Origin of the sequence: Streptomyces sp. NPDC093546 (genome assembly GCF_044765045.1) — a bacterium.
Classification (GTDB): domain Bacteria; phylum Actinomycetota; class Actinomycetes; order Streptomycetales; family Streptomycetaceae; genus Streptomyces.
In genome coordinates, this window is record NZ_JBIWJG010000008.1 from 228,572 (window position 1) to 285,552 (window position 56,981).

45 protein-coding genes and 1 pseudogene (2 of these 46 running past the window's edge) are annotated in these 56,981 nt (G+C 74.2%); 20 read left to right on the plus strand and 26 right to left on the minus strand.

Translation table 11 applies throughout. The features are described from left to right. The 9 genes from cysC to ACIRNI_RS20080 form a co-directional block, all read right to left on the minus strand. Positions 1-502: the 5' portion of an adenylyl-sulfate kinase gene (cysC, locus tag ACIRNI_RS20040; RefSeq protein WP_403552731.1), read on the minus strand. The gene continues 56 nt to the left of window position 1, outside the view; 502 of the gene's 558 nt are visible here — the first part of the coding sequence; its start codon is at positions 500-502; its stop codon lies off the left edge, out of view. Beyond that, the gene (locus tag ACIRNI_RS20045; RefSeq protein WP_403552733.1) at positions 502-1,203 is read right to left on the minus strand and encodes a phosphoadenylyl-sulfate reductase; all 702 of its coding nucleotides are present in this window, start codon (positions 1,201-1,203) and stop codon (positions 502-504) included. Before ACIRNI_RS20045 ends, cysC begins: the two co-directional genes overlap by 1 nt. Then, positions 1,200-1,379 carry a hypothetical protein gene (locus ACIRNI_RS20050; protein ID WP_355361148.1) on the minus strand — a complete coding sequence of 60 codons (180 nt, stop codon included), beginning with the start codon at positions 1,377-1,379 and terminating at the stop codon, positions 1,200-1,202. The genes ACIRNI_RS20045 and ACIRNI_RS20050 overlap by 4 nt, the downstream gene beginning before the upstream one ends. Then, the gene (locus tag ACIRNI_RS20055; RefSeq protein WP_356647185.1) at positions 1,376-3,073 is read right to left on the minus strand and encodes a nitrite/sulfite reductase; all 1,698 of its coding nucleotides are present in this window, start codon (positions 3,071-3,073) and stop codon (positions 1,376-1,378) included. Before ACIRNI_RS20055 ends, ACIRNI_RS20050 begins: the two co-directional genes overlap by 4 nt. A gap of 126 nt (positions 3,074-3,199) precedes the next feature. Next, positions 3,200-3,283 carry a putative leader peptide gene (locus ACIRNI_RS20060; protein ID WP_312846103.1) on the minus strand — a complete coding sequence of 28 codons (84 nt, stop codon included), beginning with the start codon at positions 3,281-3,283 and terminating at the stop codon, positions 3,200-3,202. 129 nt (positions 3,284-3,412) lie between these two features. Beyond that, on the minus strand, positions 3,413-3,985 hold the full coding sequence (locus ACIRNI_RS20065) for a GNAT family N-acetyltransferase (protein WP_403552735.1): 573 nt from the start codon (positions 3,983-3,985) through the stop codon (positions 3,413-3,415). Positions 3,986-4,028: 43 nt separating this feature from the next. Continuing rightward, positions 4,029-7,952 (minus strand): ATP-binding protein, encoded by a 3,924-nt coding sequence (locus ACIRNI_RS20070; RefSeq protein WP_403552737.1) that lies wholly within the window; start codon positions 7,950-7,952, stop codon positions 4,029-4,031. 34 nt (positions 7,953-7,986) lie between these two features. Further along, the gene (locus ACIRNI_RS20075; RefSeq protein ID WP_403552863.1) at positions 7,987-9,285 is read right to left on the minus strand and encodes a GAF domain-containing protein; all 1,299 of its coding nucleotides are present in this window, start codon (positions 9,283-9,285) and stop codon (positions 7,987-7,989) included. A 292-nt stretch (positions 9,286-9,577) separates the two neighbouring features. Continuing rightward, a complete protein-coding gene (locus ACIRNI_RS20080; protein ID WP_403552738.1) occupies positions 9,578-11,215 on the minus strand; it encodes an acyl-CoA dehydrogenase family protein in 1,638 nt (545 codons plus the stop codon). Positions 11,216-11,232: 17 nt separating this feature from the next. On the opposite strand from ACIRNI_RS20080, the gene ACIRNI_RS20085 reads away from it, so the two are divergent. Continuing rightward, complete coding sequence (locus tag ACIRNI_RS20085) at positions 11,233-12,393, plus strand: YihY/virulence factor BrkB family protein (protein ID WP_403552740.1); 1,161 nt, start codon at positions 11,233-11,235, stop codon at positions 12,391-12,393. Here ACIRNI_RS20085 and ACIRNI_RS20090 read toward each other — a convergent pair. Genes ACIRNI_RS20090 through ACIRNI_RS20105 form a run of 4 tightly spaced genes read right to left on the minus strand, consistent with a single transcriptional unit; the run spans position 12,390 to position 19,164 of the window. After that, positions 12,390-16,037: an SAV_2336 N-terminal domain-related protein gene (locus ACIRNI_RS20090; protein WP_403552742.1), complete on the minus strand. Its 3,648-nt coding sequence runs from the start codon at positions 16,035-16,037 to the stop codon at positions 12,390-12,392. The genes ACIRNI_RS20085 and ACIRNI_RS20090 overlap by 4 nt on opposite strands. Next, positions 16,027-17,034 (minus strand): AAA family ATPase, encoded by a 1,008-nt coding sequence (locus ACIRNI_RS20095; protein WP_403552744.1) that lies wholly within the window; start codon positions 17,032-17,034, stop codon positions 16,027-16,029. The genes ACIRNI_RS20090 and ACIRNI_RS20095 overlap by 11 nt, the downstream gene beginning before the upstream one ends. Positions 17,035-17,053: 19 nt before the next feature. Then, the gene (locus ACIRNI_RS20100; protein ID WP_403552745.1) at positions 17,054-18,820 is read right to left on the minus strand and encodes a trypsin-like peptidase domain-containing protein; all 1,767 of its coding nucleotides are present in this window, start codon (positions 18,818-18,820) and stop codon (positions 17,054-17,056) included. Further along, a complete protein-coding gene (locus ACIRNI_RS20105) occupies positions 18,817-19,164 on the minus strand; it encodes a CU044_2847 family protein (RefSeq protein WP_403552747.1) in 348 nt (115 codons plus the stop codon). The genes ACIRNI_RS20100 and ACIRNI_RS20105 overlap by 4 nt, the downstream gene beginning before the upstream one ends. A 101-nt stretch (positions 19,165-19,265) precedes the next feature. Here ACIRNI_RS20105 and ACIRNI_RS20110 point away from each other — a divergent pair, with 101 nt between their 5' ends. Continuing rightward, positions 19,266-20,027, plus strand: a complete 762-nt coding sequence (locus tag ACIRNI_RS20110) for a helix-turn-helix domain-containing protein (RefSeq protein WP_403552865.1) — start codon at positions 19,266-19,268, stop codon at positions 20,025-20,027. Here ACIRNI_RS20110 and ACIRNI_RS20115 read toward each other — a convergent pair. Further along, on the minus strand, positions 19,943-20,365 hold the full coding sequence (locus ACIRNI_RS20115) for a VOC family protein (protein ID WP_403552749.1): 423 nt from the start codon (positions 20,363-20,365) through the stop codon (positions 19,943-19,945). The two genes, ACIRNI_RS20110 and ACIRNI_RS20115, sit on opposite strands and share 85 nt — an antisense overlap. 112 nt (positions 20,366-20,477) lie before the next feature. On the opposite strand from ACIRNI_RS20115, the gene ACIRNI_RS20120 reads away from it, so the two are divergent. The 5 genes from ACIRNI_RS20120 (at position 20,478) to ACIRNI_RS20140 (ending at position 24,849) form a co-directional block, all read left to right on the plus strand. After that, positions 20,478-21,170, plus strand: a complete 693-nt coding sequence (locus ACIRNI_RS20120) for a response regulator transcription factor (RefSeq protein WP_403552751.1) — start codon at positions 20,478-20,480, stop codon at positions 21,168-21,170. After that, positions 21,163-22,278: a sensor histidine kinase gene (locus ACIRNI_RS20125; RefSeq protein ID WP_403552753.1), complete on the plus strand. Its 1,116-nt coding sequence runs from the start codon at positions 21,163-21,165 to the stop codon at positions 22,276-22,278. The genes ACIRNI_RS20120 and ACIRNI_RS20125 overlap by 8 nt, the downstream gene beginning before the upstream one ends. A gap of 158 nt (positions 22,279-22,436) precedes the next feature. After that, positions 22,437-23,015 (plus strand): DM13 domain-containing protein, encoded by a 579-nt coding sequence (locus ACIRNI_RS20130; protein ID WP_403552755.1) that lies wholly within the window; start codon positions 22,437-22,439, stop codon positions 23,013-23,015. Between the two features lie 99 nt (positions 23,016-23,114). Beyond that, positions 23,115-23,585: a cation:proton antiporter regulatory subunit gene (locus tag ACIRNI_RS20135; RefSeq protein ID WP_403552757.1), complete on the plus strand. Its 471-nt coding sequence runs from the start codon at positions 23,115-23,117 to the stop codon at positions 23,583-23,585. A 1-nt stretch (position 23,586) separates the two neighbouring features. Further along, positions 23,587-24,849 carry a cation:proton antiporter gene (locus ACIRNI_RS20140; protein ID WP_403552759.1) on the plus strand — a complete coding sequence of 421 codons (1,263 nt, stop codon included), beginning with the start codon at positions 23,587-23,589 and terminating at the stop codon, positions 24,847-24,849. Here ACIRNI_RS20140 and ACIRNI_RS20145 read toward each other — a convergent pair. The 4 genes from ACIRNI_RS20145 to ACIRNI_RS20160 form a co-directional block, all read right to left on the minus strand. After that, positions 24,824-29,257, minus strand: a complete 4,434-nt coding sequence (locus ACIRNI_RS20145; RefSeq protein WP_403552761.1) for an SAV_2336 N-terminal domain-related protein — start codon at positions 29,255-29,257, stop codon at positions 24,824-24,826. The genes ACIRNI_RS20140 and ACIRNI_RS20145 overlap by 26 nt on opposite strands. Positions 29,258-29,263: 6 nt before the next feature. Beyond that, on the minus strand, positions 29,264-30,319 hold the full coding sequence (locus tag ACIRNI_RS20150; protein WP_403552763.1) for an AAA family ATPase: 1,056 nt from the start codon (positions 30,317-30,319) through the stop codon (positions 29,264-29,266). 79 nt (positions 30,320-30,398) lie between these two features. Further along, a complete protein-coding gene (locus tag ACIRNI_RS20155; protein WP_403552765.1) occupies positions 30,399-32,381 on the minus strand; it encodes a trypsin-like peptidase domain-containing protein in 1,983 nt (660 codons plus the stop codon). A gap of 28 nt (positions 32,382-32,409) precedes the next feature. Further along, positions 32,410-32,850, minus strand: a complete 441-nt coding sequence (locus tag ACIRNI_RS20160; RefSeq protein WP_403552767.1) for a CU044_2847 family protein — start codon at positions 32,848-32,850, stop codon at positions 32,410-32,412. A 308-nt stretch (positions 32,851-33,158) separates the two neighbouring features. Here ACIRNI_RS20160 and rsgA point away from each other — a divergent pair, with 308 nt between their 5' ends. After that, on the plus strand, positions 33,159-34,301 hold the full coding sequence (gene rsgA / locus ACIRNI_RS20165) for a ribosome small subunit-dependent GTPase A (RefSeq protein WP_403552769.1): 1,143 nt from the start codon (positions 33,159-33,161) through the stop codon (positions 34,299-34,301). A 117-nt stretch (positions 34,302-34,418) separates the two neighbouring features. Here rsgA and ACIRNI_RS20170 read toward each other — a convergent pair whose 3' ends face one another. Then, positions 34,419-35,354, minus strand: coding sequence for a hypothetical protein (locus ACIRNI_RS20170; RefSeq protein WP_403552770.1), 936 nt, complete (start codon positions 35,352-35,354; stop codon positions 34,419-34,421). A gap of 150 nt (positions 35,355-35,504) precedes the next feature. On the opposite strand from ACIRNI_RS20170, the gene ACIRNI_RS20175 reads away from it, so the two are divergent. Next, positions 35,505-38,855: a tetratricopeptide repeat protein gene (locus ACIRNI_RS20175; protein WP_403552772.1), complete on the plus strand. Its 3,351-nt coding sequence runs from the start codon at positions 35,505-35,507 to the stop codon at positions 38,853-38,855. Positions 38,856-38,934: 79 nt separating this feature from the next. After that, on the plus strand, positions 38,935-40,422 hold the full coding sequence (locus ACIRNI_RS20180; protein WP_403552774.1) for a DNA-3-methyladenine glycosylase 2 family protein: 1,488 nt from the start codon (positions 38,935-38,937) through the stop codon (positions 40,420-40,422). Here the strand turns inward: ACIRNI_RS20180 and ACIRNI_RS20185 are convergent. Both ACIRNI_RS20185 and ACIRNI_RS20190 read right to left on the minus strand, forming a co-directional pair. Then, positions 40,344-40,715 (minus strand): annotated as a pseudogene (locus tag ACIRNI_RS20185) (DUF456 domain-containing protein); the annotation flags it as partial. The gene ACIRNI_RS20180 and the pseudogene ACIRNI_RS20185 overlap by 79 nt on opposite strands. A 78-nt stretch (positions 40,716-40,793) precedes the next feature. Then, on the minus strand, positions 40,794-41,777 hold the full coding sequence (locus ACIRNI_RS20190; protein ID WP_403552867.1) for a helix-turn-helix domain-containing protein: 984 nt from the start codon (positions 41,775-41,777) through the stop codon (positions 40,794-40,796). A gap of 195 nt (positions 41,778-41,972) precedes the next feature. Here ACIRNI_RS20190 and ACIRNI_RS20195 point away from each other — a divergent pair, with 195 nt between their 5' ends. From ACIRNI_RS20195 to ACIRNI_RS20205, 3 genes are all read left to right on the plus strand, one after another. Further along, the gene (locus ACIRNI_RS20195; RefSeq protein ID WP_403552776.1) at positions 41,973-43,169 is read left to right on the plus strand and encodes a protein phosphatase 2C domain-containing protein; all 1,197 of its coding nucleotides are present in this window, start codon (positions 41,973-41,975) and stop codon (positions 43,167-43,169) included. Between the two features lie 37 nt (positions 43,170-43,206). Then, positions 43,207-44,952 (plus strand): pyruvate dehydrogenase, encoded by a 1,746-nt coding sequence (locus ACIRNI_RS20200; RefSeq protein WP_403552778.1) that lies wholly within the window; start codon positions 43,207-43,209, stop codon positions 44,950-44,952. Positions 44,953-45,088: 136 nt separating this feature from the next. Then, the gene (locus tag ACIRNI_RS20205) at positions 45,089-45,508 is read left to right on the plus strand and encodes an ATP-binding protein (RefSeq protein ID WP_403552780.1); all 420 of its coding nucleotides are present in this window, start codon (positions 45,089-45,091) and stop codon (positions 45,506-45,508) included. A gap of 51 nt (positions 45,509-45,559) precedes the next feature. Here the strand turns inward: ACIRNI_RS20205 and ACIRNI_RS20210 are convergent, their stop codons facing one another. Both ACIRNI_RS20210 and ACIRNI_RS20215 read right to left on the minus strand, forming a co-directional pair. Then, positions 45,560-46,705, minus strand: a complete 1,146-nt coding sequence (locus ACIRNI_RS20210; protein ID WP_403552782.1) for a DUF2637 domain-containing protein — start codon at positions 46,703-46,705, stop codon at positions 45,560-45,562. A 200-nt stretch (positions 46,706-46,905) separates the two neighbouring features. Then, entirely contained in the window at positions 46,906-47,817 is a 912-nt protein-coding gene (locus tag ACIRNI_RS20215; RefSeq protein WP_403552784.1) for a (2Fe-2S)-binding protein, read from the minus strand. 211 nt (positions 47,818-48,028) lie between these two features. Between ACIRNI_RS20215 and ACIRNI_RS20220 the strand changes: the two genes are divergently transcribed. The 5 genes from ACIRNI_RS20220 (at position 48,029) to ACIRNI_RS20240 (ending at position 52,779) form a co-directional block, all read left to right on the plus strand. Next, positions 48,029-48,790 carry a GntR family transcriptional regulator gene (locus ACIRNI_RS20220; protein ID WP_403552869.1) on the plus strand — a complete coding sequence of 254 codons (762 nt, stop codon included), beginning with the start codon at positions 48,029-48,031 and terminating at the stop codon, positions 48,788-48,790. Further along, positions 48,787-49,923, plus strand: coding sequence for a hypothetical protein (locus ACIRNI_RS20225; protein WP_403552786.1), 1,137 nt, complete (start codon positions 48,787-48,789; stop codon positions 49,921-49,923). The genes ACIRNI_RS20220 and ACIRNI_RS20225 overlap by 4 nt, the downstream gene beginning before the upstream one ends. 88 nt (positions 49,924-50,011) lie before the next feature. Continuing rightward, positions 50,012-51,232, plus strand: coding sequence for a hypothetical protein (locus tag ACIRNI_RS20230; protein WP_403552788.1), 1,221 nt, complete (start codon positions 50,012-50,014; stop codon positions 51,230-51,232). 126 nt (positions 51,233-51,358) lie between these two features. Next, the gene (locus tag ACIRNI_RS20235; RefSeq protein WP_403552790.1) at positions 51,359-51,850 is read left to right on the plus strand and encodes a hypothetical protein; all 492 of its coding nucleotides are present in this window, start codon (positions 51,359-51,361) and stop codon (positions 51,848-51,850) included. A 77-nt stretch (positions 51,851-51,927) separates the two neighbouring features. Then, the gene (locus ACIRNI_RS20240; protein ID WP_403552792.1) at positions 51,928-52,779 is read left to right on the plus strand and encodes an arylamine N-acetyltransferase; all 852 of its coding nucleotides are present in this window, start codon (positions 51,928-51,930) and stop codon (positions 52,777-52,779) included. A gap of 5 nt (positions 52,780-52,784) precedes the next feature. Here ACIRNI_RS20240 and ACIRNI_RS20245 read toward each other — a convergent pair whose 3' ends face one another. Next, positions 52,785-52,970 carry a DUF397 domain-containing protein gene (locus ACIRNI_RS20245; protein ID WP_403552794.1) on the minus strand — a complete coding sequence of 62 codons (186 nt, stop codon included), beginning with the start codon at positions 52,968-52,970 and terminating at the stop codon, positions 52,785-52,787. Here ACIRNI_RS20245 and ACIRNI_RS20250 point away from each other — a divergent pair. Further along, positions 52,958-53,380 carry an ATP-binding protein gene (locus tag ACIRNI_RS20250; RefSeq protein ID WP_403552796.1) on the plus strand — a complete coding sequence of 141 codons (423 nt, stop codon included), beginning with the start codon at positions 52,958-52,960 and terminating at the stop codon, positions 53,378-53,380. The genes ACIRNI_RS20245 and ACIRNI_RS20250 overlap by 13 nt on opposite strands. Positions 53,381-53,483: 103 nt before the next feature. After that, on the plus strand, positions 53,484-54,809 hold the full coding sequence (locus tag ACIRNI_RS20255; protein ID WP_403552798.1) for a jacalin-like lectin: 1,326 nt from the start codon (positions 53,484-53,486) through the stop codon (positions 54,807-54,809). Between the two features lie 13 nt (positions 54,810-54,822). Here ACIRNI_RS20255 and ACIRNI_RS20260 read toward each other — a convergent pair whose 3' ends face one another. Together ACIRNI_RS20260 and ACIRNI_RS20265 are read right to left on the minus strand one after the other, a co-directional pair. Then, entirely contained in the window at positions 54,823-56,250 is a 1,428-nt protein-coding gene (locus ACIRNI_RS20260) for a hypothetical protein (RefSeq protein WP_403552800.1), read from the minus strand. A gap of 48 nt (positions 56,251-56,298) precedes the next feature. After that, a protein-coding gene (locus ACIRNI_RS20265) for a hypothetical protein (RefSeq protein ID WP_403552802.1) crosses the window boundary here: on the minus strand, positions 56,299-56,981 show its 3' portion. Its footprint extends 94 nt past the window's final position; 683 of the gene's 777 nt are visible here — the last part of the coding sequence; its start codon lies beyond the right edge, outside the window; its stop codon occupies positions 56,299-56,301.

Below are 56,981 nucleotides of genomic sequence, written 5' to 3' on the forward strand. Positions count from 1 at the left end.
CGGTCTGGTTCTGGGACTCGATCCGCAGGTCCGGGGACTCCGGCTCCTCGTACGGGTCGTCGACGCCGGTCAGGCCGCTGATCTCGCCCGCCGCCTGCTTGGCGTACAGGCCCTTCACATCGCGCTCCGAGCAGACCTCGACGGGCGTGGCCACGTGCACCTCGACATACGCGGTGCCCTCCTGCTGGTGGCGCTTGCGCACCGCCTCACGGCTGTCCGCGTACGGGGCGATGACCGGCACCAGGACCTTCACGCCGTTCGACGCGAGCAGCTCGGCGACGAAGCCGATCCGCTGCACGTTGGTGTGCCGGTCCTCACGGCTGAAGCCGAGGCCCGCCGAGAGGAACTCGCGGATCTCGTCGCCGTCCAGCACCTCGACGCGGTGGCCCTCGGCGCGCAGCCGGTCCGCCAGCGCGTACGCGATGGTGGTCTTGCCGGCGCTCGGCAGCCCGGTGAGCCAGATGGTGGCCCCAGTCACGTTCTCTTCTCCCACAGTCGTCATCAGCCGTGCAGCCCGCACTCGGTCTTGGTACGCCCCGCCCAGCGGCCGGCGCGCGCGTCCTCGCCCTCCAGCACCCGGCGCGTGCAGGGCGCGCAGCCGACGGAGGCGTACCCGTCCATGAGGAGCGGGTTCGTCAGGACGCCGTGCTCGGCGACGTACGCGTCCACGTCGTCCTGCTTCCAGCGGGCGATCGGCGAGATCTTGACCTTCCGGCGCTTCTCGTCCCAGCCGACGACCGGGGTGTTCGCCCGGGTCGGGGACTCGTCGCGGCGCAGCCCGGTCGCCCACGCGTCGTACGCGGTCAGGCCCTCTTCGAGGGGCTTGACCTTGCGCAGCGCGCAGCACAGGTCCGGGTCGCGGTCGTGCAGCTTCGGGCCGTACTCGGCGTCCTGCTCGGCCACCGTCTGACGCGGGGTCAGCGTGATGACGTTGACGTCCATCACGGCGTCCACGGCGTCACGGGTGCCGATGGTCTCGGGGAAGTGATAGCCGGTGTCGAGGAAGACGACGTCGACGCCGGGGAAGGCGCGGGAGGCGAGGTGGGCGACGACCGCGTCCTCCATGGAGGAGGTGACGCAGAAGCGCTTGCCGAACGTCTCGGCCGCCCAGGTCAGGATCTCCAGGGGCGAGGCCTCTTCGAGGTCCCGGCCCGCCTGCTCGGCGAGCGCCTTCAGCTCTTCCTTGCTCTGAACCGCCGTCATGACGTTTCCCCTCCGCCGTCGTTGCGCTGAACTCCGCGGGCCAGCAGCCCGAGGAACTTCAGCTGGAAGGCTCGATTGCACGCCGCGCATTCCCAGGCGCCGTGCCCGGTCTCGCTGGGCCGCAGGTCCTCGTCGCCGCAGTACGGGCAGTAGAACGGGGCCGCTCGCTCACTCACGAGAGGGCCTCCTCCGACGCGCGCGCCGCCCACGTGGCGAAGCGCTCGCCGTCCTCGCGCTCCGCCTGGAAGCGCTTGAGGACCCGCTCGACGTAGTCGGGCAGCTCGTCCGAGGTGACCTTCAGGCCGCGCACCTTGCGGCCGAAGCCGGGCTCGAGGCCGAGCGCGCCGCCGAGGTGGACCTGGTAGCCCTCGACCTGGTTGCCGTCGTCGTCCAGGACCAGCTGGCCCTTGAGACCGATGTCCGCCACCTGGATACGGGCGCAGGCGTTGGGGCAGCCGTTGATGTTGATGGTGATCGGCTCGTCGAAGTCCGGGATGCGGCGCTCCAGCTCGTCGATGAGCGAGGCGCCGCGCGCCTTGGTCTCGACGATGGCCAGCTTGCAGAACTCGATGCCGGTGCAGGCCATCGTGCCGCGCCGGAACGGTGACGGCGTGACGGTGAGGTCCAGCGCCTCCAGGGCGGAGACCAGCGGCTCGACCTGCGCCTCCTCGACGTCGAGCACGATCATCTTCTGCTCGACGGTGGTACGCAGCCGGCCGGAGCCGTGCGCCTCCGCCACCTCGGCGATCTTCGTGAGCGTGGCGCCGTCGACGCGGCCGACGCGCGGCGCGAAGCCGACGTAGAAGCGGCCGTCCTTCTGCCGGTGCACACCGACGTGGTCGCGCCACTGCTGTACGGGCTGCGCGGGCGCGGGCCCGTCGGTCAGCTTGCGCTGCAGGTACTCGTCCTCCAGGACCTGGCGGAACTTCTCCGCGCCCCAGTCGGCGACGAGGAACTTCAGGCGGGCGCGGTTGCGCAGCCGGCGGTAGCCGTAGTCGCGGAAGATCGAGATGACGCCCTCGTACACGTCCGGGACCTCGTCGAGGGAGACCCAGGTGCCGAGCCGCACACCGATCTTGGGGTTGGTGGAGAGGCCGCCGCCGACCCAGACGTCGAAGCCCGGGCCGTGGTCCGGGTGCTCGACGCCGACGAAGGCGATGTCGTTGATCTCGTGCGCCACGTCGAGCAGCGGGGAGCCGGAGACCGCCGACTTGAACTTGCGGGGCAGGTTGGAGAAGTCCTTGTTGCCCACGATGCGGCGGTGGATCTCGTCGATGGCGGGGGTGCCGTCGATGATCTCGTCCTCGGCGATGCCGGCGACGGGGGAGCCGAGGATGACACGCGGGGTGTCACCGCACGCCTCGGTCGTGGACAGGCCGACCTCCTCGAGGCGGCGCCAGATCTCGGGCACGTCCTCGATGCGGATCCAGTGGTACTGGATGTTCTGCCGGTCGGTGATGTCGGCGGTGCCGCGCGCGAACTCCTGCGAGATCTCCCCGATGACCCGCAGCTGCTGCGTCGTCAGCCGGCCGCCGTCGACGCGGACGCGCAGCATGAAGTACTCGTCGTCCAGCTCCTCCGGCTCCAGGATCGCGGTCTTGCCGCCGTCGATCCCGGGCTTGCGCTGGGTGTACAGCCCCCACCACCGCATGCGGCCGCGCAGGTCGTTGGGGTCGATCGAGTCGAAGCCGGCCTTGGAGTAGATCGTCTCAATGCGTGTCCGCACATTGAGACCGTCGTCGTCCTTCTTGAACTGCTCGTTGCCGTTGAGGGGCGTGAAGTGGCCCCTGGCCCACTGACCCTCACCACGGTGCCGGCCGGTCTTGCGGCGGGGCGTGGCGGAGGCGGGCGTTTCCGGGGTGGAGGCCATGACGATACGTCCTTCGGGACTGCAGGAGGGCGGCTCTGACCTGCACACTCGCGCGCGGCACAGGGCGCGGCGCGGCGGTGCGCAGTGGATTGCGGGGGTTCGGGGGTCGCGGTGGTGCTGGTGGGCTCAGCTCACCGGACAGATGGCGCTGGACATGCGGCCGAGGTCGACGTGCCGCCGACTCACCAAGGCAATTCCAGCTCGAGACATGACGGAAGCGTGGCATGGGACTTTGGACCCAGTCCACCTTTGTCCACGATGCGGACGCGGTTGTCTCGAAGTGCGGACCAGTGTGTCATGCGTCACTCATATCGGACGCTCGGCCGGTGTCTGGTGGGGCTAGGCGGCGTGGGCGCCCGGCCAGGGCCCCGGAAGCGGAACGTCGGGCTCCTCCGTGACCTTCGTGTCGCAGAGCCGGAAGCCCCGCCGCAGATAGTTGTCCATCGCGTGCTCCCCGTCCAGGGAGCACGTGTGCAGCCACACCCGCTTCGTCGGCGTCCGCTCCGGCCACCGCTCCGCCAGGTCCCACGCGCGGGCCGTGCCGTACGACAGCAGATGCCCGCCGATCCGCCGGCCCCGGAACGCCGGGATCAGCCCGAAGTAGACAATCTCCACCACCCCGTCGTCCTGCGGGTCCAGCTCCACGTACCCGGCGGGCGTCCCCTTCTCGTACGCCACCCAGATCTCGGCCCCGGGCCGCTCCACTATCTCCCGCCACTGGTCGTACGTGAGCCCCAGCCGGTCCGTCCACCGGATGTCGCCGCCCACCGCCGTATAGAGGAACCGGCTGAACTCCGGCGAGGGCACCTCGGCCCGCCGGATCTCGATGCCGCCGGGCGGCACGGCCGCGGGCCGCAGATCGGCGGGCGAGGTCTGCTCGAGGGACCAGGTGGTGACGGTGACGGTGCTCATGGGGGCCAGGGAAGCACGGGGGGTGGGGCTGTGGCCAGCGGTGTTAGGGGGCGGGGGCCCGGGGGACGAGGGGGAGGGCGCGGCGGACCGCCCCGGCGGGGTCGGTGACGGGGATGCCGAGCTGGACGAGCCAGTCGCGGACGTCCTCGATCGGCTCGTGAATACCTCGGGCCAAGCCGATCAGCTGCTGGAGTCCGACGTGGTCCCCGGCCGACAGGAAGACGTCGTCCTCCGTCTCCAGGAGCCACAGCGCGTCGTCATACGTCAGTCCCTCGGGCACATCGGGGCAGGACGACGCGATGCCGTGGGCCGCGAGGCGCCGCACGATGTCCCTTGGCTGGACCAGCAGGCGCCGCGCGGCGGCCAGGATGTGGGCGAACGGCATGGGCTCGTCCGTGTGGACGTCCCTCCAGTTCAGAGGGCCCTCCTCCCTGAACAGCTCGTCGTCGGGGTCGGCCGGCTCGGCGCAGTCGAGCGAGGGCACGCGGATGCCGTACGCACGCAGCCGTGAAGCCACCACGTGCATCGGCATCTCGCATTCCGAGACCGCGATCAGGACATGGAGATAGGGGACGGCACGGCCGGGCCGCAAGGGGCCTGACACCAGGCCGACGTCGTCGGAGTACTGGGTGAGGAGGTTGATGTCGTCCGGCTCCACCTCCGCCGGGAACGGGGAGGGCGGAGTGAAGCCGAGGTGCTCGTACCATTCCATGGCCCGCACGGGGGTAAGCCCGAGCACGGCGCAGGCGCGCAGGATGTGCCACGGCGGGACCGGAGCCGCCGGCGAAAGCCACACCGACACCTCCGGATCCTCCACCAGGAGGGCGAGCACCTCGGGCGTCGGCACGGTGGGAAGCCCGGTCGCGTCCGCCTTCAGCCCGCACGCCCTTAGGCGTGCGCACAGATCCGGCACCTCCAGCCCTAGCTGCAGGGCCGTCCGCACCAGCTGTCCGGGAGTGATGTCGGCCCCGGGATCGAGCCAGGGAACCTCCTCAAGGCCACGGACGTACGCCGTCAGCTCCTTGTCCTTCTCCACCGCACGGGCCGTTTCGACGATCGCCCGCGGCACGTCGACGTCGCTGTCCGCGAGCGCGGCGGCGGCCTCGTCCACCGTTTTCAACGCCACCGGGTCGGCCATCTTCACCAAAAGGGCGACGGAGGGGTCATCGTGGCGGCGCCGGTGCCGGCGGACGATGTCCGCGACGGTGCCCGCCGTGGGGGGTCGGTGCACGGCGGTGTCGGGGAACGACGCGACCTCCCATGCGTGCAGCCCGAGGGCGGCAGCCCGCTCCGCTACCTCGCGCGGTGTCCGGCCGAGCGCCTCCGCCGTGGCAAACACCTTCTCCACATGCCGGGCCGTGCCGTACCAGTGGCCGGTCGGCCGAAGGGAGAAGAGCAGCTGGTCCGACGGGAGGGCGGGCAGCACCGGGCCGACCTCGTCGAGCTCCGGGCACATGTCGGCGAGCTGTCGGAACTCTGGATGCGGCCGGTGGGCCAGCAGCCGCCACAGCATGATGTGGTCGGGGACGGACGCGGAGAACTTGCGCAGCATGGCGCTGTCGTCGCCGAAGAGGTGGAGCAGCTGCGGGTACAGGAGGGAGATGTCGGCGGGCAGACAGCCTGTGCTCTCACTGGAAAAGGTGCGGCCGCTGCGTTCCCCACGTGTCTCGCTCGCCCGTACCCAGTCGAGCCGACGCCCCAGGGCGACGCACCGCTTCGTGATCATGTCCGCCAGCGGCAGGCTCCCGTCCGCCACCGAGCACAGCCACTCGAAGGTCGGCAGCGGCTGCGCCACCAGGTGGTCCAGCGCTCCGGCGAGCAGATCCTGCACCGTACCGAGCAGGTCGTCCAGGACCTGGGTGCGGTCCGCCGACAACCGGTCCGGGGCCAGCGGCCCGGACAGGTTCACGACGGCGCCGACGAGGCCGGACGCATTGGACGACAGGACGCCGCCGCGCACGGTCGGCTGGACCACCAGGCCGTCGACGAGCAGCCCGCCGCCGTGGCCGCACCAGATCACCTGGGCTCCCGGCGGGGCGTCGGGCCAGGCGGCCAGGGCACCGTGGGCGTCGAGGCCAAACTGCTCGCCCTGCTCCTTCGCACGGCCGCGCAACACGCCCGGCTCCCACCGCGTGACCTCCTCCCCGTGCCGCGCCACCGTCGGGAACTCGGCGATGCCCAGCAGTCGGCTCAGCACCGCCGGGCACGACCAGCCGCCCTCGTCCGCCTCCCGCAGATACAGCCGGACCGTCGTCCCGGCGTCCCGCCCCTCCCGGGCGCGCTCCACGATGCGGAACAGGTGACCGGGCCCGAAGATCGACGCCTCCAGCACCGGCCCCGGGCGGCCGTCGCGGCCGAGGCGGCACGTGGTCACCCGGATCTCGTCGGCCAGCATGAAGTAGCTGAGCACCCCGATGCCGAACCGGCTGTTCGGATGGAACGGCACCGGCGGGTCCAGCCGCGCCCACGCCGCGCGCTCCTCGCGGAACTCCGGTTGCTCGGCGAAGCGCACGCCCGCGTGGGAGAACACGCCCCGCAGCTCCGCCTCGCCCATCCCGATGCCGTTGTCGCGGCACTCCACGTACGCGCGGCCGTCGTCGACGCTCTGCTCGAAGACGATCGAGCCCTCGTACGCGTACGTCGCACCCGCGTGCGTCCGGTCCAGGTACTCCGTCCTGGCCCGCCGGTAACGGCAGGCGTCCAGGGCGTTCTGGTAGAGCTCCCGGACCGCGAGGTCCGGGTCCTTGTAGAGCTGGACGCCCATCAGCAGCTCGCGTACCCGGCGTTCGTCGAGGCGGAAGCTCGCCCAGCCGGTGAAGGTGCCGTCCGCCGGTACGACTCCGTCGGCCGACAGACGTACCGGCAGGCGCGGCATCGGGTGCGTGACCCGCTCCCGTACCGTGCGGGTCACCGCGTGCAGCGTCTCGTCCATGCGGGCCACGGCTGCCCGCAGGCCCTCCACGACTGCCTCGTGGGCGCACTCCGCCCGCAGGACAGGCAGGTCCGCAGGGCCGCCCCACGACGACTCCTCCAGGGTGGAGCGCAGGGCGGCGAGGTCCACCGGGTGCGGGATGCCCAGGTGTTCGGCCACGATGTCGGGCAGCGTGGTCGTCTCGGCCGTCAGGGCGTACGCCAGCGAGCACAGCAGCGCCAGCCGCTGGTCGCGCACCCGTTGGACGCCCAGTGACTCCTCCGACGGCAGAGCGTCCAGGAACTCCGGGTTGCACACGTCGGGGCCGCGCCGCAGCGCGTGCAGCAGCCTGCCGACCCGGCGCGGGGTCACCACCCGGTTGAGCAGGGGGCCCGGTCCGCCCGCTGCGTCCAGCAGGTCCCGCACCGTCTCCTCGTGCGCGTGGCTCTCGTGCCGCACCAGCCACCGGTGGTACAGCCACCAGCCGATCGGTGCCTCGGCCTCCGGGCGCAGCAGTGCCCGCTGCACCAGCAGCCGGTGGCCGTCGGCGTACGCGTCGAACGACGCCCGCTCGGGCGCGGGCACCGCCGCGCCGAGCTGCCACGGCTCGACGTCCAGCCGGTCCGCCGCCATCCGCAGGTCGTGCACCCGCGACAGGAGAGGGACCAGCGTGAACAGCGCCGCCTCCGCCGGATGGAGGTCCAGCCCAGGCTCCTCGCCCAGCAGCCACTCCACCCGCTCGGCGAAACGCAGGGCGCTGTGCGGGTCCTGCCACGGGTCCTCGGCCAGCCGCGCCTCGGCCGCGTCACGCAGCCGGGCCAGGGCACCAGCCATCGCCGCGGCGGCCTCCCGGTGGGGCCCGGCGTCCCGGCTGTCCGGCACGTGCTTCCAGACGGTGGAGCCACGGACCGCCGACACCCACGGGTCCTCCGCACCCGACGGGACGGGCCCCGTAGGTGCCTGCTGGATCGTCAGCTGCCCGATGTGCTGCGCCTGTACGACGGGACCGACCACCGTGCTGTCGCCCACCACGTTCCGGCCGCCCGCATCCCGCATCCCCCGCGCCTCCCCGCCACCTACGCCGTGCGGCTCACAGCTTAGAAGCCGCGCCGACCCGCGCCGCCACCACCGCCGGGGCCGTCGAGTGCGGCAGCAGCTCGGACAGATCGTCCGGATGGCGGAGCACCACCTCCACCTCCTCGCGGAAGCGGTACGGGCGGTGCGCCAGCACCCCGCCCAGCGTGCGGCGGACCCGCGACATCTCCGCGCGGACCGTCACCGTCCGCGTACGGTCGCCGAACACGTCCTCCGCCAGCTGCGCCGCGCTGCGCCCCTCCCGGTGCCGGGCCAGGACGTACAGCAGCTCGGCATGGCGCGGGCTCAGCTCCTGCGTCCAGCCACCCGCCCCGCCGGACACCTCCAGGGACCAGCGGCGCGGCCGGCTCACGTCCAGGACCACCCGGCCCGGGCCCGCGGCCGTCGCCGTGTGCGCGGCGTCCTCGTCCTCCACCCGCAGCAGCCAGCCGCCCGGCAGCGGCTCCACCGCACACCGCCCCAGCGACGGCACCAGTACCCGGCCCGCCCCGAAACCGCGCGGCAGCGTCAGCCGGCCCACCGGCGGCATGCCGGTCACCGCCGCCGTCCACCCGTGGGCGTCCACCGCCAGCGCCCGGCCCCCCACCCGGCACAGCACCGGCGCCGCCACCGAACGCAGCCGCTCCAGCGCCGCGAAGTGCCGGTTCCGCAGCTCCGCTTCGGCGAGCTTCGCCACGGAGCTCACCAGCAGCAGCGTCGCCGGGTGCATCGTCGCCAGCGGCCCGCTCACATCGACCGCGCCGAGCAGCCGTCCGTCCCGCGGGTCGGTGATCGGCGCGCCCGCGCACGTCCAGGAGTGGTGCGTCGAGACGAAGTGCTCCGCCGAGTGCACCTGCACCGGGCGGCGCGTCACCAGCGGCGTACCCAGCCCGTTGGTACCGACGGTCGCCTCCGTCCAGTCCGCGCCCGGCTGGAACCCGTGCCCGTCCGCCTTCCGCAGGACCGCCGGGCTGCCCTCCCGCCACAGCACCCGGCCCTCCGCGTCCGCCACGACCATGATGTGGTGCACCGACCCGGAAGCCGAGCCCGGCGCCGCCATCAGCCCATCCCTCAGCAGCGGCAGCAGCTCCGCCAGCGGCGAGGCGCTGCGGCGGCGCTCCAGCTCGACCGAGGACAGCAGCCGCGAGCGGTGGTCCCTGTCCGGATCCACGCCCCTGCGCAGCATCCGCTGCCAGGACTCGCGGATGTCGGCGCGCGGCGCCAGCGGCGAGCGCCCGCCCCGCAGCGTGGCGTCCCGCACCCCTTTGAGCAGCAGCGCCGCGTCCCGCGCGTCCATGGCGGCGAGTCGCGCCATGTCGACAGTCGCCCTGCCCACCTGTCCCTCCCCGCTGCCCCGTACACGGTGGCCGGTATACGTCACCCCATCCTCCCCTGACCGCCACGGGCGTGCACCGGCTTTGCCCATGACGCTGCAACCCCTTGCAACTCTCGCGCGGGGGCGTGCGCCCCTACGACAGTGGTGTCGTACCGGTCGTCCGGCGACGGTCCTCCGGTACGAGCACTGGGTTGGTGCCGTGTCGGCGCAGCACCACCCCACTCTCCCTGGGCGCGGGCCGTACGGACACAGCGGCCCGCGCCCGCTTGCGTCAGACGACCGCCCGCGCCCGTTCCACCACGCTCCCCAGGTCCAGGGTGTGCGGCAGCGTCCCGAACGCCGCGCCCCAGTCGCCGCCCAGGCGCGATGCGCAGAACGCGTCGGCCACCGCCGCCGGGGCCCACCGCACCAGCAGGGAGCCCTGGAGGACGAGCGCCATCCGCTCCACCAGCCGGCGCGCCCGCGCCTCGACGCCCTCCAGGTCGGCGAGTTCGGTCAGCAGGCCCTTGATCGCCGCGTCCAGCCGGTGGTCGGCGCCCCGCGCCTTGCCGACCTCCTCCAGCAGGGCGTTGAGCGCCAGCGGCTCGCGCTGCAGCGCCCGCAGCACGTCCAGCGCCTGGACGTTGCCCGAGCCCTCCCAGATGGAGTTCAGCGGCGACTCGCGCAGCAGCCGCGGCATCCCCGACTCCTCGACGTAGCCGTTGCCGCCCAGGCACTCCAGCGCCTCCGCCGTCACCGGCGTACACCGCTTGGTCACCCAGTACTTGGCCGCCGGGACCGCGAGGCGCAGGAACGCCTTCTCCTGCTCGCTGTCGGAGTCGTACGCGGCCGCCAGGCGCATCGCCAGCGTGGTCGCCGCCTCCGACTCCAGCGCCAGATCGGCCAGGACGTTGCGCATGAGCGGCTTGTCGATCAGTACGCCGCCGAACGCGCTGCGGTACGCGGCGTGGTGCACGGCCTGCGCCACCGCCTGGCGCATCAGCGCCGCCGAGCCGACCACGCAGTCCAGCCGGGTCGCCGCCACCATCTCGATGATGGTGCGCACCCCGCGGCCCTCCTCGCCGACCCGGCGCGCCCACGTCCCGTCGAACTCCACCTCGCTCGACGCGTTCGACCGGTTGCCCAGCTTGTCCTTCAGCCGCTGGATCATGAAGACGTTGCGGGTGCCGTCGTCGAGGACGCGCGGCACCAGGAAGCAGGTGAGCCCCCCGGGCGCCTGCGCCAGCACGAGGAAGGCGTCCGACATGGGCGCGGAGCAGAACCACTTGTGCCCGGTCAGGGCGTACTCGCCCTCGCCACCCAGCGGCGTGGCCGCCGTCGTGTTGGCCCGTACGTCGCTGCCGCCCTGCTTCTCGGTCATGCCCATCCCGAAGAGCACGCCGTTCTTCTCGGCGGCGGGCCGCAGCTCCTCGCCCTCGTACACCTGCGAGGTCAGCTTCGGCTCCCACACGGCGGCGAGCTCGGGGTCCGTGCGCAGCGCCGGCACGGCGGCGTGCGTCATCGACAGCGGACAGCCGTGCCCGGCCTCGGTCTGCGTCCACACCAGGAACCCGGCGGCGCGCCGGACGTGGCCGCCGGGCTTTCCCCACGCGTTGGTGAGGCCGTTGGTCACCGCGTGGCCGAGCAGCCGGTGCCAGGCCGGGTGGAAGTCGACGTGGTCGACGCGGTTGCCGTACCGGTCGTGGGTGCGCAGCTTCGGAGGGTTCTCGTTGGCGAGGACGCCCCACTCCTGCGCCTGGACGGACCCGGCCGTGGTGCCGAGCTGCGACAGCTCGCTTCGGGCCCCGTCGAGGAGTTCGAGCGGAAGGTGGCGTTCCACGGCCTCGGTCAGGGCGTGATCGGCGGCGAAGACGTCGTACCCGACCAGGGGCGGAGGCTGGTTGGTCACTGTGTGGGTGGTGGCTGCCATGCGGATACGGTAAGGAGGTGCAGGCAGCAAAAGAAACACCCCAGTGGCACCCCAGGTCACCGGGCCGACTTCACCGGGCGCGGGCCCTCTACCGCAACGTCTCCAAGCGGAAAATGGCGTGGCTCCTCCTGAAGGACACCGTCAATTCGTGCATCGAGTACCGGATCCTCGGTCTCGCCGCCGAAGCGGCGTTCTTCACCCTGCTGTCGCTGCCGCCCCTGATGCTGGGCCTGCTCGGACTGCTCGGCTACATCGACGAGTGGACCGACACCACCACGGTCGCCTCCATCGAGAAGAACATCCTCGCGGCCGTGGGCACGGTCCTGTCCGAGCGGGGCGTCAACGACATCGCCAAACCGCTCCTGGAGGACGTCACCAAGGGCGGCCGCCCGGACGTGATCTCGATCGGTTTCGCCATCGCCCTGTGGTCGGGCTCGCGCGCCGTGAACGTCTTCATCGACACCATCACGGTGATGTACGGCCTCGACGGCCACCGGGGCATCGTCGCCACCCGGCTGCTCGCCTTCCTCCTCTACATCGTGGCCCTGCTGATCGGCGCGGTCGTCCTGCCGCTGGCCGTCGTGGGCCCCGACCGGGTGGTGGAACTGATCCCGTGGGGCACGGAAGTCGTCTCGATCCTCTACTGGCCCGTCGTCATCCTCCTGTCCATCGCCTTCCTCACCACGCTGTACCACGTGTCCGTCCCGGTCCGCTCGCCCTGGATCGAGGACGTCCCGGGCGCCCTGGTGGCCCTCGGGATGTGGGTGCTCGGCAGCTTCCTGCTGCGCATCTACCTGACCAGCACGGTCGAGGGGCCCACGATCTACGGCTCGCTCTCCGCGCCGATCGCGGTCCTGCTGTGGATCGGCATCTCCGCCTTCGCGGTCCTGGTCGGCGCCGCGGTGAACGCCGCGATCGACCGCGTCTGGCCGTCCGTCGCCACCGCCGCCGCCCGCGCCGAGAACGAACGCGCCCGCGCGGCCGAGGCCGCCGCCCTGGTGGCCCGTGCGAAGGCGGCGGTCGAGGAACTGGACGACGAGGACCCCGACATGCCCTCGGAGTTCCCGGAGCGCTGGTCGCGCTTCCTGCCGCCGGACGACGTGGTGGCGCGGCTGCACACGTCGAAGGAGAAGGAGCGGGAGCGGGACCGCGACAAGCCCCAACGCGACAAGCCCTAAGGGGTGTCTCGGGGCTCGGGGCCCGGCCCGGCCCCGGGCCCCGGCGGTGCCGGGGGTTCGCGCGTTTCGTCGGTGCGGCCGCCCAGACCCAGTCGGCGGGCCAACCCCCGCAGCAGGCCACCGCGGTTCTCGTCGACGGCCGGCAGGGCGTCGCCGTCGCCGTCCGGCACGTGGCGCGGCAGGTGGTCCGTGTGGCCGGCCTGGCGTACCGGCACGACGTGCCGCCACCCGCCGGCCGTCGCGGTGATCCGGGCGAAGTTTCGCTGCAGCGCCCGGGGCAGCCCTGCCCGTACCCGGTGCGAGATCAGTACGGTGACCTCCAGGGCCGCGGTCCGGTCCGGCACCTCGGGCTGGATCCCCCCGGCACTGGCCAGCATCTCGGCCGCCGGGAGCCGTGCCTCGTCGTGTACGACCACGGTGAAGCGCTGCGGCGGGAAGGACGGCATGGGCGGGGCGACGCCCGCGAGAGTGGCGGGGAACGAGCCGACGGCCCACTCCACCACGGCCTGCGGTGAGACGTTCGGCGGGATGGGCGAACTGATCCGGTACACCGGCTCTCCGGACCGGACCGACTGCCACGGCCGGTGACCGCCGAGCACTCCCGCCACGGCCTCCGCGGCCCGCCTCAGCAGCTCGCTTTGGGGGTTTGTCCGGGTGCGCGGGTCGGCCGCGCCCGTGTCGATCAGCAACCATCCCGTCGCGATGGTCCCCGGCCGCTCCAGCGCCGCCAGTCGCCCCGTCAGCTCCGCGTGCCACTCCCGCAGCCGCTGCCGCTCCCGCTCGGCCCAGGCACCCGGCACGCCCTCCAGCGGGTCGCCGTACCAGAGCGCGAGGGCCGATCTGTAGTACTCCACGCCCTCGGCCACGTCCCCCCGTGCGTGGGCCCGTTCGGCCAGCGTCACCAGTTCCTCCGCCCGCGCGAGGTCCAGGCCGGATGCGGGCACGGGCAGCCGGTACGCGCCGTCCTCCGCTTCGATCCTGTGCCCCAGGGCCCTCAGGTGCAGGGCGTACTGGGACGGCCGAATGTGCGGCGACTCGCGCAGGACCTCCCGCATCTCCTCCTCCGTGACGGGCGCACCGCGAGCGAGCAGCAGGCCGCAGAGGAAGGCGTTCTCCTGGAACGAGTGCTGGGAGGCGTCCACGCCCCTGATCTGCGCCCGTGGCTTGCCGAGCAGCTGGTAGTAGACGGAGTCGCGCCGCCTGCCGGACTCCTGCCGCACCATGGTCAGCGCCATGGCGCCGCGCGGCCGGTTGTCCGGCACCGGTGACAGCAGTTCCCGGACGGCGGAGTCCAGTTCGGGCGGCACATCCGGCAGCACCTCGATCAGGGGCGGGTGATTCCGCCCCGGAGTGGTGCCGGTGAGCATCTCGTACAGCAGTGAGCCCAGTCCGTACAGGTCGTCCTCCGGCCTCGCCGCGTCGGCGTCGCGCCGCGCGTAGGGCCAGTGCATTCCGAAGTCGGTGAGCCGGGGCAGACCGTCGCTGATGCCCAGCACCTTGGCCGGGGTGAGGCTCCCGTGGGCGATCCCCCGCCAGTGGTGCAGTGCCCACAGCCCGTTCAGCACGCCGCGCGCGAGGGGCACGGCCTCGGCGGCGGTCAGCCGCCCGCGGTCGTCGAGACGGTGACGCAGCGAGTCCCCCGGTACCAGCTCCGACACCAGGCAGCACCCCTCGTCCAGCGCGAACGCGTCGAAGATCCGTACCAGGTTGGGGTGGGACAGCTGCGCCAGTTCGTGCGCCTGGGACAGGAACCTCGCCGTGACGGTCTGGCGGTCCAGTTCACCGGTGCCCCAGCCCGTGGCCGAGGCACTGCCGAGCGGCGGGTACGGGAAGAACTTGATCGCGACCGGACGCCCGAAGTAGCGGTCGTGCCCCCGCCACACGCTGCCCGTCGAGCCCCGCCCGATGTACTGGCCCAGCTCGTACCGGTCGCTGTTCAGCCGGGGAGGACGGACCGCGGTCGCCGGTGCCGTGTCGGCCGGTACCTCGGTCGCCGATGGTGCTTCGGCCGCCGCCCCGGGCCCCCGCAGCAGCCGTACGCTCTCGTCGCTCACCAGGGCGAAGGGATCCCCCGACGCCGAGTCGCCCGAGGTGCCGCGCCCCCGCGCCAGGGCGCGGAACTCGCCGGGTGCGGCGCCGGCGCGGGACTCGATCTCGGCGCTCACCCGGGCGAGCAGACCCGCGGTGCTCAGGAGCGCCGTGCGCGGCAGAGTGCCGAGCAGCACCTCGCGGACCCCGGGGCGGAAGTCGTACGCTCCGGCGGCCGGGCCCGGCTCCGCCCGCAGCATGCCGCTGAGCACCACCTCCGCGAGGTGCTGCGGCTGCGGCCGGTCGTCGATCGCCGCCTGGACCAGCCGCATCACCGGCAGATGCGCGGTGCCCACCGCGAGGTGCGCCGCCAGGCGGAACGCCTGCGGCGAGGCGATGGACCGGAAGCGGAGCACGAGCTCCTCCGGGTCCGCGGTCCCGGGGTCGAACGCGTCCTCGGCGCTGCCCGGGCCGGCGGCAGAGCCGTCCTTCGCGTACGACGCGGGCCGCTCCCGGGGGAACGCCGCCGCGCCCGGCACCTCGGTCCCGCCGGGCGAGGCCACGAGCGACGCCCAGTGGCCGAGCCAGGTGCCCGAGGGCTCCAGCACCGGCACCGGGGGGCCGGCGCCGCCCGGACCGCCGTCGTACGCCGCGAAGGACAGCGCGCTGTTCGGCACGCCGGGGCCGGGCGAGCGGAAGGTGCCCGCGACGGGTGGGCAGGCCGTGTGCCGCCACAGCCGCTCCGGCAGCGGCTGGAGGACCGCCACCGGCAGCTCGCGCGCCCAGCCGCGCAGGGAGCGCAGCCAGCGGCGTGCGGCCGGGCCCTCCCGCCACTGCGGGCCCATGCAGTCGCTGACGACCAGGACGGCGGTGCGGCCCCGCTCCCAGGGCCGCGGCGGGAGGCGACCGTCGGTACCGAGGCGCAGCACGTCCAGCCTGCGGAAGGCGCCGGTCTGGGAGAGCGCGGTGTGCAGGTCGCGCAGCAGCGGTCGCCACATGGTCATCGTCGGCCCGGCGTCGAAGACCAGCCGCAGATGCAGCCAGCGCTCCCGCTCCGGCCTCAGCACGGGCAACCACAGTCCCGGCCGGGCACCCAGCGTCGCGATGTGATGGGCCGTCTCCACCTCGTCGAGTTCCCGGCGCGAGGCACTGGGCACCGTGCGCCGCAGCGGACGCAGCGAACGCTGGACCGTCAGCGGATGGGCCAGCATGGGCGGGGCGGGCGCCAGCAGGGGCGCGTGCCCGGTGCCGGGCGGGCCTCCCTCGGCGGGGCCGGGGGACCGGGTGGGGGTGTGCAGGGGGACGAGACCGGCGGCGCGGGCCGCGCGACCGGGCGCGCCGCCCGGCGGTGACGGCGACGCGTCAGCAGAGGCGGGGGGCGGAGTCCGGGGCGGTGCCGGAGGCGTGGCGGGCGCCGGCAGGTCACCGGGCGCCACGAGCTGCACCGATCGGTCCCCGGTTTGGAGCCCGTGTCCCCGGCCGTACGGCGACGCGGCGGGCTCGGGCTGCGGCAGATGCCGGGCCAGCCACAGCACTTCCGCCAGCTCCCGGCCCGTGGGCGCGGTGGCGCCGGCCTCCGCCAGGACGGCGGCCAGCGCCTCCGGCTCAGAGGTCATCGCCGTCCCACGCGCCCGCGGCCCGGCTCAGATAGGGCATCAAGGCCTCCGCCAGCTCGTCGCGCGAACCCGCGTCGAGACCGGACGCGCGGGTCAGGTAAATGGCGTTGAGGAGCTGGTCCGTGGCCAGCTCCCCGGCTGTACCGCGACGCAGGAAGGCGGCGACCAGCTCCCGGTCGTGGTCGTCCAGTTCGCCGAGGTGGGCACGAACGATCTCCTCCAGATGCCCCGGCAGCGGCCGGCGGAGCTCCAGCGTCACACATCGGCGCAGGAACGCGGGCGGGAACTCGCGTTCCCCGTTGCTGGTCAGCACCACGAAGGGAAAGGCCCGGCAGCGCACCCGGCCGTGCCGTACCGGCACCCGCTCGTCCGAGTCGGCGACCATCACGGCCGCTTCGGGGTGCGTGCGGGCGGCGCGGACCAGCTCCGGAATCTCGTACTGCCCCTCCTCCAGCACGTTCAGCAGGTCGTTGGGGAGGTCGAGGTCGCTCTTGTCGATCTCGTCGATGAGGAGTACCCGGGGCCGTTCGTACGGCAACAGCGCGGTGCCCAGCGGTCCCAGCCGCAGGTGGTCCTCGACGGCGCTGTCCTCGGGCTGGTGGCCCGCGGCGTACAGCCGCGAGAGGGGGTCGTACCGGTACAGCCCGTCGGCCAGCGCCGACCGGCTGGTGACGTTCCAACGCAACACGGGCCCCAGGCGCAACTCGCGCGCCACAGCGTACGGGAGGCTCGACTTGCCGCTCCCGGGCGGGCCCGTCACCAGCAGCGGCCGGCGCAGGAAGAGCGCGGCGTTCACAAGTGCGACGCTCTGCTCCGTCGGCCTGTACGCCCGGGCGCGGTGGGCCCGGTCGGGGGAGTCGGCGGCGGCCGCGCGGGGGGCCGGGAGGGGCGGACCGCCGTCGAAGTCCCGCCACGGCGGCGGTGCGGGCAGATGGTCGATCCCGTCATGAGGTTCGTTCGATCCGTTGTAGACGGGCCACGGGGCCTGGGGCGTCATCGAAGCTCTCCGGAAGGGGTCAGCCGACGGGGGACCGGCGCAGCGGACGGATCTCGGGGAACCAGCGGGGGTCCTCCCACAGCAGGGACAGCTCAGCCGCCCAGTGCGGCTGCGGACCCTCGTGCAGAAAGGCCTCCTTGCGCAACTGGAGGATCCTCTCGGGCAGGTCCGCCGGAGGGAGGGCGGAGAGGTACGCGGCCAGCCGGTCCAGGAAGCCGTTGCCGTCGCAGGCGCCGTGGCACGCCCCGCCGGGCGGGCAGTCCGTACGCCGCGGCCACAGCACGATCGGCGCCGGGGCGTCCAGCGCGGCACCGTGCAGCTCCCGGTCGCGGGCGGCCCTGGGCGGCCGCGCGAAGCCGACCGGCGCGTACACGTCCTGCAACAGGACGGACAATCGCGCCGGCCGGTGCGGCCCGTCGCATCCGATCCGGTGCAGCGAGGAGCCGTCCTGCCGGTCCAGGTCCTCCCACATCCTCCTGAGCCGGAACTGCAGCCGCTCCCGCGCCCGCCGCTGATGGTCCATGACCACGACGGGCGAGTGGCAGCCGAGCGGCGCCTCCTTGTCCTTGCGCCGTGTCCACCGGTCGACCGGCTGGTTGAGCCAGTCGCGCGGCAGGGAGAAGGCGATCAGCTCCCGGCCGTCGGTGTCGATCTCACCGAAGGCCTCGTCTATCCGGTCCAGTACCCAGGAGCGGACCTGGCTCTTCGGCAGGTGCTTCTCACCGACGAGCAGCCGGCCGCCCCCGCGGTACGCGGACACCTCCGCCAGGACGACGTTGCGGTCCGCGCCGCTGCGCTCGATCTCGACGAGGATCGGCGACCAGCGGCGGCGTTCCCGCTGTCCGACCGTACGTGCGGCGGAGGCGGGGGCCGGGGCGTCGTGGCGCGCGCGGTGTGCCCGCGCCCATGCGCGCAGCTCCCCGCCGAGCCCCTCGTCCGGTACCAGGTCGGCGAGGCGTACCGCCAGCTCGGCCAGCGGCAGGGCGCCGCGGCGCGGCGGTGCCTCCGACAGCAGGTACCAGACGGCGTGCCAGAGCTCGTTCAGCCGCCCGGCAGGCGGCGGAGCGATGCCGAGCGGGCTGACGGCCGAACGCATCAGCCGGTCGACGGGCACGTCCGGTGCGGCGATCCGCTCGACCAGTTCGCGCAACCGCCGCTTCTCCGCGGCCGGGTAGCCGGGGGTGGGTACGAGGTCGGCGAGGGCGGGCCAGTGCCGGACGAGCACCCGGGCGGGGAGCATGCGCCCGTTGCGGCCGACCGGATCGTGGGCGGTGACCATGCCGACCACGGTGCCGCTGCCCTCCAGCATCGCCGCGGCGCCGCTGAACCCGTGGGCGGGCTCCTGGCCGTAGCCGCTCCAGGACTCCAGCTGGGCCCACTCGTCCTGGATGAGCTGGTGGGAGGTGACGCGCAGCTCGCTCTGGACGCCGTCCTGGTCGTACCCGTCGGGGAAGCCGTACGCGACGATCCGCTGCGCACGGCCGTGCGCAGGGTACGGCTCGTCGAGCCCGGCGAAGGCGGCGGGCGCGATGTCCACCGGCCGGTCGAGGCGGAGCACCGCCACGTCGCCCCGGTCCAGCGGTCCGCTCGCCCAGGAGCCCCGCACCGCCACCGTCGCCGTCAGCCGTTCGAGGCCCGGCGCACCCGGGAAGGAGACCTCGGCGCGGTCCGCCGCGCCCACGACATGGGCGCAGGTCAGTACGGAGTCGGCGGTGACGAGGAAGCCGGAGCCCGCCACCACGCCGTCCAGCTCCACGCGCGCGTGCCAGGCGGGGGAGAGGGTCACCGGTCGGCCGTGCCGGCCTGGGCCGTCGCCCCCGGGTTCCAGGAGAGCTTGACCGTCAGATGGCCCTCGAGCGCGCTCTTGGCGATCACGGCACCGGCCTCCGCCGTGAGTCTGACGCCGAACTCCAGCTCCACCCCGTCCGGCCTGAGGGAGCCGTCCCGGAACACGGTGAGCGCGGACTCGGCCGCCGAGCGGATGCCCTGAAGCGCTTCGTCGAAGGTCCGGCCCGCCACGACCAGGGAGTTGCCGCCGCGCGAGACCAACTTCGCGCCGGGCTGGTGGCGGTCGACCTCCACCACGACCTGCGCGCCGCTGTCCGTGGTGAATTCCATCAGTGCGCTCACAACAACCCCCGCGGTGATACGACGTGGACCAGCTGTTCATTCTGTCCGACCGTCAGGGGCGGTGTCAGGCGTCCAGCGGTTCAGGCGTTCGGACGCCTAGCCTGGGAGTCGTGTACGAGGAACGACCCGCACGCCTCGACGGCGCCGTCGTGTGGAGCCGGACCGGCTCCCCCGGCCGTGTCGGCGCGGTGCTGCCCGACGGGTGCATGGACCTGCTGTGGACCGACGGGCGGCTGCTCGTCGCCGGTCCCGACACCCGGGCGTACGTCCCCGAGAACCCCGGTGCCGCGTACGCCGGGGTCCGGTTCGCGCCCGGGGACGCGCCGCTGATCCTGGGCGTGCCCGCGCACGAGCTGCGCGACCGGCGCGTCGACCTGGACGCCCTGTGGCCCGGCGCGCGGGTGCGGCGGCTCGCCGAGCGGGTGTCGGCCGCCCCCGACCCGGTTGCCGCGCTGGAGGCACTGGCGCTGCGCCTCGCCGCCGACGCGCCCCGGCCCGATCCGCTGCTGCGGGCCGTGGTCGCCGGCCTGGCCGCCGGACGGCCGGTCGCCGCCACCGCCGCGGCCGTGGGGCTCGGCGCCCGCCATCTGCACCGGCGCTCCCTGGACGCCTTCGGCTACGGCCCCAAGACGCTCGCGCGGGTGCTGCGGCTCCAGCGCGCGCTCGCGCTGGTACGGGCCGGCGTGCCGTACGCGCGGGCGGCGGTCGAGGCGGGCTGCGCCGACCAGGCGCACCTCGCGCGGGAGGTGCGCGCCCTGGCCGGCACCACGCTCAGCGCCTACGCGGCGTCCGTACCGGTGTCCGTACCGGCGTCGGCGAAGAGGGACACCCCGCAGCCGTCGGGGTCCAGCACCACCGCGTAACGCTGGCCCCACGCGGCGTCCCAGGGCTTCAGGTGCCCGCGGTGGCCGGCGGCGACCAGCGACGCGTACAGCGCGTCGACCGCCGCCGGGTCCGCGCAGCGGAACGCGAGGCCGACGCGGTCGCCGCCGCGCGGGCGCGTCCAGTCGGGGTCGAAGGAGCGGATGACGTCCTCGGTGTCCCACAGCACCCGCAGGCCGCCGGGCAGCGTGACCTCGACGTGCGGGGCCGCCTCGGCGCCTGCGGGGATGTCGAGGCCGAGGCGGCGGTAGAAGGCGAGCGAGGCGGCCATGTCGGAGACGACGAGACCGAGGGCGTCCAGTCGTGGAGTAGTGGTCATGACGGCACGCTAGGCAGCCGCCGCGCGGCCGGTCTTGTACGAATCGGACGTCATCGAATGGTCATCACCGGCGGCCGCGGCGTTGTCAGTGCCGTGCGCCAGACTGGCGGACATGCGCACCATCCTCGTCGTGGACGACGACCCCACCGTCTCGGAGGTCGTCACCGGCTATCTCGAGCGGGCCGGTTTCTCCGTCGCGCGCGCGGCCGACGGACCGGAGGCGCTGCGGCTCGCCGCCGCGCGGTGGCCCGACCTGGTCGTGCTGGATCTGATGCTGCCCGGCATGGACGGCCTGGAGGTGTGCCGCACGCTGCGCGAGCGCGGACCCGTGCCGGTCATCATGCTCACGGCGCGCGGCGACGAGGAGGATCGCGTCCTCGGCCTGGAGATAGGCGCCGACGACTACGTGACCAAGCCGTTCAGCCCGCGCGAGCTGGTGCTGCGCGTCGAGTCCGTGCTGCGCCGGACCGCCGCGCCCCCGCCCCCCGCGCCGGCCGGGATCGCGGGCATCGTCCTCGACCCGGCCGCCCGTCGGGCCACCAAGGACGGCCGCGAGCTGGCGCTGACACTGCGCGAGTTCGACCTGCTCGGCCATCTCATGCGGCACCCGGGGCAGGCCCACAGCCGGGAGGCGCTGATGCGCGAGGTGTGGGGCTGGGAGTTCGGCGACCTGTCGACCGTCACCGTCCATGTGCGGCGGCTGCGCGGCAAGATCGAGGACGATCCGGCCAACCCCCGGCTGATCCGCACGGTGTGGGGCGTCGGCTACCGCTTCGACTCCGGGCCGGGAGGCGGCGATGCGTGACCTGCTCCTCATCGCGGCGTACGCCTTCGCCGGCGCGGCCGCCGCGGGGATCGTCGGGGCCCTGGTGCTGCGCGTGCTGCGCCACCGGTCGGTCGTCGTCTCGCTCACGATCGTCGCCGCCGTCACCGTGACCGCGATGCTGGCGGGCACCCTCACCGTCTGCAAGGCGATGTTCCTCGAGCCGCACGACTTCTCCGTCATCACCACGGTCGTGGCGATGGCCGCCGTCGTCGCCCTCGCCACCGCGCTGCTGCTGGGCCGCTGGGTGGTCGCCCGCAGCCGCGAACTGGCGCGGGCGGCCCGCTCCTTCGGCGACGGCGGCAGCTTCGCCGCACCCGGCGGCGCCGCCACCGCCGAGCTCGCCGAGCTCAGCCGCGAGCTGGCCGCGACCAGCGCCAAGCTGTCCGCCTCCCGGGCACGGGAGCACGCCCTGGAGAAGTCGCGGCGCGAGCTCGTCGCCTGGATATCGCACGACCTGCGCACCCCCCTCGCCGGGCTGCGCGCCATGTCCGAGGCGCTGGAGGACGGCGTCGCGCCGGACCCGCAGCGCTACTTCCGGCAGATGCGCACCGAGGTCGACCGGCTCAACGCCATGGTCGGCGACCTCTTCGACCTCTCCCGCATCCACGCGGGCGCGCTCTCCCTGGCCCCCGCCCGGATATCCGTGTACGACCTGGTGGGGGAGGCCCTCGCGGGCGCCGATCCGCTCGCCCGCGAGCTCGGCGTGCGGCTCGTCGGCGACCGCGTCGACACGGTGCCGGTGGAGGTGGACGGCCACGAGATGACCCGGGTGCTGGCCAACCTGCTGGTCAACGCCATCCGCCGCACCCCCGCCGACGGCACCGTCGCGGTCGCCGCCGAGCGCCGCGCCGACCAGGTGGTGCTCTCCGTGACCGACGGCTGCGGCGGCATACCGGAGGACGATCTTCCCCGGGTGTTCGACACCGGCTGGCGGGGCACCGCGGCCCGGACGCCGCCGGCGGGAGCGGGCCTGGGCCTGGCCATCGTGCGCGGCATCGTCGAGGCGCACGCCGGCCGCGCGGACGTGCGCAACGTCCAGGGCGGCTGCCGCTTCGAGGTCGTCCTTCCGGCCGCCCCGGAGGTCTGAGCCCGGAGGTCTGAGCCTCGGAGGTCTGGGCCCCGAGGTCTGAGCCCCGGGGACGTAAGTCCTGGTGGCGTAAGACTTTCGTCATCGGGTCGGACGCCCGCGCCGCCGGGTACCCCGCGTTGAATGGGACCGGGAACAGCGGATACCTGGAGGCAGTGATGAGCCGCGTACGACGTCTGATGACCAGCCCGGTGGTGATCGGTGCCCTGGCGCTCGCGCTGGTGGCACTCGGCTTCGGGCTGTACTGGTTCCAGCCGTGGAAGCTGTGGACCGACGCGACCGTCGACGAGTCGGTGCCGTCGGCCGTGGCGCCGGCGCCCACCATCACGCCCTCCGTAACGCCCTCCGTAACGCCCACCGCCACACCGACCGCCCCGGCCGCGCCCCGCACGGTCGCGAGCGGCACCTTGATCAGCCACGAGCACAGCACCTCCGGCACCGTGCGTCTGCTGAAGCTCGCCGACGGCTCCCACGTCCTGCGGCTGGAGAACCTCGACACGAGCAACGGCCCCGACCTGAAGGTCTGGCTCACCGACGCCCCCGTCCGCGAGGGCAAGGCCGGCTGGCACGTCTTCGACGACGGCGCGTACGTCAGCCTCGGCGACCTCAAGGGCAACAAGGGTGACCAGAACTACCCGCTGCCCGCCGGAGTCGACCCGGCCGCGTACACCAGCGTCAGCATCTGGTGCGACCGCTTCGACGTTTCGTTCGGTGCCGCGGCACTGAAGAAAGTGTAATGATAGGGTAAAGAAGATCCTTTTCTGGCCACTTCTTTTCGGCCATCTGTTTCTCGCCGCCATTGACCGCGCACGTGCGCCACCTCGGGAGGGGCGACCATGGGAACCCGCCGGACCCCGCTGCCGGGCGTCGGAACGCAGTACGACTTCACCACCGAAGCGGGCCAGCACATCTCCGTCGTCGTCCACAACGACGGCCGCCGCTTCCTCGGCTTCTACCGCGCCGACGACCCCGACACCTGTGAGGCGTCGGTGCCGCTCACCCCCGACGAGGCCACCGCGCTGGCCCATCTGATCGACCAGGCACCGATCGACGCCATCCGCACCGACGGCCTCGACCTCGTCACCGAGCACATCCCCGTCAACAGCCGCTCGCCCTACGTGGGGCGGCTGCTCGGTGACACCCGGGCCCGCACGCGCACCGGCGCCTCCATCGTCGCCGTCCTGCGCCGCACCAGCGTCCACCCCTCACCCGGCCCCGACTTCCGGCTGGCCGTGGGGGACACCCTGGTCGCCGTCGGCACCCGTGAGGGCGTGGACGCCCTCTCCGCGATCGTCGCCGGAGGATGACATGCACGACACCACCGCGCTCCTCATAGAACTGGGAGCGGTCATCCTCGGCCTCGGACTCGTCGGACGGTTCGCCGGGCGCATCGGCCTCTCCCCGATACCCCTCTACCTCCTCGCCGGACTCGCCTTCGGCCACGGCGGCCTCCTCCCGCTCAAGGCCAGCGAGGACTTCGTCGCCGTCGGCGCCGAAATCGGCGTCATCCTCCTCCTGCTCCTCCTCGGCCTGGAGTACAGCGCCACCGAGCTCGTCACCAGCCTCAAGACACAGTCCCGGTCGGGCGCCGTCGACTTCGTCCTCAACGCCACCCCGGGCGCCGCCGCCGCCCTCCTCCTCGGCTGGGGACCCGTCGCCGCCGTCGCCCTCGCCGGCGTCACCTGGATCTCCTCCTCCGGCGTCATCGCCAAGGTCCTCACCGACCTCGGCCGCCTCGGCAACCGCGAAACCCCCGTCGTCCTGGGCGTCCTCGTCATCGAGGACCTGTCGATGGCCGTCTACCTCCCCCTCCTGACCGCCCTGCTCGCGGGAGTCGGCCTCGCCGGCGGCAGCATCACCGTCCTCATCGCCCTCGGCACGGTCGGCCTGGTCCTGTACGCCGCCCTCCGCCACGGCCGCCTCATCAGCCGCGCCGTCTCCTCCGACAACCCGGAGATGCTGCTCCTGGTCGTCCTCGGCCTCACCGTGCTCGTCGCCGGTGTCGCCCAGGAGCTCCAGGTCTCCGCGGCGGTCGGCGCGTTCCTCGTCGGCATCGCGCTGTCCGGCGAGGTCGCCGAGGGCGCCCGCAAGCTCCTCACCCCGCTGCGCGACCTGTTCGCCGCGGTCTTCTTCGTCTTCTTCGGCCTGTCCACCGACCCGGCCGACATCCCGCCGGTGCTGGTGCCCGCGCTGCTGCTCGCCGTCGTCACCGCCATCACCAAGATCATCACCGGCTGGTACGCGGCCCGCCGCGCCGGCATCGGCAGCCGGGGCCGCCTCCGCGCGGGCGGCGCGCTGGTCGCCCGCGGCGAGTTCTCCATCGTCATCGCGGGCCTCGCGGTCGCCACCGAACCCCGCGTCGGGCCCCTCGCCACGGCCTACGTCCTCATCCTGGTGATCCTCGGCCCCCTCGCCGCCCGCTGGACGGAGCCGGCCCTGCGGCGCGTACGCCTCTTCCGCCGCCCGGGGCCGCGCGCGGATCCGCCGCCGGGCCACGAGCGGATCGCGGACGGCGCGGGGAACGGCGCGAGGGACGGCGTGACCGTCAGCGGCCCGGCCGAAGGTCGATGAACACCGCGCCGTGGTCCATGGCCACGGCGACGTACTGGCCGGCGGCGGTCAGGGAACGGGCGGGACGCGGCAGGACGATGGTCTCCACCCGGTCGGTCACCGTGAGGTCCCGAACCACCAGGGTCCCGGGCGCCTCCGCGGTCACGGCGTGGGGCCGGCCGTCGAGGACGGTGGTGGCGAGGGCGGTGACGGCGCCGTCGGTGCGGAACAGCTCGGTCTGCACGTCCGTCGCGGCGTTCCAGGCGTACACGACCTCGTCGCCCCCGCTGTACAGCACATGAGGGTGCCCGTCGAGGGTCGCCCCGGTCATGGCCGCCACGGGCCACGACGTGATCCGCGTGGCGTCGCCGAACAAGGGCCAGGCGTCAAGGGACTCGGCCGTGCCCATCACGGCGACGGATCGTTCGCCGACGGCGGTGTACACCAGTGAGGTGACAGGCTGCCGGCTCTGTGGCCTGAACCAGTCCCGGTCGTTCCCGGCGAGGTGGATTCCCTCCAGGCCGTGGTCCGTCGCGAGCACGGCGTACGGGCCGCCCTGGAGCATGGCGCAGGCCACCGCGCGCACGGGTGACCGGCGGCCGGACCGAGAGGGCCTGCGGGGGAGGGCCGACAGGCCGGTCGTCAGGTCCCAGACGCGTACCGTCCCGTCCTCCCCGCCCGTGACCGCGTGCGGTCGGCCCTCGATGGTGATGCAGTCCAGAGCGCGCACCGGCCCCTCGTGCCCGGCCAGTACATGGTCCCTCGTGCCCCCCGGCAGCTGCCGTACGACGACCGAACCGTCGTCGCAGCTCAGGAACAGCGTCGGCACCGGCGTGATCGTGGTCGAGAAGACGCCCACCACCGACAGGCCCGCCACCCCCGCCGAGACCGGATACCACGGCAGGTGCCGCGCGAAGGAGTCGGCCAGCCGCCGGAACCCGCGCCGCGTCGCCGCCTCGACGGCGAGGACACCGCCCCGCTCCCGGGGGCCCAGCCCGACATGGGCGGGCGCCGACGCCTCGTACACCTCCGCCACCCGCCGGCCGTGGTGCGTCGTGACGGAACCGAGCGCGCGCAGCAGCCGGTTCGGCTCGGCGTGGAGCACGAACTCCCGGTCGTCGAGCAGCGGGTCGAGGGCCCCGGCCGCCGCCGCGTGCGTGGAGAGGTACGCCAGGACGTACGGCGGCGCCGACGGCCAGTTCCGCCGCCCGTCCTCCGCCCTGCGCGGCACCAGGTCCAGCAGCGCCTCCGTGATCAGCGCCTGTACGGACCCGGGGTCGTCCCCGGCGCGCAGGTAGAGGGCCACGGCGCGGCAGAGCCGGTACGTGCCCGGCATGAACAGGTCCGCGGCGGTCTCCACCACCCAGCCGGTGTCCCGCCGCTCGCGACCGACTCCCGGCAGGGCGTCGGCCAGGGCCGTCCACACGTCCGACGGCAGTGGCGCACCCGTGTGCCCGGTGTACGCGAGCGGCAGCAGCCACCGCTCCACCTCCGCCCGGTCGTCCCCGAAGCGGCCGAGCCGGGTGTCGGCTGCGGCCTCCGCCTCGGAGAGCCAGGAGGCCGCGGGGGAGTCGGAGGTGAGGCGGGCATCCGTCACCGCGCCGGCCAGCGAGCGCGCGAGGGCGATGGAGCCGCCCGCCCACTCGACGACGGTCGCCGCCAGCGCACGGGCGTCCCGGACGCCCGCCAGCAGCGCGTGCACGAAGTCCTCGGGCGCGGCCCGGTACGCCTGCTCCTCGAGGTCGATCACCTCCACGTCCGGGCCGAGCAGACGCAGCCTCTCCGGGCGGGTGGCCACGACGACTTTGACACGGGGGAGCGCGGCCGACTGTCGCAGCCCCTCCAAAGCGGTGCTCTCCGTCGTGCGGCTCGTGTCCAGGTCGTCGACGAGCAGCGTGACCGGCTCCGGGGTCGCCCCCGACTGCATCTGCGGAAGGTCGAGGGCGAACGGCAACCTGCGATCGCCCCCTTGCAGCCAGGACGAGGAGGACGGAACCAGCCTGGCCAGCCGTCGCAGCAGCGTCCTCCCGCCCGTACCGGGGGCGCCGATCACCGCGCGCAGACGCCCGTCATGGCGGTCACCGCGCGCCCATGACGCCAGCGCGGCGAGCGCGGGCGTGTGCAGCGGGTTGGGGAAGAGCGGGGCCTCGGTACCGTCCGTGACGGACCACCGGCTCCAGCTCCACCCCGGCGCGACGCCGGCCTCCCGAACGAGGCGTTCGTAGAGGCGCCTGATGCTCTCCAGGGTGTCCGCGGTGTCCAGGAACGGCCGCGCCTCATCGGCCGTCGTCTCCCCGAGCACCCGGGCCATGGCTTCCGCGAGGGCGGTCCCCCCGCCCGGCCCCGGGCGCGTGGCAGCCGCCAGCACGGTCACCGTGGTCCCACCGGCCGCCCCGGCGAACTCCTCCAGGGGCATGCCCTCCGGCATCCCGTCCCCGGCCACGTCAACGTCCAACACGAACATCGCGTGTCCCAGCCCTCGGGCGGTCAGTGCGGCGTGGAGCGCGTCCAGTGCGACCGCCGTACCGGCGCCGTGCCCGAGCAACACATACCGATCGGCCGCCCAGTCCGTGTGGCTCCCGTACACCATCACGGCGTCCGACGACCGGAGCCGTACCTTTGCCGCCCACGCGTCGATCTCACGCAGCACCTCGTCGCCGTCGGTGCGGAAGGTCAGCTGGGGCAGGACGTGGACGTAGCCCGAGTCGACGAGGACGTCCGCCAGGTCGCCGACGCTGCGCACGCTCACGGTGCGGTCCCGCTCCCCGGGCGGCACCTCGGGCCGCTCCGCCCCCAGCGTGATCAGGAACCGCCGCCCCTCCGCCGCCCCCGCCTCCTCCCGCAGCCCCTGCCTGCGCCGTACCAGGCCGCGCACCTCCGCCCAGTGCCGCGCCCCCGCGGGAAGGGCGAGCGGGCCGCCCGGGGCGGGGGCCGCCGCGGTGAAGCGCGGGCCCGCGCCGCGCGTCCGCCCGTCGGCGTACGCGGAGACCGCCGCGATCACTTCGTCGGCCTCGTCGCGCCGGATGGTGCCCAGCAGCCGTTCCCGCACGCCCGGCGCGAACTCGTACGCGGCGTCGAGCCCCTCCCCGCCGTCCGGCCCCGGCAGCCGGCGCAGCAGGCCGCTGAAGACGATCTCCGCGAGGTCGGACAACGGGCTGTCCGGCACCATCGTGGACTGCACCATCCGCATCACCGGCAGGTTCAGCGGCGCCGCCGCGAGATAGGCCGCCAAGCGGAAGACGCGCGGCTGCGCGGTGGCGCGGAAGTCCTCGAAGGCCACCGGGGGCGCCGGCTGCGGCCCGCGCGGCAGCGGTGGATCGGGCGCCGCCGTCAGCAGCACCGCCGCGCCGTCGAAGGCGCCCGCCCCCGCGACCGCCGCGGCCCACGGCCCCAGCCACTCGGGCGTGGCGCCCAGCACCGGCACGGCGATGTCGCCCGGCCCGGGAGAGGGGACACCGAGCGCGTACGGGGCGTACGCCAGGCCGTGCGCCCCCCGGTCCGTGGAGCGGAAGCGGACCGGCACCGGCGGCAGCGCCGTGCGGTCCCAGAGGTGTTCGGGCAGCGGCTGGACGACTGCTGTCGGTCCCGCCGCCGCCCACTGGCGCAGTACCGTGCGCAGCGCCGCCGACCGCCACTGCGGCGCGACGCCGTCCGTCAGCACCAGCGTGATCGTGCGGCCCGTCGGGTCGAGCGTCGTCGCCGGGGCCCGCAACGCGGATGCGGCGTCGGTCCCGGCGGCCGACGCGGCCGGTGCCAGTCCGGGCCGCCCGTCGGCGCGCGGCCGCAGGCAGTACGTCCGCACATCACGGAACGCGCCCGTCCGCCGCAGCAGCTCGGTCAGCTCCCGCCCGAGCGGAGCCCAGAAGGCGGCGCCGTCCCCGTACGCGTCCAGGATCAGCGTGACGTCGAACCAGCGGTCCGCCGCCGGGGCCAGCACCGGCAGCCAGTGCCGCCGCTCGGCGGCCAGGTCCGCCGTGGCGTCCTCGTCGAGCACGGTACGGACCGCCGACACGACGCGCCGCTTCAACGGTCGTAGCACGCGCGCCAGTTCGCGGGCGTGCGGCAGCGTGGCCGGGGCCGCCAGGCGTACCGGAGCGGCAGCCGTCGGAGCGGGCGCCACGGCGGGAGTCGCTGGTGACGCCTCCGGCCGCGGCAGGTACAACCGCGTACCCGGATCCGCCGACGCGGAGGCCTCCGAGGCCGACCGGGACGAAACCGGCCCGGACCGGCCGGGCGGGGACGGGTCCGGCGGGGACGGGTCCGCCGTCTCGGCCGCGCCGGAGGCCCCGCCCGGCGCGGGCCCCTCACCGGGCGGCGGCGCGGGCAGGTTCCGCGCCAGCCAGATCAGTTCGGCGACGTCACGCGGGCGCGGCGGCCCGCCGCCTTGATCCAGCGCGGCGAGCAGGGCGCCGAGCCGCTCGATCGTCACGACCGGTCACGCCCCGGCCGACGGCGTCCGCGGGGGCGCGGGCACCGTCACGTCGAGGTGCTGGAACACCAGCTCCGTGAGCCGCTCGAGGTCCGGCGCGCCGTCACCGCTCGTACGGCTCACCAGGTACACGGCGTTGAGGAGCTGATCGGTGGCCAGCTCACCCGTCGCCGCGTGCGCCAGGAACCGCCTGATCACCTCGTCCGCGTCGTCCGCCGCCGTCGCCAGATGGGCGCGCACGATCGCGCGCAGCCGCTCCTCGTCGTCGACCCCCGGCAGGTGGAGGCGTACGCAGCGGCGCAGGAACGCGGGCGGGAACTCCCGCTCGCCGTTGCTGGTCAGGATGACGAACGGGAAGGTCCGGCACCGCACCGTGCCGCCGGTCACGGTCACCGGCTCACCGTCGTCGGCCGGGCGCACCCGTACCGTCGGCTGCCGGTCGGCGACGCGCGACAGCTCCGGGATCTCGAACATGCCCTCCTCGAACACGTCCAGGAGGTCGTTGGGCAGGTCGATGTCGCTCTTGTCGATCTCGTCGATGAGCAGGACCCGCGGGAGGGCGTACGGCGCCAGCGCCGTGCCCAGCGGCCCCAGCCGGACGAACCGACCGAGGTCCGTGACCGGCGCCGGATCGCCCGTCTCGCGGGCCACCCCCGCCTCTTCGAGCCGCCCGAGGGAGTCGTACCGGTACAGCCCGTCCCGCAGGGCCGACTTGCTGTTGACCGGCCAGCGCAGCACCCGGCCCAGCCGCAGCTCGCGCGCGACCGCGTGCGCGAGCGTCGACTTGCCGGTGCCCGGGTCCCCCGTCACCAGCAGCGGCCTGCGCAGGTACAGCGCGGTGTTGACCGCCTCGACGGTGGGCTCGTCCGCGCGGTAGGCGTCCGCGTGCGGCAGCCGCCGCCCGCCGTCCGCGTCCGCGTCGCGGTCGAACGGCGTCGGCTCGACGCCGCGGCCGAAGTCCCGCCACGGCGGGGGAGCGGGCAGCCTGTCGATGCCGTCGTGCGGCTCGCTGACGCCCTGGTAGATCCGCCACTCGCCCGCCGTGCGCGCCGTATGCCTCATGTCGTATGCCTCATGTGGGTTGCTTCATGGGGGTCGCCTCTGTGGGGTGCCTCATGTGGGGTGCCTCATGTGGGGTGCCTCATGTGGGTCCTGCCAGTCCTTCCTCGGCCCCCGCCTCCGCGGGGGACAGGGGCAGTCGGGGGATCTGCCGCCGCGGGTCGTCCCAGAGCAGCACGATCCGCTCCCCGATGTGGTCCTCGCCCGCACCCGCCGCGGCGACCGCTTCGTTGCGCAGCGCGCACACCTTCTCCGGCAGTTCGTCCCGGTCCGTCGCGGCCAGCGCCGCCCGAGCCTCGGCGAAGAACCGGTCACCCGGGCAGGCCTGCCGTCCCGGCGCCCCGCACCTACCGCCGTCCCCGCGCGCGCAGGCCGCCGCGCCCCGCCGCCACGTCATCATCGGCACTCCCGAGGCGACGGCCACCCGGTACGCGTCCGACACCGGCGCCGACGAGCGCGGCGAACCGGCCAGCGCCAGCGCGGCCAGCGTGGGGTCCCCGTCGAACGACGCCCCCAGCGCCGCCTGGTGCTGCCCGTCGCGGCCGCACACGCACACCAGCGCCTCGCCGATCGCCCGGCCGTCCAGGTGCTCCCAGCGCCGTTCCCACGCGGCGTGCAGCTCGGGAGCCTCGTGCCGTTCCAACGGGCGCACCACCACGTGCTGTTTGCGGCCCAGCGCGAACCACGGGTAGTCCGGCCACAGCAGCCAGTCGGGGAACTCCTCGTCCAGCGCCTCCCTCGGCAGGATCAACTCGATCAGGCCCGGGCTGGTGACCCCGCCCATGATGTCGATCTGTTCCGGCAGCAGCTCCGCGAGGAGCCCCAGCGCCTCCTTCAGTGGCAGCGCCTCCGACTCCGCCGCCACCGGCACGATGTCCGCACGGGAGCGGTAGCGCCACACCATCACGTGGTACAGCTCCCGGTCCCGCAGGGAGTGCCGCACCCGCCCGATGATCGACGGCCGCTCCCCGGCCGCCCGTCCGCCGGCCAGCCGCCGCTGCGCCGCGTCGCCGAGCCCCAGCCGGCCGGCGACGATCAGCACCCGGTCGCGCAGTTGCTGTACGGCGTCCCGGGGTCCGCCGCCCCGCGCCGCGCGATCGGCGGCGAAGGCCAGCTCGTACGGCAACTCCCCGTCCTCCGGCGGCATCTGGGCGGCCAGGTCCGTGAAGACGTCCCGGTGGTCCAGCAGCGGGTAGTCCTCCTGCGGCGCAGCGCCCGGCGCCGCCGCCGCGAGGAACGCGGCGCGGTGGGTCCCGGCCGCCGGGGCGACCGGTAAGGCGGCGAGCAGCGCGAGCAGGTGACGGTGCTCGTCGCCGCCGAGCCCGGCCGCCGCCGCTGTCGCCGCCGGCGAGATACCGCCCTCCGCGGGCCCGTACGCCTGGACACGGTCGGCGGCCCGCGACCAGCGGGCGTCCTCGCCGTGGAACCGGTCGTGCGCCCGTATCAGAGCCCGGTAGACGTCCGGGTCCAGCAACCGCAGCGCGCTCACCGGCGTGGCCAGCCCGCCCATGTCGCTGCCCTTGAGGCGGGTGGCCTTGACGACGCCGCACACGCCGCCGGACGCGTGGCTGAGCACCGGCCCGCCGGACAGGCCCTCGTTCACCTCGGCCCCGGCCAGCTCCATCATCCGGCCGCCGTGCAGGAAGATGCTCCCGCCCCGGCGCAGCTCGGCCGTCCGCGCGGCGGGCACGCCCGGTTCGTAGGTGTCCGAGAACCCCGCCGCCGTCAGCGGCGTGCCCGCCGCGGGCAGCAGCCCCTGCAGCCAGACGCACGGGTGGCCGGGCGGCGCGTCGCGCAGCTCCAGCACGGCCAGGTCGGGGTACGGCCACAGGCCCCGCCCGGGCCGGGGCGGCGGCGCGGACGCCGTCCGCACGACCCCTTCGTAACGGGCGCCCTGCCACTCGACGGGCACCCGCGCGCCGGGCCGCGCGCCGGCGACGTGCGCGCACGAGACCACGAAACCGGGCGCCACGAAGAAGCCCGCCCCTCTGGTCACGCCGTCGACGCGGACGCGGCAGCTCTCCAGGAGCTCCTGGAGCAGCGCGAGGGGTGGGGGCCGGTGCATCGGGGTCGTCGAGATGTCGGTCGGCTCCTCAGTCCTGGGAGGCCGCGGGCGGCGAAGCAGGTGCCGTGGCCGGGGTCGATGCCGGCGTCGCTGTCGGCGGCCGGCTCGGCTGCGGCGGTACGGGCGGCTGCGCCGGTACCGCAGGCGGCGCCGGAACCATCGCCCCGGGGCCGTTCCACTTCAGCGTGATCTTGAACGCCGCCTTGCCGCTGCCGCCGACCACGGCCGCCACCACGCCGTCCTGGCCGGCCGCCAGCTCCAGCCCGAACTCGACGGTGACCTCGTCCGGCATGGCCCCCGCCACGGCCGCGCGCGTGTTCACCGCGACCGCGCGCAGCGACTGCTGGAACCCCTCCAGCCGTTCGACCAGCCGCTCGCCGATCCCGGAGTCGCTCGGTCCGCCCTCCTCGGCGACCGTCGCCCAGATGACCTGGCCGTCCGGCATCTCCAACCGCACCGGCTGTGACATGAGCCCCCCTCGGTTCCTCAACGACCGCCCGCCGCCCACCCGTCGCGTCACATGCTAGGAAAAAACATTGGCGCGAGTGGGCGGAAGTCGCCTACGGTAAAGCCGTTCGCACGACCACGACGAGAACGTCAGAACTATGGGCGGGAGGTGTTGACCGATGACTGTCATTGCGCTGGGCGCTGCCCGCATCCAGTTCCCTGTCACCGCCACTCCCGTGGCCTCCGGCTGACGCAACGCATCCCTGAGCCGCGTGCCCGTCCGGGCGCGCGCCCTCGCCGGAGGTCACCCTTCCTCGAAGGGTTCCCCCCTTGTCCTCGTCGACTTCGTCGTCCTCTTCGTCTTCTTCCTCTTCTTTCGCCTTCTCCTCTCCCTCCGCGCCGCATCCCCTCGCCCCGTACGGCTGGGATGCGGCGTGGGAGGCGGAATTCGCCCCGTACGCCGCCCAGGGGCTGCTCGCCGGCCGGGTGGTACGGGCCGACCGCGGCCAGTGCGACGTCGTCACGGCCGACGGGCTCGTCCGCGCGGACACCGCCTTCGTGACGCCGCACGATCCGCTGCGGGTCGTCTGCGCCGGTGACTGGGCCGCCGTCGACCCCGACGGCACTCCGCAGTACGTACGCGCCTATCTGCCGCGCCGTACCGCGTTCGTGCGCTCCACCTCCTCCAAGCGGTCCGAGGGGCAGATCCTCGCGGCCAACGTCGACCACGTCGTCATCGCGGTCTCCCTCGCCGGCGAGCTCGACCTGAACCGGATCGAGCGGTTCCTCGCCCTCGCCTGGGAGTCCGGCGCCCAGCCGCTCGTCGTGCTCACCAAGGCGGACCTGGTGCCCGACCCCGTGGGGCTGTCGTACCTGGTGCAGGACGTCGAAACCGCCGCACCCGGCGTGCAGGTCCTGCCGGTCAGCTCCGCCACCGGCGAGGGCGTCGACGTGCTCGCCGCCGTCGTGGCGGGCGGCACCAGCGTGCTGCTCGGCGTCTCCGGCGCGGGCAAGTCCACCCTCGCCAACGCGCTGCTCGGCGAGGACGCCATGGCCGTCCAGGCCATCCGCGACGTCGACGGCAAGGGCCGGCACACCACCACGACCCGGAACCTGCTCCTCCTGCCGGGCGGCGGCGTGCTGATCGACACGCCCGGGCTGCGCGGCGTCGGCATGTGGGACGCCGGGACGGGCGTGGGGCACGTGTTCTCCGAGATCGAGAAGCTCGCGGAGGAGTGCCGGTTCCACGACTGCGCCCACCAGGCGGAGCCCGGTTGCGCGGTCCTCGCCGCCATCGAGGACGGCACCCTGCCGGAGCGGCGCCTGGACAGCTACCGCAAGCTCCTCCGCGAGAACCAGTACATCGTCGCCAAGACCGACGCCCGCCTGCGCGCGGAGATCCGCAAGGACTGGAAGCGCAAGGGCGCGCAGGGCCGCGCGGCGATGGAGGCGAAGCGGGGGCGCGTGAGCTGACGCGGTACCGCCGGCACGACCCGTACGACCGGGCCGGCCGGCACCGGGTGCCCGTGCTTGCCTACCTTCCGGGCACGGGCACCCCGCGTGGGCACCCCGCGTCGGTGAGCGGCCGCGTCAGTGAGCGGCCGCCTCCGCGACGCCGCCCCGCAGCGCCTCGGCCAGCGGCAGCACCGTCTCGTCGTGGCCGAGGTACTTGACCGCCGGATGCGCGTCCAGACCGGGGTTCGAGACCTTCCTCGTCTCCTCCAGCGCCTCGCACGGACCCGTCAGCACCTTGCGCAGGTTCATCGACGCCACGATGTAGTCGTCGCGGTCGGCGACGTTCACCCAGCGGGCCACCTGAGGGGGCGCGCACGGCGGCTGCGGGCGCACCCGCTCCCGCACGATCGTGCGCAGCCCCAGCGGCGAACCGAAGGTCACCAGCAGCGGCAGCGGCGCGTCCAGCCGGTGCAGGGCCTCGTAGGCGACGACCGTCCCCAGGGAGTGCGCGTACACCGCGCGCGTCTCCGGCCCGATCTCGGCCAGCACGGCCTGCTGCGCCCGCTCCCGGATGTCCTCGTCCTCCAAGTACGCGGCGACCTGGGCGAGGTTCCGCAGCAGCGTGGTCTTCAGCGCGCCGAAGACCGAGCGCGCGACGATGCCGCAGCGGGCCAGGCTGCCCACCGTGAGCCGGAGCAGCTCCGGAACGCCCTGCTCGGGCCCGAGATCCTCACGGAACACCGTCAGTTCCCGTGCCGCCTCCGCGCGGTCGTCCGGGTCGGCGGCGTGCTCCTCCACGTTCTCCAGCAGGTCCTGGCCGACACGCTGGGCGGTGGCCGCCATCGTCTCGGGCAGCGGCTGGTCCCACTCGTCGCGGGGCGTGTACGGCTTGAAGAGGTCGCGGTAGTACGCCATGGCAGTGCTGACGTGCCCGGTCGCGAGCCGATCGGCGAGGTCCGACTCGCCGGCCGCCCGCAGGGTTCCGCTGATGGCCGCGGTCCACTCGGCGTGGAGTTCGCCGACGGGCTGGTCCAAGGGGCCGATGCCATGGACGAGAACGACTTCTGCCACCGTGCGCGGTCCCCCTCCGCCGGCCCGGCGCCGGCCGTCACCGGCCCGGGCTTGTCGCTGTCGCACCAGGATCCCTTCTCAGCCCGTGGACGGTCAACTCGCCATCAGGCAGCCGCCTTTGCCCAACGCTCAATCACCGATAATGGCGCGATGTCGAACCGCTTCTCCTTGGTGATCGCCGCGCAGTGGGACGGCTCCGGCCGCCACCTGGACGACCTCGCGCGTCAGGCGGAGGCGCTCAACGCGCATCTGCTCGACGACGACCGCGGCGGCTGCCTGCCCGCCCACGGCGGCGGCCTGCTGCTCGACCCGGACGGCGTCGAGGCCGTGCGGGACGCGGTCGCCGCCGCCTTCGCCCACACCACGGCGTCCGCCCAGGACGGGCCCGCCACCCTTTTGCTCGCCTTCCTCGGCCACGGAGTCGGCGTCCGCCACGACGACTTCCTCTACCCCGTGGCCACCAGCCCGGCCGCGCTCGACGTACGGACGGCCTACTCGGTCCCGGCAGGCCTGCGCGACGGACTGACCCGCCACGGGGACGTCCGCGCGCTGGCCGTGGTCATCGACGCCTGCCAGTCCGGCGTCGCCGCGCTGGCCGCCGCCCAGGAGTGGTTCCCCGCCTCCATGGAACGGGGCCGTGAGATCGCGGTCCTCACCTCCGCCTCCACCGACCAGCCCGCCTACGGCCTGTCGTTCGTACGCGAGGTCAACCGGGTGCTGCGGAACGGCCACGCGCGCCTGGACCGCCTCCTCCACCACGACCAGCTGCGCTGGGCGGCGGGCTCGGCGACCAGGGGGCAGCAGCCGCAGACGGTGGCGCACGGCGGCGCCTACAGCGGCCCCGACCCCGCACGACCGCACTGGATCTCCAGGAACGCCGCCTACGTCAAGGCGTTCAGCGTGCTGGCGTTCAGCCCGCCCGGCGAGGCGCAGCTGACGCATCTGCGGCGGTTCCAGACGCCCGAGTCGCTGCCCGGGATCATCGACGCGGTGACGACCCACCGCGCGGTGGCGGTCGTGGGCCGCAAGGGGTACGGCAAGAGCGTGCTCGCCGCCGCGCTGTGCAGACCGGAACTCCTCGCGCACGCCGCGAAGTTCCGCGTCACGGCCCTGCACCACCTGGGTCCGACCTCCGCGGACGAACGGGTCCTCTCGGACGTCGCCCGCCAACTCGCCGCCTATCTTCCCGGGTTCGCGGCCGCCCAAGCGGCGTTCCGGAGCGAAGTGCCGCAGTCCGAACGCAACGCGATGCCACCGCAGCGGCGCCTGCTGGCCGAGCCCCTGTCCCGCTGCGCGTCCACCGGGCCCGTACGCGTCGTCGTGGACGCCCTCGACCAGATGGAACCGAGCCAGATCCCGCGCCTGACCGAGGCGCTGGACAGCCTCGTCGAGGGCACGCCTCCCTGGTTCGGCATCGTCGTCACCAGCCGCGACGGGATCCGGCTGCCCGCCTCCTGGCACCGGCTGCCCATGACCCCCGCCTCCGACGAGCAGATCAAGGGGTACCTCCGCACCGAGGGCGGCGGGGCCGGACGGCGTGCCGACATCCTCCGGCGGGCCGCCGGCAACTGGCAGACGGTCCGCCTGCTGGTCCAGGCCGGGGCCGCGGCCGGTTCCGAAACCCTCCACGACGCCCTGTACGAGGAGGCCTGGGACCGCGCCCGCAGGAACGCGCCCGGCGGCCGGGCGGAGTGGGTGGACGCCGTGCTCAACGTCCTGGGCGCCGTGGGCCAGGGCCCGGTGCTGCCCCGCCCCCTCCTGCTCCGGGCGGCCGCGCACCTCCACGGCCCCGGCACCGAACCCGAACTCGACCAGGTGCTGGAGCTGCTGCCCGGGCTGCTGAGCCGGGTCCCCGAGCCCCGCGTCGGCGAGATGATCGGCGCCGACCACCAGACCATGGTGGACCACATCGCCGAGACGGCCGAGCTCGAGGGGCGGCTGTCCCCGACGGAAGGGCACCGTGCCCTCGCCGAAGCGCTCGGCACAATGGCACCCATGACCCAGCACGATCCGGACGATCCCCTGCACGCGTACGCGCGCGACGCCGAGCCCGTACACCTGTGGGAGCTGGGCGAGTACCAGCGCGTACTCGCCAGTCTGGAGGCCCGGCCCTCGACCGACGCGGCCGCCAACCGCGACCGGTGGCTGGCCTGGTGCGAGCGGCTGTCCGCCCGGCCCGGCCCGGAGCACATCGCGACCCTGCGGGCCCGCCAGCACGCCGCCTACTGGGCCGGGCGCGCCGGGTCGTACAGCACCTCGCGCGCGATGTACGAGGCGGTGCTGGAGGTGCAGTCGCGCGTCCTGCCGCCCGACGACGAGGACACCCTGGAGAGCAGGCACCGCATCGCCTACGCGACCGGCCAAATGGGCCGCTTCGCCGAGGCGGTGGCGCTGCACCGGGAACTCCTCGCCACCCAGACCCGGGTCCTCGGGCCCGACGACCGGCGGACTCTCGAAACCCGCCACCACATCGCCTACTGGACCGGGCGCGGCGGGGCGATGGCCGAGGGCCTGCGGCTCCACGAGGAGCTCCTCCCGCACCAGATCCGGGTCCTCGGGCCCACGCACCGGGACGTCCTGGAGAGCCGCCACTACATCGCGTACTGGTACGGCCGCCTCGGCCGGCCGGACGAGGCGCTCGCCATGCACGAGCGACTGCTGCGCGACCGCGTCGAGGTCTTCGGCGAGGACCACGAGCAAGTCGTCTTCAGCCGCATGAACATCTGCAAGTTCACCGCCGAGGGCGGCCGGCCCCGGGAGGGCCTCGCCGCGTACCGCGACCTGCTCCCGCAGGTGGAGCGGGTCAAGAGCCCGCACCACCCCGACGCGCTCCTCGTACGGCTCAACATCGCGCGCTACACCTGGGAGCTCGGCGACCCGGTGGAGGGGCTGCGGCTCCACGAGGAACTCCTCGCCGACCAGCGGCGCGTCAACGGCGACCGCCACCCCACCGTGCTGATCACCCGGCACAACATCGCCTGGATCCACGGGGATAGTGGCGACCCGGAGCGCGCGGTGCGCGAGCTCACCGCCCTGCGCGACGAGCGGATCGAGGTGTACGGCTCCGAGGACCACCCCGAGGTCCTGACGACCCGCCTCGGCATCGCGTGGTGGACCGCCGCCGCCGGAGACCCGGAGGCGGGCGTGGCCCAGCTGCGCACGGTCCTCGCGGACCGGGCCCGGGTGCTGGGCGATGACCACCCCGACGTACTGGACGCCGGCTCACGCCTCGGCGAGCTGCTCGGGCGAGCGGGGGCGGGACATACGGAGGAGGCGGTGGAGCTGCTGTCCGCGACGGCGGCCGAGCAGGCGCGGCGCAACGGCGCCCGCCACCCGCACACCCTCGCCACCCGCGCCCGCCTGGCGGACGTCCTACTGCGGACGGGCCGCCCGGCGGAAGCCAGGGAGCTGCTGGCCGGGCTGCTCCCTCACCAGGCGGAGGTGCTGGGATCACGGCACCCGGCCACGCGGGCGACCGAGAACGCGCTCGCCGCGGGATGAACGACCGGGTGAACGGGAGAACGAACGCGGTGTCCGAAAACCGCCGGACCGCACCCGGCGGCCCGGCGACACTGGAGGCGTGACAGAGACGGACAGCGAGGCGGACACCCGGTACGAGGCGGTGTGCAGCCGCGACGCGCGCTTCGACGGGGAGTTCTTCTTCGCGGTGGTGACCACCGGCATCTACTGCCGGCCCAGCTGCCCGGCCGTCACGCCCAAGCGGCGGAACGTCACGTTCTTCCCGACCGCCGCCGCGGCCCAGCGCCACGGCTTCCGGGCCTGCCGGCGCTGCCGGCCCGACGCCGTGCCGGGGTCCGCCGCCTGGAACGTACGCGCGGACGTGGTGGCGCGGGCCATGCGCCTGATCGGTGACGGGATCGTGGACCGCGAGGGCGTCCCCGGACTGGCGGAGCGGCTCGGCTACAGCGCGCGCCAGGTGCAGCGGCTGCTCAACGCCGAGCTCGGCGCCGGGCCGGTCGCGCTCGCCCGGGCCCAGCGCGCCCACACCGCGCGGACACTCCTGCAGACGACGCCGCTGCCGGTCACGGAGATCGCCTTCGCGTCCGGGCACTCCAGCGTGCGGCAGTTCAACGACACGATCCGGGAGATCTACGCGCGCACGCCGAGCGAGCTGCGCGGCGAGCGGCGCGGCCGGGCGGCCGCCGGGCCCGGCGGGGTGCCGCTGCGGCTCGCGTACCGGGGCGCGTACGCCGCGCGGGAGGTCTTCGACCTGCTGGAGGGCGAGGCCGTCGACGGCGTGGAGGAGATCGCCGGCCGCCCCGGCGCGCGCACCTACCGGCGTACGCTGCGGCTGCCGTACGGCTCCGGGACCGCCGCCGTCGACGAGCGGTCCTCCGGGCCGTGGCTGGAGGCCCGCGTCCACCTGAGCGACCTGCGCGACCTGACGACCGCCGTCCAGCGGCTGCGCCGCCTGTTCGACCTGGACGCCGACCCGTACGCGGTCGCCGAGCGGCTCGGCTCCCTCGCGGCCGCCCGCCCCGGCCTGCGGTCGCCCGGCGCCGCGGAGCCGGAGGAGTTCGCGGTCCGGGCCGTGGTGGGGCACGCGGAGGCGCGGCGGCTGGTCGAGGAGTACGGAACGCCGCTCGACACCCCGTGCGGCGGCCTCACCCACCTGTTCCCCGAGCCCGCCGCGCTCGTCGGACACCCGAGGGCCGGGGCGCTCGCCGCCGCGCTGGCCGGCGGTGACCTGCGGCTCGACCCGGGCGCCGACCGCGACGAGGCCGAGCGGGCCCTGCGCGCACTGCCCGGGGTCGGCGCCCGGGCGGCCGCGTTGATCCGGATGCGCGCCCTCGGCGACCCGGACGTGGCGCTCGACGAGCGCGCGGACCGGGAGGAGTGGCGGCCCTGGCGTTCGTACGCCACCCGGTACCTGAGAGGTGGCCCGACGGACCCTCAGCCGCCGAACACCGCGCCGATCCAGCCGCCGACGACCAGCAGGCACGCGAACAGCTCCACCAGCACACTCGCGCCGATGGCCCGCATCACCGTCCGGGTCGAGGCGACGGCCGGCCCGTGGCCGCCCAGCCGGAACCGCTCCGAGAGGTAGATGCCGCCGATGTAGCCCGGTACGGCTCCGACCACCGGGACCAGCACGAAGCCGAGCAGCGCGCCCACACCCGCGTACACCACCATCCGGACGGTGACGCCCACGCCGCGCAGCCGGCGCGCGGGCAGCTGCCAGACGACGACCTGGGTCAGCAGGAGCAGGGCCGTCGCGCCGACGAGCAGCCACCAGGCGAGGCCGCTCTTCTCGTGGAGCGACCACCACGCGGTCGCCGCCCAGACGAGCCAGGTGCCCGGCACCCCGGGGACCAGCACGCCGAACAGGCCGAGCAGCATCACCGTCCCGGTCACGACGAGCTGCCACGCACCCACGCGTCCAGCCTGCCGGACCCGCTCCTTCCGCGCAGGTCGGCGTCAGCCCCGCGCCACCCACCCGCGTGCGTACGCGTGCCAGCCCAGCTGGAGGCGCGTCGTCACGCCCGCCGCCTCCATCAGGGCCTTCACACGGCGCTGGACCGTGCGCAGGCCGAGGTCCAGCTGCTTGGCGACGCTCGCGTCCGTCAGGCCCGCGAGCAGCAGGGAGAGGATCTCCAGGTCCGTGGCGTCCGGGCCGGGGGCCGCGCCCTGCGCCACGCGGTTGGCGGAGCCCGGCCGCAGCGGCACCGCCTCGCGCCACACCGCCTCGAAGAGGGCCGTCAGCGACTCCAGCAGCCCGCTCGCGTGCACCACCAGCGCCGCCGGTTCCGCGTCCCGGCCGCGCGTCAGGGGCACCACGGCCACGGTCCCGTCGGCGATCACCAGCTCCGAGGGGACCCGGTCCGCGACCCGGAGCCGCCCCGCGCGAGGCAGCAGCCCGGCCACCCCGTCCGGCCGCGACAGCACCTCGCGCGCCACGACCGCGCGGTACTCCACGGACGCGGACTCGGACGCGGACGCGTGCTCGGCATCGGGCTCGGGATCGGGGCCGGGACCGTACGGCTCCGTCATCAGCGCGCACACCTCCCGCACCGCCCCCAGGCGGAGCTGCCGAAGCCGGTGCGCCACCGCGCTCGCGCCCGTCACCACCTCCACCAGGTCGTGCGCCACGGGCCCGGCCGCCTCCGCCCGGTACTCCTCGGCGAGCGCCGCCGCCGCCCGTTCCGCCCGCTCCAGCTCGTGCCGCTGCCGCGTCAGCAGCGCCCCCAGCGCCACGACGGGCGGCGCCGCCACCCAGCGCCCCGCGCCCGCCGGCGACCGGGCGGCCAGGCCCCGCGACTCCAGGCGCCGCAGCGTCCGCTCGGTGTCCGGCTCCGGCAGCGCCAGCCGGTGCGCGAGGTCCGCGACCTCCGCCGCACCCAGCGCCACCAGCGCGCGATACGCCGACTCCTGCCGTTCGTCCAGCCCTATCGCGGACAGCACCCCTGAAGCCCCCTCGTTCCAGTGGCCGTGGCGAGAAACGGCCACGGCGCGAATCCGCCGCGCTCATCATGACCGGCCCACCCGCCCCCCTGCCATGGTGCCGTCGCAGGAACCTCCATCGACACGTCATCAGGATCGGTCGTCTTTTTCCGGATGCCCGTTTTCCGCCGCACCGGGCGGTGGACAATTAAGGGCATGAGCCCACAGGGGGAGACGCCCACCGCCGGCGAGGACGACTGGTGGGAGAAGCTGTACGACGACGGCGCACCGGACACGGCCCCGGCCGCGACGGGCGACACACTGGACGACCGCTTCGACTCGGCGTCCGGCACGGTGGCCGACTCGGTGCCCGACGCCCCGCCCGCCGGTGCGCCCCGACTCCCCGGCCCGCGCGCCGGGTACGTGGGCGACGGCCCGCCGACGTACGACGCCGAGCCGACCGCCCTGCCCCCCGCCCGCGCCGGGCAGTTGGGGCAGCTGGTGGCCGACACCGTGCTCGACGGCGCCCGTTACGGCACCTACACCCTGCGCGCCGCGTCCGTACGGGGCGACTCCGCGCGGTACCGGGGCGAGCCGCGCCGCGACGCGCTGCTGACCGCCCGGTTCGGCGGCGGCGACGCCGCGCTGGTGCTGGTCGCGGTCGCCACCGGGGCGCGCGCCGCCGAGGCCGCGCACCTCGCCGCCGCCGACGCCTGCCGCCGCATCGGCGACGCGGTGGGCCGCAGCCACGCGCGGCTCTCCGAGGACATCAGGGCCGGCCGCCGCCGGGACCTCAAGTCGGGCCTGCACCGCCTGACCGACCGCACCTACGGCACGCTGCGCGCCCGCGCCGCCGAGCTGGGCGTCGCGCCGGAGGAGTACACCGCCGGGCTGCGCTGCCTGCTGATGACCGCCGACCCCGCGTGCCGTACCCGCGTGTTCTTCGGCGTCGGCGATGGCGGGCTGTTCCGGCTGCGCGGCGGCGTCTGGCAGGACATCGAGCCGCGGCCCCCGGAGCGGAAGGACCTCACCGGCGAGCCCGTCGTCGGCTACGGCTCACCCCCGGACCCGGCAAGGGCCGACGCGGCGCCCGCCGAGACACCGGAGGGCGACCGGCTGACCATGGACCTCGGTGTCCCCACGCCCCCCTCCCCGTACATCGAACCCCCGGTCCCGCCCCCGGCGGAACCGTTCCGTTTCCGCGCCTCCGTCGCCCGCCCCGGCGACACGCTGCTGCTCGCCGGCCCCGGGTTCGCCGAGCCGATGCGCGGCGAGGGCGCGCTGGCCAAGGAGCTCGCCGAGCGGTGGGGGAGCGGCGGGCCGCCCGGCCTGGCGCGGTTCCTCGTGGACACCCAGCTCAGGGTGAAGGGCTACGCCGATGACCGTACGGCCGTGGCCCTGTGGGAGGAATGAAGAGGCGTGAACGCCGCGGCCGTGAGATGGATGGACCATGGCCAAACAGAGCGTGGCAGAACAGTTCGTCGACATCCTCGTGCGCGCCGGCGTCCAGCGGATGTACGGCGTCGTCGGCGACAGCCTGAACCCCGTCGTCGACGCCATCCGCCGCACCCGCTCCATCGACTGGGTGCAGGTGCGCCACGAGGAGGCCGCCGCCTTCGCGGCCGGCGCCGAGGCGCAGCTCACCGGCCGGCTCGCCGCCTGCGCCGGCTCCTGCGGCCCCGGCAACCTCCACCTCATCAACGGCCTGTACGACGCGCACCGCTCCATGGCCCCGGTCCTCGCCCTCGCCTCGCACATCCCCTCCGGCGAGATCGGCCTCGGCTACTTCCAGGAGACCCACCCCGAGCGGCTGTTCCAGGAGTGCAGCCACTACTGCGAGCTGATCTCCAGCCCCCAGCAGATGCCCCGGGTCCTCCAGACCGCGATCCAGCACGCCGTCGGCCGCGGCGGGGTCAGCGTCGTCGCCCTGCCCGGCGACCTGGCCGCCCAGTCCGCCCCCGACAAGCCCGTCGAGCAGGCCCTGGTCACCACCCGCCCCACCGTCCGCCCCGGCGACGCCGAGATCGACGCGCTCGTCCGGCTCATCGACGACGCCGACAAGGTCACGCTCTTCTGCGGCGCCGGCACCAAGGGCGCCCACGCCGAGGTGATGCAGTTCGCGGAGCGCGTCAAGGCACCGGTCGGCCACGCCCTGCGCGGCAAGGAGTGGATCCAGTACGACAACCCGTACGACGTGGGGATGAGCGGGCTGCTCGGCTACGGCGCCGCCTACGAAGCCACGCACGAGTGCGATCTCCTCCTGCTCCTCGGCACGGACTTCCCGTACACCGCCTTCCTCCCGGACGGCGGCGTCAAGATCGCCCAGGTCGACGTGCGGCCGGAACACCTCGGCCGCCGCACCACACTGGACCTCGCCGTCTGGGGGGACGTGCGCGAGACCCTGCGCTGCCTCGTGCCCCGCGTGCGCCCCAAGTCCAGCCGCACATTCCTCGACAAGATGCTGAAGAAGCACACCGACGCCCTGGAGGGGGTCGTCTCGGCGTACACGAGGAAGGTGGAGAAGCACACCCCGATCCACCCCGAGTACGTCGCCGCCGTCCTGGACGAGATGGCCGACGACGACGCGGTCTTCACCGTGGACACCGGCATGTGCAACGTGTGGGCCGCCCGCTATCTGACCCCCAACGGGCGGCGGCGCATTCTCGGCTCGTTCCGGCACGGCTCGATGGCCAACGCCCTGCCGCAGGCCATCGGCGCCCAACTCGTCGACCGCAAGCGGCAGGTCGTCTCCATGTCGGGCGACGGCGGCTTCTCGATGCTGATGGGCGACTTCCTTACCCTGGTCCAGCACGACCTGCCGGTGAAGGTGGTGCTCTTCAACAACTCCTCGCTGGGGATGGTGGAGCTGGAGATGCTCGTCGCGGGCCTGCCGTCGTACGGCACCGACAACCACAACCCCGACTTCGCGGCCGTCGCGCGGGCGGCCGGCGCGTACGGCGTGCGCGTCGAGAAGCCGAAGCACCTCGCGGGCGCGCTGAAGGACGCCTTCAAACACAAGGGTCCGGCGCTCGTCGACGTGGTGACCGACCCCAACGCCCTCTCCATCCCGCCGAAGATCAAGGCCGAGATGGTGACGGGCTTCGCGCTCTCCGCCAGCAAGATCGTGCTGGACGGAGGGGTCGGCCGGATGCTCCAGATGGCCCGCTCCAACCTGCGCAACATCCCCCGGCCCTGACGCCCGGCCGTACCCCGATGCGCCCCCCTGACCGCCCCCCTGGCCTGGCAATCGCAGGCGTGGCGGCGTGTGGGCAGGGGCATGCATCCCGTGAACCAGTTCGAGCGAAAGGGCCGACGACGTGCGGGTGGGGGCTATGAGTGGGCGTCAGGCAGCGGCACGACCGACGCGGTGGCGCAAGCACGTGACCGGCGAGGACCTCACGGCCGTACGGGAGGTGAGGCACGGACTGCGCGAGCTACTGCGGCACTCGGGCCAACCGGGCTCCGCCGACGCGGCGGAGCTGCTCACCAGCGAACTGGTGACCAACGCGCTGATCCACACCCGGCACGGCGCGGTCGTCACGGCCACGGTCCACCCGGGGAGCGTCTTAAGGGTGGAGGTGCGGGACTTCGACGGGGCGCCGCCGCTGCCCCACATATCCGTGGCCGACGACAGCACGCACGGCAGAGGACTCTTCCTGGTGCAGGCGCTCGCCGACGCGTGGGGGGTACGGGGTCACGGGATGGGCAAGACGGTGTGGTTCGAGCTGGCCGGCTCCGACGGGCCCGCCTGACGCACGGGGCGCCCGGACGGACCCGCCGACGACACGTCCCCACGGGGCGCTTCAGCCGAACTGCTGCTCCAGGTGCTTGAGCTTCCGCTCCAGGGAGTCCAGCGGCTCCAGCCGTGGCAGCGACTGCGTGTCGTCCTCCGCGGTGAGGTCGACCGTACGCGGTTCAGCGTCCTTCACGGCCTGGAGGGAGGGCCGGGATCGGGGCGGCGGCTCCCCCGTCCCTGGTATGGCAGGCTCCGCGATGGAGGACCCCACCGTCGTCGACGCGGAGCCGGATCCGGAGGAGCGGTTCGCGTGGTTGACGGGCTGCACCTCGACGTGGGTGGAGCCCAGGGCGGAGTTCATGGCGGCGCTCATCGCGGGGTTCATGGTCCGGACGTCGACCTGGCGGCCGCCGCGCCCGAGCCCCCAGGCCCGGTGCTGCCGGTTGAACGCCCGCAGGCGGGCCCGCTCCCGCTTCGCCTCCTCACGCCGCCGCAGCCGGCTCTGCTGCTTCTGCCGCCGGTCCTCGCGGACCTCGTCGACGGCCTCGTCCAGCGTCCGTACGCCTTCCAGCAGCATCAGCGACCACGCGCCGAACGTCTCGCGGGGCGCCCGCAGCCACCGGACGATCCGGATCTGCGGCAGCGGCCGGGGCACCAGCCCCTGTTCGCGCAGCGCCGCCCGGCGGGTCTGCTTCAGTGCCCGGTCGAACAGCACGGCCGCCGACAGCGACATGCCCGCGAAGAAGTGCGGGGCGCCCGCGTGCCCGGCGCCCCGGGGCGCGTGCACCCAGTTGAACCACGCCGCCGCACCCGCGAACGTCCACACCAGCAGGCGGGAGCCGAGCGCCGCGTCACCGTGGCTGGCCTCGCGCACCGCGAGGACCGAGCAGAACATCGCGGCGCCGTCGAGGCCGAACGGCACCAGGTACTCCCAGCCGCCGGACAGGCTCAGGTTCTGGCGGCCGAAGCCGACCAGGCCGTGGAAGGAGAGCGCGGCGGCGACCGCGGCGCAACAGAAGAGGAGCAGGTAGGAGGCGGTGCCGTAGACGGCTTCCTTGCGGCGGCGGCGCTCCTCGCCGCGCTCCCAGGAGTCGTCGGCGGCCTTTTCGCCGGCTCGCTTGCCGCGCGTGAGCACCGCCACCGCCGCCACGACCCCCACCAGCATCACGCCGCCCGGAAGCAGCCAGTCCAGCGATATGTCGGTCAGTCTCATGCGGTGTCCCTCGCATCGTCGCTCGCGGTAGGGCGGTCGGCCGCCATATTGGCCGACCGCCGCGGGGCACCACGGGGTTTCGGAGCAAGAGGACGCCATCGGGGTCGCACGGCATACGAATAGGTGTGATCTGATCGAACGGCCGTAGCGATGGCGCGAGTTGTGTTCGATTCACGCCACCCGGGCGGGTGGCGTGGAGGTCACGCCGATGCGCTCAACTTGCGTACGCGGTCGGCGTCGCAGGTACGCGGACAGGTGACGCAGGTGTCCTCGGGGCGCAGGGTGTAGAAGAGGCAGCAGCTCGCCCGGTCGCGGGTCGGCAGCGTCTCGCCGCCCGGCCCGGTCAGCTCGCGGAACCCGGCCGAGCCGACGTACGGCTTGGTCGCGGCCGCGCGGGCGGCGGCCTCGGGCCCGGTGCTCGCACCGGCACGGCCCGTCCCCGGCAGCAGCAGGCCCAGCTCCGCCATCGCGCGCGGCTCCTCGCCCAGCAGGTGGCCGATGTACCAGAGCCCCTCGACGATCTCGTCCGTCGCCATGCCCCACAGGGCGCGCTTGCCGCGCCGCATGCGCGGCCCGAAGCCCTCCAGGACCGGGCCCAGGTGCTCGGCCACGGCCGCCCGCACCTCGGCGCGCAGGGCCTCCTCGTCCGGGACGACCCGGGCGCCGGGCAGCGCGGCCGCCGGGTCGCCGGGCAGGCAGGCGAACTCCCGCACCCGGACCGTCATCCGGCCCAGCGCCCGCTGGAACGCCACGTCCGCGACCGGCAGCCGGGGCACCCGGCGGTGCAGGAACCACGGCACGGTGACGAGGAGGCAGGCGGGCCACGCGTACCGGTGCAGCGCGAAGCTGGCGACGACGTCGGGCCGGGCCCGCTGCCCGTAGTCCCGCAGCACCTGCGCGTCGTCCCAGGCGAGGAAGGCGTCCAGGGCCTCCCCGCCGCCCGCGAGCTCGTCCGCGCCGACCCAGCCGGCGCCGCGCGGCGCCGGCTCGCCGTCCGCCAGCTCGCGCACCCGCAGCCCCGGGAAGACCTCGGCGAGGCGGGCGTACGCCTCGGCGACGGGGGAGGCCACGAGGGTGGGGCGGGGCGTCGCGAGGAGCGCGGGGACGGTCATGCAGGGACCACCGATCACGATCGTTGGCAGGTTAGCCTTACCTTACCCGATCTGATCGACATGGGAACCGCGACTCCGTGGCCTATCGTGCACACGGGCCCTTTCCACCGCGAGCCGGGCCCTGGCACCAAGCACCAGGAGGACCCGAGTGGAGCAGCAGGGCAGCGCGCGCGACCGGGCGACGACCCCGTCGCACCCGCCGCACCGGTCACTGCCCGGGCAGCGGCTCGGCGCGCACCCGGCAGCCCGCCTCCCCGAACAGCAGGCACGCGGCGAACACACCCACAGCGAGCCCACGGCCCCCGGCGTCCCCGGAGCCGGAACCGTCCCGGGCCCCGGCGCCGCGTCGCCGCTCGTGCAGCGGCACTCCGTGCGCGGGCAGATCCTCGACGCCCTGCGCACCGCCCTCGTCAGCGGAGAGCTCGCCCCCGGCGAGGTGTACTCGGCGCCCGCGCTCGGCGCGCGCTTCGGCGTCTCCGCCACCCCGGTCCGCGAGGCGATGCAGCAGCTCGCGCTCGAAGGCGCCGTCGAGGTCGTACCGAACCGCGGCTTCCGCGTCACCCGGCGCACCCCGCGCGAGCTCGCCGAGCTCGCCGAGGTCCGCGCCCTCATCGAGGTGCCCGTCATGCTGCGCCTGGCCCGCACGATCCCCGCCGACCGCTGGACCGAGCTGTGGCCCCTCGCCGAGGCGACCGCCGCGGCCGCCGCCCGCGGCGACCTCGCCCACTACGCCGAGTCCGACCGCGCCTTCCACCGCGCCGTCCTCTCGCTGGCCGGCAACGCCCAGCTCGTCGACATCGCCGACGACCTGCACCGCCGCGCCCAGTGGCCACTCACCGACCAGCCCCGCGCCCGCCGCGCCGACCTCGTCGCGGACGCAGCCGAGCACAGCGCCCTGCTGGAGGCGCTGATCGCCCAGGACCTCACGGTGGTGCAGTCGCTGGTGCGCGAGCACTTCACCAGCGCCAAGTGAGCGGCACCGGCGTGACCGGGCGCGCGGCGGTGTGGGCGCTGGCCAACCGGCTGGGCGTGGTCGCGGGGACCCCGGCCGAGCTGCTGTCCGCACTGCTGGCCGGCCCGCCCCGGACCGTACGGGTGGACCTCGCCCCCGACGACGACCTCGTCCACGCGCTGCGCGCCCTGGGCCACGTCGACGTCATCGCGACCGGCCCGCCCCCGCCGGCGCCCACCGCCCCGGTGGACCTCGACGACCCGGCGGCCGTGTGCGCCGCCGACCCGCCGGGCGTCACCGAGGCGTACGCGTCCGGCGCCGACGCCCACGGGGGCCTGCGCGCCGCGTGGCTGCGCGCCGGGCAGGCCCTGGTCCGCGACGACCAGACCCCGGCGGGCCGCGCGCTGGTCCTGCTCACCGCGCTCGACGACACGGCCGACCCCCGGCTCGCGCCCGCGCTCGCGGAACTCTCCGCCGGGCAGCCGTGGCGCCTGGCGTGGTCACGCCGTATGCCCGGCACCGCGCTGACGACCACGACCGACGGGCGCCTGATCGCGGCGGACGAGCCCCGCGCCACGGCGGTCGCGTGCCTCCCGGACGGTACGCGGCTGGAGCTGGACGAACGGGGCCGGCTGCACACGCGCGGCGGCCCGCCGACCCGGCTGACGCAGGCGGTGGCCGCCACCCTGGCCCGCCACCCGGCCACGGCCCTCGCCACCGCCGGCCCCACCGTGCTGACCGGCGACCGGATGGGCACGGTCCACGCCTTCGGCCTCGGCGGGGTGGACCAGGCGGCGCTGCACGCGGGGCGCGTCACCGGGCTGACGGCCACGGCGTCGACCGCGTACCCCGTGACGTACAGCGGCGGAACGGACGGCGCCGTACGCGCCTGGCGCCCCGGCCGCGCACCCGCACGCCGCCCGGTGGCCGAACGCCCGCACCCGGTCGTCGCCCTCCACGCCACCGGCCGGCTCCTCGCGGTCGCCTGGGCGGACGGCCTCGCCGAACTCCACGACCTCGACACGGGCGAGGTCGAGCGCTTCCGCCCCGGCCCCCGGATCCGCGCGGTCGCCGTGACGGCCGACGGCTCGCTGGTCCTGGGGCTGGACGACGTACTGCTCTGCCTGGCCCAGGCGGAACGCTCCTCCGGGTGATCAGGCGCCCCCGGCCCACGACCGGGGTACCCGTGGTGGTCAGGATCCCCTCGAACCCACCCCGCCCGTCCGAAGGGACGCCGCCCTCATGAGCTCCTCGCGCCGCCGCCGTCGCCGCACCGCCGCGCTCTGCGCCCTGGTCGCGCTGCCCGCCTCGCTCACGGCCATGGCCCCCGCGCCGGAGCCCGCCCCGGACTCCGTGTACGCCGTCGCCCTCGGCGACGGCTTCATCGCGGGCGAGGCGGCCCGCTGGAAGGGGAACGCGGAGGGCGACTGGGCCAAGGGCGGTGTCCCGGCCGAGCTGCGCGCCGCCACGGACCGCACGCAGGCCGAGAACCTGCCGCTCGACTCCGTGTACGCCCCCAGCGCCTCGGACTGCCACCGCTCCGACACGGCCGAGATCCACGGCGCCAAGGGCGCGCCCAGCCCGCACGGCGTGGTCGCCCACCCCCTCAACCTGGCCTGCTCCGGCGCGCAGACCCGGCACGTCCTGAGCGAGCCCTACCGGAGCGAGCGGCCCCAGCTCGAACAGCTGAAGGCGCTCCTCGCCCTGGAGCGCACCAAGGTCGGTTACGTGATCCTCTCCGTCGGCGGCTCCGCCCTGCCGGAAGCCGCCCGGAAGTGCGCCGCGTCCTGGAAGGCCAACGCGTACTGCTCGACGGACCCGGCGGTGACGGAGCCCGTGCTCAAGAGTGTCAAGGCGGCGGAGCAGGAGGCCGCCGACACGGTCGCCAAGGTCAAGGAGGCCCTCGCGGCCGCCGGTTCGTCGGCCCGGATCGTCCTCCAGTCCTACCCCGCGACCCTCGCCCCCGGCGACCCGGCCACGACGGCCGGCGACGAACACACCTGGAACCGCTGGTCCACCTTCGGCTGCCCCTTCTACAACCGCGACCTCGCCTGGCTGAACACCGAGGTCTACCCGGCGCTCTCCGCCTCCCTGAAGAAGGCCGCCACGGCCCAGCAGGTGTCCTTCCTCGACGTCCGCCGCCTCGCCGAGGGCCACGAGGTCTGCCAGAAGGCCACCCACCAGGCGGAACTCACCACCCGCGGCCGCGTCTACCTCCCCGCCGCCGCCGACGCGCAGTGGGCCCGCTACTTCGAACGCTCCAAGACCCCCCTCCCCGCCACCGACGAGGCCGAGGCCCTCCACCCCAACTTCTACGGCCAGCAGGCCCTCCGCACCTGCCTCTCCGACGCCCTGAAGCAGCTCGCGCAGTCCGACCAGAACCTCGCCCTGCAGTGCACGGGCGCGCAGCGCAAGGCGCCGACCCACGTCACGACGACGGGGGTTCAGTCCTCGTCCCGGTAGCTCATGAACCAGTGGGTGTCGTGAATACCGGGAGGGTGGACGGCGACGACCCCGACCGTTGGCCCGTCGTCGGGCCCTGACAACGGACGGGGAACCGTGGCCGGCTGCCGAGCGTCCTCAGTGATCATGATTGCTGATGCGGAAGAATTGATCGCCGACTGGGAATCCCTGTATCAGGGCTACTTCCTCGGGGAGCACGACGAGGCCTTGCTGGACTGTGTGGAGCGCCTTGAGAAGGCGCGGGCCGAGCAGCCCGTCGATCCCGATGCGACGGCGTTCTACACGCTGGGCCTGGTGTGGACGCACGGCCACGCGCTGTACGACGCGGCCCCCGAGGTGGCGCGCCGGATCGTGACCGCCTTGACGGCCACCGCCGCGGACCCCGCCGTCGCGCAGGCCGCGTGCCCTCACGCGGGCCATCCGTGCGACGACGACCTGGACACGCACCTGGAGTCCTTCGAGACCGTGTTGGCGCTGTTGACCTGCGGCACCGACTACACCTGGCACGACCTCGACGCCAAGGGCGAACCCGACCCGGAATCCACCTGGCGCTGTCCGCGCAACGTGGCGGGTTTCGCGCTGTCGGCCGCCCGCGAGATCGAGCGGCACCGGCGCTAGCGCCGCCCGGCTCCGAGCGTCTCCGATGCGGATACGGGTGCTGGTCGATCCGGCCGGCACCTGCGTACGGTTGCAGCATGATCAGATCCGGTGACGCCCCGCTCTTCGACCTCGACGCCTACCTCGCCCACATAGGGCTCCCCGGCCCCCGCACGCCCGACGCCGACACGCTGCGTGCCCTGAACCGCGCGCACCTCTACACCGTCCCGTTCGAGAACCTGGACCCCATCCGGGGCATCGCGCCGTCCCTCGCCGTCGAGGACCTGGTCGCGAAGCTGATCCACGGCGGGCGCGGCGGCTACTGCTACGAGCACAACACCCTCTTCGCCACCGCCCTGGAGGCCCTCGGCTTCCGCGTGACCCGGCTTGCCGCCCGCGTCCTCGTCGGCGCCGGCGGCGCGATCCGGCCGCGCACGCACATGTGCCTGCTCGTCGACGTGCCGGGCGAGGACGACCGCTTCCTCGCGGACGTCGGCTTCGGCGCGGCGGGCTCGCTCATCGAGGCGGTGCCGCTGGTCGCCGACACCGAGTTCCGCGCCGGGACGCGTCGCCACCGACTGGTGCACGCCCCGCACGACGGTCCGCTGGAGATGTGGGTGCTCCAGGCGTACGAGTCGGCCGAGGACGGCGGCGCCGGGACGTGGGCCGACCAGTACGCGTTCACCATCGAACCGTTCGAGGCCCCCGACTACGAGGTCATCAACTGGCACATCGCCACGAACCCCCGTTCGCCCTTCTCCCGCACCCTCTACGTCCAGCGGGTCACCGACGACACCCACCTGTCCCTCGCGAACCGCCGCCTCACCGAGACCCGCGCGGACGGCACCCGCACCGAACGGGACGTGACCGACGAGGAACTCCCCGCCGTCCTCACCGCCACCTTCGGCATCACCCCGCCGGAGGGTCTCCCGCCCCTGGCCGGCAGCTGAGCTCCTCAGCGGACGTGCGGGACGAAGGCGGCCCAGGCGGCGGGGGAGAGGGTGAGGTGGGGGTCGGCCGGGTCCTTGGAGTCGCGGACGTGGATGGTGGAGGGGCAGGTGGCGACCTCGACGCAGCTGTCGTTTGCTGAGCCGCTGTAACTGCTCTTGAACCAGGACAACTTGGCCGGTGCCTCCATCATGGCGTTCCTCGCAATCGCTTCAGCATGCAAAGGGATGCTCCACGCGGCGCGGCGCCCGCCTCGCCCGGCACCTCGCCGGGCACCGACTGGACGCGTGGGGCATCCCGTACGGCAGCGACTGCGCCGAGGCGGCCACGCTCGTCGTCGGGGAGCTCGCGGCGAACGCGGTGACGCACGGGCGCGTGCCGGGGCGGGACTTCGAGCTGCGGCTCCTGCTCTCGGGGGACTCCGGGATCGTACGGATCGAGGTCGGCGACACCCGGGGCGAGCGGCGGCCGATGATGGCCGTGCCTGAGCCGTACGGGGACGGCGGGCGCGGGCTCGTACTCGTCGCGGCGCTCGCGGAGGCGTGGGGCGTGGCGGACCGGGTGCCGGTCGGCAAGACCGTCTGGGCCGAGCTGCGGCTGTGACGCGTAGGGCGTCGTTTACGCAACCTCCCTTGCGCCGTTGCCGAGTCGCTCACCACGCTGGGCCCGGTCGATCCGTCTCCCATCGAGCGACTGGAGTCCCCTCATGAGAAAAATCGTCGGCACCTTACTGGCGGGCACGCTCGCCCTCGCCGGGCTCGCCGCCACCGACGCGAGCCCCGCGGCCGCCGCGGACAGTGCCTCCGGCACCTTCAACGTCCTCACGTACAACATCGCCGGTCTGCCGGAGGGGCTGAGCTCCGGCAACCCGAAGACGAACACCCCGCTCATCGCCCCGCGCCTGGCGGCGTACGACATCGTCAACGTGCAGGAGGACTTCAACTACCACGCCGCCCTGTACGCCGGCGACAACCACCCGTACCGCACGGCGACGAGCGGTGGTGCCGGAATCGGCGACGGGCTCAACACCCTCTCCGACCAGCCCTTCGAGGACTTCCAACGGGTCGACTGGAAGGCGTGCGCCGGGACCGACTGCCTGACTCCCAAGGGGTTCACGCTCGCCCGCGTGCGGCTCGCGGAAGGGATCTTCGTCGACGTCTACAACGTCCACGCCAACGCGGACGTGACCGACGCGGCGCTGGCCGCGCGCCGGGCCAACATCGAGCAGCTCTCCGGTTTCATCCGGGCGAACTCGGCCGGTAACGCGGTGATCGTCATGGGCGACACCAACACCCGCTACACCCGGACCGGCGACAACATCCGCACCCTCGCGCAGGAGAACGGTCTGACCGACGCGTGGGTGCAGCTCGTGCGGGGCGGCAGCGCCCCGGCGCAGGGCGGTGACGCGCTCGTCTGCTCGGGTACCGCGCCGACGAACGACTGCGAGGTGGTGGACAAGATCCTCTACCGCGGCGGCAGCCTGATGAACCTCTCCGCCACCCGTTACGACAACGCGTGGGAGTCGTTCCTGGACGCGGGCGGCCGGCACCTCTCGGACCACTTCCCGCACACGGTGGAGTTCTCCTGGACGCGCGCCCCGAAGCTCCGGGCGAGCGACTTCTTCGGCGGCCCGCACGGCACCGCGTTCAACGACGCGGCCGCCCTGCCGTCGCCGGTGTCGCCCCGCACGCTGACGCTGCGCGGCGCCGCCCGCCTCGACGCGGTCGCGCTGACCCACGACGGGGGTACGACGCTGTCCCACGGAGGTACGGGCGGCACGGCCACGTCCCTGACCCTCGCCCCCGGTGAGCACCTCACCTCGGTGACGCTCACGCGCGGCGTGAAGGACGGCCGGACGCGGATCTTCTCGGCCGCCTTCACCACCGACAAGAGCCGCACCCTGACGGCGGGCACGGCCACCTCGGACTCCGTGACCTACGCGGCCCCCGCCGGCTGGCGGATCGTCGGCTTCACGGGCCGCTCAGGAGCCGAGATCGACAAACTGGGCGTGGTGTACGCCCCGATCGGCTGAGAGGCGCCCCGCCCTACGCCTCCTTCCTCGGTATCGCCGCCACCAGGCGACCCCCGGCCACGAAGTGGAGGTGGTCCAGGGAGCCCGCCTCGTAGAACCAGGCTTCGGAGCGGTAGAAGCACAGGTCCGTGGGGATGGGGGAGTCGCGCAGGTCGGCGACGTGGGTGCCCGGGGGGAGCTCGGCGAGCGCGGCGCGCAGCGGGTCGGTGGAGTCGGACCACTCCTCGACGGGGACCGGGCGGGTCCACGGCTCGCCGGTGTTGGGCATGAACCAGTCGAGGGCGGACGAGACCCGGCGGGCGAAGTCCGGCGACTCGATCGCCTCGCGGGCGACGCCGGCGACGGTCAGCAGCAGGTGCGGCAGGGACTCGGCCAGCAGCGACAGCTCCGGGTCCTCGGCGAGCTCGCGCGGGCCGGTGGGGATCGAGACGGCGTAACCCCACTCGCCGGTGTCCGCATCGATGCGGATCTGGGCGAGCGCGACGCTGGGGCCGTACGTGACCCGGGCGATCGGCCAGTACGTGCCGTCGCCGCCCATCATGCGGTGCACCTCGGGATCGACGGTGTGCTCCGGCGCGCCGGGCAGCAGCCGCAGGGTGTGCAGGCCCGGCATGCGGACCCCGCCGATCTCGCGCAGCACCGTGCGGATGTCCTCCGGGACCGGGACCGGCCAGGTGTCCATCTCGGCGTCGGCGCAGCCCGGTTCGAGGGTCACCAGCTCGGGGTGGTCGGCGGCGAGGGCGCGCAGTTCGGCGACCGCGAGGCGCGAGGCGTCGGCGGGGACGCGGTGGCGGCGCACCGGGCGGTCGAGGAAGTCACCGCTGGGCACGCTGCGAAGCAGCAACGCCCGGCCGTCGCCGATGAGTTCGTACTCGATGTCGCTGCTGCCCGTGTCGGCGGTCTCGTACTCCAGTGAGTAGTGCGGCTCCCAGGCCACCCGGCACGGGTAGCCGGGAACCGCCCGCAGGTCCACCAGGTCGGTGAGGGAGTCGCCGCCGTCGGCCAGCGCGGCGAGTTCGGCGTCCGGGCCTTCGGCCGCCTCGATGGAGGGGATCGCGGTGAGGGACACCTCGGGAACGGATCGCTCCGCGCCCAGGGTCGTCAGCCAGGAGGTGAACGACGGCGCCTCGACCACGATCTCCACATCGTCGTACGGCTGTACGCGGACCACCGGCCCCCAGTCCTCGCCGCCGCCCACGCCCACGACCACGTCGCCCGTCCCCCACCGTCCGGCGTCGAGCCCCCGGGGCGTGAAGTCGTAGCGCTCCCGGCCCACCCGTACGCCGCCGACCTCGCGCAGCACCGCGCGTACGGCCTCGGGTATCGCGATCGGCCACCCGTCGAGCTCGGGGTCCGGGATGCCGTCGAGGAGTTCGACACCCTCGCGCGCGCGGAGGGTGTCGACGGCTGTGCGTGCCTGGTCGAGGCTGGTGTCGTTCATGGCCCCGATGATCGCAGAGCCCTCTGACAACGCCCTCCGAGCAGGCACTCAGGCCGCCGGTTGGGCGGCCAACTGCCCGGCCAGCCACGTCGGTACGCCGCCCAGCAGCCGGAACAGCCGCCGCGCCTCCTCGCGCAGCCGCGCCGCCTCCGGCTCCGGCTCGGCCTCCGCGAGGGCCGCCAGGGCCGGGGCCGTACCGACCAGGTAGCCGAGCTCCTCGCGCAGCCGCAGCGACTCGGCGAAGCCGTGCCGGGCCTCGGCCAGCTCGCCGTCGCGCAGGGCCAGCCCCGCCAGGTGCCGCCAGGTGAAGGAGAGCAGCAGCCGGTCCTCCTGGGCGGTGGCGCCCGCGTGGGCGCGGCGGTACGCGGCGCGGGCGGCCTGCGGCGAGTCGGCGAGGTTCTGGGCGAGCAGGCCGCGCCGGAAGTCCAGTAGCGGGCGGCCCGGCGCGGTGGGGCCGATCAGCGCGGCGGCGCGGCCGAGCGCCGCCCGGGCCTCGTCGGCCCGGTCCCGCACGCCGAGCAGCGTCGACGCGTAGGCGAGGTAGCCGCGTTCGCAGGCGGCCGCGCCGCGCTCGCCGTCGTCCTGGGCGAGCGCCTCCGCCACGCGCAGGGCGTCCTCGGCCTCGGCCCAGCCCTGTTCGGTGTACAGGCACCGCTCGATGAGGAGGGCCGCGCGCTGGAGCGCGTGCGCCGGGTCGTCCGCGCGGGCTTCGAGGAGGGCGGCCGCGTCGC

Excerpts from the sequence above, each read along its gene's own strand:
- ACIRNI_RS20045 (WP_403552733.1), bottom strand. The coding sequence starts at position 1,203 with ATGACGGCGGTTCAGAGCAAGGAAGAGCTGAAGGCGCTCGCCGAGCAG.
- ACIRNI_RS20055 (WP_356647185.1), bottom strand. The coding sequence starts at position 3,073 with ATGGCCTCCACCCCGGAAACGCCCGCCTCCGCCACGCCCCGCCGCAAG.
- ACIRNI_RS20060 (WP_312846103.1), bottom strand. The coding sequence starts at position 3,283 with ATGTCTCGAGCTGGAATTGCCTTGGTGAGTCGGCGGCACGTCGACCTC.
- ACIRNI_RS20065 (WP_403552735.1), bottom strand. The coding sequence starts at position 3,985 with ATGAGCACCGTCACCGTCACCACCTGGTCCCTCGAGCAGACCTCGCCC.
- ACIRNI_RS20070 (WP_403552737.1), bottom strand. The coding sequence starts at position 7,952 with ATGCGGGATGCGGGCGGCCGGAACGTGGTGGGCGACAGCACGGTGGTC.
- ACIRNI_RS20075 (WP_403552863.1), bottom strand. The coding sequence starts at position 9,285 with ATGGCGCGACTCGCCGCCATGGACGCGCGGGACGCGGCGCTGCTGCTC.
- ACIRNI_RS20080 (WP_403552738.1), bottom strand. The coding sequence starts at position 11,215 with ATGGCAGCCACCACCCACACAGTGACCAACCAGCCTCCGCCCCTGGTC.
- ACIRNI_RS20090 (WP_403552742.1), bottom strand. The coding sequence starts at position 16,037 with ATGACCTCTGAGCCGGAGGCGCTGGCCGCCGTCCTGGCGGAGGCCGGC.
- ACIRNI_RS20095 (WP_403552744.1), bottom strand. The coding sequence starts at position 17,034 with ATGACGCCCCAGGCCCCGTGGCCCGTCTACAACGGATCGAACGAACCT.
- ACIRNI_RS20115 (WP_403552749.1), bottom strand. The coding sequence starts at position 20,365 with ATGACCACTACTCCACGACTGGACGCCCTCGGTCTCGTCGTCTCCGAC.
- ACIRNI_RS20120 (WP_403552751.1), top strand. The coding sequence starts at position 20,478 with ATGCGCACCATCCTCGTCGTGGACGACGACCCCACCGTCTCGGAGGTC.
- ACIRNI_RS20125 (WP_403552753.1), top strand. The coding sequence starts at position 21,163 with ATGCGTGACCTGCTCCTCATCGCGGCGTACGCCTTCGCCGGCGCGGCC.
- ACIRNI_RS20130 (WP_403552755.1), top strand. The coding sequence starts at position 22,437 with ATGAGCCGCGTACGACGTCTGATGACCAGCCCGGTGGTGATCGGTGCC.
- ACIRNI_RS20135 (WP_403552757.1), top strand. The coding sequence starts at position 23,115 with ATGGGAACCCGCCGGACCCCGCTGCCGGGCGTCGGAACGCAGTACGAC.
- ACIRNI_RS20140 (WP_403552759.1), top strand. The coding sequence starts at position 23,587 with ATGCACGACACCACCGCGCTCCTCATAGAACTGGGAGCGGTCATCCTC.
- ACIRNI_RS20150 (WP_403552763.1), bottom strand. The coding sequence starts at position 30,319 with ATGAGGCATACGGCGCGCACGGCGGGCGAGTGGCGGATCTACCAGGGC.
- ACIRNI_RS20155 (WP_403552765.1), bottom strand. The coding sequence starts at position 32,381 with ATGCACCGGCCCCCACCCCTCGCGCTGCTCCAGGAGCTCCTGGAGAGC.
- ACIRNI_RS20160 (WP_403552767.1), bottom strand. The coding sequence starts at position 32,850 with ATGTCACAGCCGGTGCGGTTGGAGATGCCGGACGGCCAGGTCATCTGG.
- ACIRNI_RS20175 (WP_403552772.1), top strand. The coding sequence starts at position 35,505 with ATGTCGAACCGCTTCTCCTTGGTGATCGCCGCGCAGTGGGACGGCTCC.
- ACIRNI_RS20195 (WP_403552776.1), top strand. The coding sequence starts at position 41,973 with ATGAGCCCACAGGGGGAGACGCCCACCGCCGGCGAGGACGACTGGTGG.
- ACIRNI_RS20200 (WP_403552778.1), top strand. The coding sequence starts at position 43,207 with ATGGCCAAACAGAGCGTGGCAGAACAGTTCGTCGACATCCTCGTGCGC.
- ACIRNI_RS20205 (WP_403552780.1), top strand. The coding sequence starts at position 45,089 with ATGAGTGGGCGTCAGGCAGCGGCACGACCGACGCGGTGGCGCAAGCAC.
- ACIRNI_RS20210 (WP_403552782.1), bottom strand. The coding sequence starts at position 46,705 with ATGAGACTGACCGACATATCGCTGGACTGGCTGCTTCCGGGCGGCGTG.
- ACIRNI_RS20215 (WP_403552784.1), bottom strand. The coding sequence starts at position 47,817 with ATGACCGTCCCCGCGCTCCTCGCGACGCCCCGCCCCACCCTCGTGGCC.
- ACIRNI_RS20230 (WP_403552788.1), top strand. The coding sequence starts at position 50,012 with ATGAGCTCCTCGCGCCGCCGCCGTCGCCGCACCGCCGCGCTCTGCGCC.
- ACIRNI_RS20235 (WP_403552790.1), top strand. The coding sequence starts at position 51,359 with ATGATTGCTGATGCGGAAGAATTGATCGCCGACTGGGAATCCCTGTAT.
- ACIRNI_RS20240 (WP_403552792.1), top strand. The coding sequence starts at position 51,928 with ATGATCAGATCCGGTGACGCCCCGCTCTTCGACCTCGACGCCTACCTC.
- ACIRNI_RS20245 (WP_403552794.1), bottom strand. The coding sequence starts at position 52,970 with ATGATGGAGGCACCGGCCAAGTTGTCCTGGTTCAAGAGCAGTTACAGC.
- ACIRNI_RS20255 (WP_403552798.1), top strand. The coding sequence starts at position 53,484 with ATGAGAAAAATCGTCGGCACCTTACTGGCGGGCACGCTCGCCCTCGCC.
- ACIRNI_RS20260 (WP_403552800.1), bottom strand. The coding sequence starts at position 56,250 with ATGAACGACACCAGCCTCGACCAGGCACGCACAGCCGTCGACACCCTC.